Raw genomic sequence first — 50,632 nt, 5'->3', positions numbered from 1 at the left:
TTTGTTGGCTGGGGGCGGGTTTTTGAGATTGTTTGTTTGGGGCGATTATGGTTGGTGGAACCCGCCCCTAGGAAACCCTATAATGTAAATGATGATTGTTTGTTGGCTGGGGGCGGGTTTTTGAGATTGTTTGTTTGGGGCGATTATGGTTGGTGGAACCCGCCCCTAGGAAACCATATTTTGTAGGGCGGGTTCCACCAAAAATATCTAACAATTACCAACAATTTAGATAAACCCGCCCCCACACCACGAATAATTCACTTTGCTTTTTTCTGAGCAGCCGCATAATGCTCACTCATTAACTGATTAACTTCTGGATTGTAAATCCGCAGATAATTCCAGTAATTCTCAAACACCGATTTCACGTATCCTTTGGTTTCAGGAAACGGAATCTTTTCCGCAAAAGCATCCGGATCACTAAAACTAAACCTCTTCAACCAATCTGCTACTGCATTTGGCCCGGCATTATAACTCGCCACAGCTAACATCGAGTTATTTTTGTACTCGTCGTGAGTGTGATCCAAATACCACGTACCGAGTTTAACGTTGTCGTCCACATTCTCCAAAGAATACTTTTTGAGGCTGATTTGTTGAGCAACCCAAGCTCCTGTTTCCGGCATTACTTGCATTAAACCGGTAGCCCCAACTGATGATTTGATGGCGGGCATAAACCGCGATTCTTGCCGGATTAATGCAGTTACTAAGACGGGATTTATTGTGCGTTCTTTTGACCATTTGACAATGGTTTCTAAGTAAGGAAAAGGATAAAGTGCTTGCCAATAAATCGGTTGCTGTCTGAGTTCGAGGTATTGGGTTCTATCATCTGGTTTATCGCGTTGCCGCAAACTCCCAACCATCCACAAACCGTCTAAATTGTCTCCGACTGCAACTCGCATTAAACCGTCGGTAAACTGTTCGGCAATACTTGGTTCTACGCGGTCGATAAATTCTACTTGCCACAGCGTCCAAGCATCTCTATCTTGACCTAATTGATAGAGTTCTTTCAACGCAGGAGAACCGGCAGTTGGTTCGGGGCGCTGAGGCGGCCGCGCTACATTGGGAGACAAATCTCGGACTGTGGTAAAGTCGCCGACGGGCCAGCCGAGAAGTACAGCCGATCGCCACGCAAAATATGATTCTGGATAGCGTAAGATCGTGTAGTCAAATGCAGTCTTGGCGTCTTGTTGGCGGCCGAGTTGCTGTGCCCATTTCCCGACCCAAAATGCTGCTTCTGGAGCTTGTTCGCTGTCGGGATTGTGGGTGGTTAATTCTCTCGCCCACTGCCAAGCTGATTTTAAATCTCCGCCTTTGGCAAACTGCTGGGCGATCGTCCACCGCAATTCGCCTGCTTTATCAGAATTATTGTATTTTGTCAAGAGCAACTTCCGGGTATCTGAGGCGGATTGACCGCTGCGTGCTTTGTCGAGAATTTGCGATTTATCTAACAAAGCTTCGGGGGCATAGTTGGGGAATTTGCTAATAACTCGATCAAGCAAAACGATCGCTTCTTTCGGTTCGCTCAGCCGCGACAGCCGAATTAAACCCAAACCAGTATCTTCGGCATCGGGAAACTCGCGCACTAATTCTTGATAGGCAATTCTCGATTCCGGGATTTTTCCGTCGAGCCACAAACCGCGAGCTTTGCGGTAAAGATTTTTAGCGTTGCGGGGAGCTTTCCCGTAAGCAATAGCTCCTTTGCCGTAATTTTGTTTTTCCCAATAGCCAAAGGCAATTTCTTCCCAATCTTCCGGTTTCAAACCGGCGCTGTTTCGCTGCACCAGTTGTTCCAAAATTGTCCCGTAATCTTTGACATAATGACCGTGTTTTGCTACGAGCAGCATCAACTGCGGCTGATTGGGATTTTCTTTTAACTTGCGGAGGGCCATTTCTACGCTGCGGGGATGACCAGGAAATTCACTAATTGCCTGTTGCCAATATTCCGGTTTTGACTTGCCTAAAACATATAAAGCTTCCGCTGCTACCGGGTCGTTCGGATAGTTTTTGAGCAGTTCCTCCCAAGCTTTTTTAGTTTTGCCTTTGTCGCCGCTTAATTGGTAAGCTTGCGCCCTTTTTAGGGCAATGTGAGCAGCTAAAACCGGATATTCTTGCTCTAATTTGTCCAATAACTTTAATGCTTTGGCCGCATTTCCTTGCTGAATTAAATCGCTGGCAAGCAGGTAGCGGGCGCGGCTTTGAGGGGAGATTTCCTGCTGCGGGTTCGTACTTGCAGACTGACTGGTTGCGAGTTCAACTAATTTCGCCGATCGCTCGCTCGGTGACAGCGACACCAGCATCTTGACTTCCGATTCGGAATTCGCTGCATTCTGGGGCTGCTGAGCCTTCTGGACCGAGCCAAAACCCATCAATTTCATCGCAGCAACCAAAGAGCCGATCGCAATAACGCAAACTGAAACGCTGATTAAAACAGAAAATCGGGCCCGGCGTCGTTTTAGCATGGGAAAATTTAAGAGAATAAGATATAGAGAACCGATCGTTTGTCAAGAGCCATCAGAGGCAGGATGGGTGTTCTACGCCATCACAGGCAGGATGCCTGTTCAAGGAGAAATAAATGTTAAGAGTGGGGCAAAAACGGACAGCAGACCCCCAAACAGATGATTGAGATTGGTGGAATATCCGATCGCAGGCGGACTTGGCTGATATAGTAGCAGAATTTATTTTGATGTGGAGCGGAGAATTTGTGCGATCGATCTATTTCCCCGCACCAAGAAAAAAGCCCAAACCACCCAGTACAAAGTACAATCAAAAATCTAAAATCTAAAGTGTAAATCAAAACATGGAATTTCTAGTCACCGATACGCCCCGCTCTGTTTGGACAGGAGACGCCCTGGCAATTGGTCTATTTGAGGACGGCTTGGAACTCACCGGCGATCTGGCACAATTAGATGAAAAGCTGGCAGGCACTTTGAAAGAGCTGCTACTGGAAGTAGATTTTAAGGGCCAAGTGGGTACGAGCGCCATCACCCGCGTCGGCGGCAATAATCCCATTCGCAAAATTGCGATCGTAGGTTTGGGCAAAACAGAGGACTTAAAATTAGACACCGTGCGGCAAGCTGCGGGCGTTTGCGCCAAGTTAGCCAAAAAAGAGAAATGCAAAACCCTCGGAATTAGCTTTCCGGTGTGGAAAAACGCGCCGGATTCTACAGCCAGCGCCATCGCCGAAGGTGTAGAACTCTCCCTGAATCAAGACAACCGTTTCAAATCGGAAAAGGAAGACAAAAGCCCGCAACTCGAACAAATTCATTTGCTTGGTTTTGCCGGTACCGAAAGTGCGATCGTCCGCGCCCGCCAAATCACTGCCGGAGTCATTTTAGCACGGGAATTAGTCGCAGCGCCCGCTAATTTTGTCACCCCGATTACAATGGCCGAAACTGCTCAAAGTCTAGCTACCGAATGCGGTTTAGAATTAGAAATATTGGAGCGGGAAGACTGCGAAAAACTCGGCATGGGAGCCTTTCTCGGCGTTGCCCTAGCATCTGATTTACCGCCTAAATTCATCCATTTAACTTACAAACCCGAAGGCACACCGCGCCGCAAAATAGCAATTGTGGGCAAAGGATTGACCTTTGATTCTGGCGGTTTGAACATCAAAGGAGCCGGCAGCGGCATTGAAATGATGAAAGTAGATATGGGCGGCGCTGCGGCTACTTTCGGAGCGGCAAAGGCGATCGGACACATCAAACCAGATGTGGAAGTTCACTTTATCAGCGCCGTCACTGAAAACATGATCAGCGGCCGCGCCATGCGCCCTGGAGACATCCTCACCGCTTCCAACGGCAAAACAATTGAAGTCAACAATACCGACGCAGAAGGGCGTTTAACCCTGGCTGATGCTTTGGTATTTGCTGATAAATTGGGAGTTGACGCAATTGTCGATTTAGCAACTCTAACCGGTGCCTGCGTAATTGCTTTAGGCGACGATATCGCGGGTTTGTGGAGTCCTCAAGATAGCGTCGCCGCCGAAATAGTCGCCGCCTCAGAATTGGCAGGCGAAAAATTTTGGCGAATGCCGATGGAAGAAAAATATTTTGAGGGCTTGAAAGCATTGCACGCCGACATGAAAAACACAGGTCCACGTCCCGGCGGTTCGATTACGGCGGCGCTATTTTTGAAGCAGTTTGTAAAGGATACTGCTTGGGCCCATTTAGATATTGCCGGCACGGTTTGGAGTGACAAAGAAAATGGCTACAATGGCCCTGGGGCTACCGGTTTTGGAGTTCGGACTTTGGTGCATTGGGTGCTGGGCGGTGCTTAATTGTGGATTTCCAGCGGAAGAATTGACATTTTCTCTGCCTTAAAAGTCTGCTAGTCCATCTGTGAGCCAGGGGTTTTTAACCGCTGGCTCACTGCTTAAGTCATCTAAAAGAAAATTTAATAGGGATCATTAACAATTTAAATGTTTCGGAAGCAATCAGTACGCGAACCTATGTATTCCGTCACAGGGAGCAACGTAAGCGTTGCTAGCCGTGAGGCTCCCCATTGCTCATACTTGGGCAAAGCTTCGTTCCCAGGGCCCCACCTCGACTGTTTTGACATTTCCTGAAAAAATAGCTGTTTCATAAAAAATGAAAAAAGTATATAATTATGTAAATATTTCATTAGCCGAAATCAAATAATTAGATTTGATCTGATTTGCATTGGTACAGATAATTTTTTTCTTGAACTTTATGCAAGAACAATTAACAATTTTTTTTTCCACACTTGCTTTATCTTCTACACTCGCCTGCAACCTGGTGCCGGAGTTGCGACTGTACGCTGTTTTTGACTCGCTGACGGCACTGGCTTATTGCTCGATCGCCCTATCTTTAGTTTATTTTACCCGCCAAGGTTCTCACCGCAAGATTTTCCGGCTGTTTGCCGTTGTTTTTTTTGCTTGGGGCGCGGCTAAATTGACGGAAGTTTGGACGCTTTGGCATTCCATATATTGGCTGTCGGTAACTCTCAAAGCTGCAAGTGCTTTGATTTCTTGGCTTTTAGCCGCAATCGCCCTCGCCCTCATGCCGAAAGCACTTACCGAGTCTGGTTTAAATCAAAAAGAAAAATTTCAACAAATATCGTTAAAAGAGGTAGAACAAAATCTGCCCCAACATGATATCGAGAAAGGAGAATTGGCAAAACAAGCGCTCAATTTTTACCCTTCAGATACTATTGTCGATCGCGCTTTAGCTCTCAATTCGCTTAATGAACAGTTAGAAAAAGAAATTGCCGATCGCCACCGGGTTGAGGAAAAGTTGCAACTGACTCAATTTGCGATCGACCGATCGGCAGATGCGATATTCTGGATCGGGCCCGACGGTAAATTTTTGTACGTCAACGACGCTGCTTGCACTTCATTGGGATATTCTGAAGCAGAATTGCTCTCGATGACGGTGCATGACATCAATCCAGATTTTCCCCAAACTGCTTGGAGTTTGCACTGGAAAGTCTTAAAACGCTGCGGTTCGGTGAATATTGAAGTTCACCACCTCACTAAGTACGGTCGCATTTTTCCGGTAGAAATCACAATCAACCATTTGGAATTTAATGGCAAAGAATATCAGTGCGCGTTTGCTCGCGACATTAGCGAACGCAAGCGGATTGAGGCAGCTTTGCGAGAAAGGGAAGAAGAATTTAGGTCATTAGTTTCTAACATTCCCGGTGCGGTTTATCGGTGCAGTGCTGCGGGGCGATCGAGCGTAACTTTTATCAGCAGTGGCATAGAAGCTATTTCCGGCTATCCTGCAGCTAACTTTATGCAAAAACCGGTGCAGGCTTTTCCGAGTATAGTTCATCCCGATGACGTTGAGCAGATCGAGACAATTATCGCTCAAGCTATTAAGACAAAACAACCTTACATCATCGAATATCGCCTAATTCACTGCGACGGAAACGTGCGGTGGGTTGCAGAGAAAGGTCAAGCCCTTTTCAACGCAGACGGTGAAGTTTTATCTCTCAACGGCGCCATTTTTGACATAACAGAGCGCAAAGCAGCGGAGGATGCTTTGCGGCTCTCCGAGGCGATCGCCAACAACAGAGCTCAGCAGCTAGAAATCGCTCTCAAAGAACTCCGAGAAACTCAAGCTCACCTAATTCATACCGAAAAAATGTCAAGTCTCGGTCAAATGGTAGCTGGAGTAGCTCACGAAATTAATAACCCTGTCAGTTTTATCTACGGCAATATTTCCTACGCCAGCCAATATATCAGAGACTTGTTGCAGCTTGTGGAACTTTACCAAAAACACTATCCTGAACCCGTGGTAGAAGTTCAAGAATGTATTGACAATATCGATTTAGATTTTTTGAGAGAAGATTTACTAAAAATATTATCTTCGATGAAAATGGGAGCCGATCGCATTCGCGAAATAGTTCTGAGCTTGCGAAATTTCTCGCGTTTAGACGACTCGGTAAAAAAGCCTACAAACCTTCACGAAGGCATAGACAATACGCTCCTAATTTTGCACAACAAACTGCGCGCCAGAGGCGACTATCCCGAAATTAAAGTAATCAAAGATTATGGTAAAATCCCTTTAATTGAATGTTATGCAGGTCAGCTAAATCAGGTATTTATGAACCTGCTTAGCAACAGTATTGACGCCTTGGAAGATGCTTGCAACCAAAAAAGGCGAGCGACAGTCGGCGGCGACGATTGGAAACCAACTATTAGCATTCGCACAGAAGCCCTGAACGAAAATAGTATTTGCATCCGCATTTCCGATAATGCGATCGGCATGACAGAAGACGTGCGGAGCCGATTATTTGACCCGTTTTTCACGACAAAACCGATGGGAAAAGGCACTGGTTTGGGGTTAGCCATCAGTTACCGAATTGTCGCGGAAAAACACGCCGGAGCCTTAAGCTGCCGTTCCACCGTAGGAGAAGGTACGGAATTTGCGATCGAGATTCCTTTATAAATTAGTGCGACGGAAGTATCAAGACTTGGGCAGACGTTATCGATCGCTATAAATTGTCAAGTGGGCTGTAAAAAAAATTAACTTTTCAAGAAAAATCCAAAAATTGGCTATAAATTACCAAGGTAATAATCAACATGGCAGTGAAATTATAAATTCTGTACCTATACCTAAAGTTGAGTTGACATCGAGCATACCGCCGTGTTTTTCAACCACAATCTGCCGTGCGATAGGCAATCCCAATCCCGTACCTTTCCCTACTTCCTTGGTAGTAAATAACTCATCAAAAATCTTCTCTTGCACTACTTCACTCATGCCCACCCCGTTATCTTTGATGCAAATTATAGCTTGTTTTTTGTCGCTACAAATGTCGGTTCTAATGGTAATTTGATTGGCGATTTCTGCATAAGGTATTCCTTGATTTGATTCCTCCAAAGCATCGATCGCATTACCTAACAAATTCATAAATACTTGATTCAACTGTCCGGCATAGCACTCCACTGGTGGCAAATTCCCATATTCCCTAATCACTTTGATTTCGGGACGAGTATCGTTAGCCTTGAGGCGATGTTTCAGGATCATAATGGTGCTATCGATGCCATCGTGGATATTGCAAGCTACGGGATAGTTAGTATCCGCACGGGAGAATGTCCGTAGACTTGTACTAATATCCCGAATCCGCTTCACGCCTTCCCGCATCGAACCTACTAATTTCGGTAAATCTTCCCGGATGTATTCCAGATCGATGTTCTCGATTTCTTCTTGAATCTCTGGATCGAGTTGCGGATATTTTTGTTCATACAAATCGAGCAATCCAAACAAATCTTTGATATAATCTAAGGCGGGTTGAATATTACCAACCAGAAAACCAACTGGATTATTAATTTCGTGAGCCACCCCAGCCACTAAGTTTCCCAAGGCTGACATTTTTTCGCTTTGAACTATTTTTATTTGTGCTTGTTTGAGATCGGTAAATGCTTGTTGAGATTCTTGATACAAACGGGCATTCTCTAAGGAAATAGCAGCTTGAGAAGCCAGCAAATTTAGCACTTCAATGCGATCGCTCGTAAATGCCCCAACCGTCAGGTTATTTTCCAGGTAGAAAACTCCTATCAACTGCCCTTGATTAAGAATTGGAATACAAAGAACACTGATCGGCTGGTGCTGTTCAATATAGCGATCGCTCCCAACCTGGGAACTTACCCTAGCATCAACTATTACCAAAGGTTTCAAACTGCGCTTGACAGTGTTAACCAAACTAATTGCTACATCCTTACTTGATTCTAGAGGTATTGATGGTAATAGCTCAGGTTCCTGTCCCTCTGCTACAAGCGCCGCTACCTGTAAATACTGTTTTTGTTTGAGCAATAAGACACACTTAGTGGCGCCAGCATTCGCGATCGCTATTTTTAAAAGAGTAGTCAGGAGTTTATCTAGTTCAATCTCCCCAGAAATGGCTTGAGAGGCTTGGATCAGAGTAGGCAAATCTAGAAATTCAGAGTTGCTGCTAGAAGAGTGAGTAGAAGTAATCGTTCCCCGGGCGATCGTTTCTTTAAAGGAACTAAAGGATTGAGCTTGCTGAAGGATAATACCGAGTAGGCGAGGATAACGTTTTTCCAAATCGTCTATTTTGGCTTTAGCTCCCCAGCGGGCATAACAATAATACGCTTCAATCATGTAGGCTTGAGCTACTTTTTCTTTGCCCCATTCCAAGTAGAATTTCGCTGCTAGTTCGTTGGCGAGGGCTTCTTCGTTGATAAATTGATTTTCTTTAGCGAGGGAGATCGCGCGATCGTACATGGAAAGTGCATCGGCCTTGTAACCCAAAACCCGCTGCCGTTCTGCTTCAACTAAATACCACTTATGCAGATGATTCATAGGAGCATTTTGCGCCCACTGGTGCAGAGTCGTTTGATGGGTTTCCACTAGGGCGAGAGTTTCAGCTTGCTCGGTTTCTGGCTGTGTGGAAAACACTGCCAGATGCGTCAGGGCTGCATAGAAATGGAAAGCAGGAACATGAACCAATCCCGATAATGCCATCACATACGGCTTGACTTGACCAATGTGGTTTAAGGCAGCCGGATAATTGCCCCATGAGTAGGCAAGCAGCAGTTTGTAAATGTAGACAAGAGCGATCGCACTGAATTCACGATCCTGATAGTGCTTAGGAATCATCACCGTTTCATCATAGGCAGTTCCGATTAAGCAATCCGGCTGGTTGACGACTTCCCTCAAGTTATGCAACATCTGCCGCTCCATATGCAAATAAGTCCGAGCCGAATATTGCTTCACCTGAGCCAAGGTAGCACTGTAGACAGCCAGTTCCGGTTCCCAAGTATCCAGTTCTACCCCACCGTAAAAGTTGATGTAGCTGTAAGTAGCTATGTTGTAGCCAGCGTTAAGAAAATCGCCCGTTTCCATGCCAGCTATAAAGCCCTCTTTCAGCGTTGGTAGCCCTGCCCTCATAGCATTTTGATGATGCTGAATAAATGCCCCAAACATATTATGAGTAATGCACTTAAATTCTCGTGAATTGACCCGATCGAGCAATGAGAGTGCCAATTTACCAAAGCTATAGCCCGTTTTTGCCTCTCCCAAAAAAGCACTTAATACAAGTCCGTGAATCGCATAGCCCACCGTCGATGCGGGTGCATTCCCAAAGGAGAGCGATAAACTTACCATCGTGGAGCTAAGTAGGGGCACTAAGCCTGGAATTCCCTGGAGAATGGGTGCAAATAACATGGCCAATATTGGCATAGCTGCCTGAGTCTGAGGAGCACTCATCACAGGCAGATCCACCAGTTCCTCAATCGTTCTACCTTGGAGTTGGCTAGCAACGGCTTGTAGCGCTTGGCTAATCAAGGCTTCGTCAGGTGCGGTGGGTAATTCAATGCCCAATTGCCAGAGTGCATCTCTTGCTACTGCAATGGCTTCTAGTGACTTGCTCTGTGCTGTCTCGGCAGCGATTTGAATTTCGTAAATTTTGATTTTGTCTAAGATTGTCTGGGCTGCTTGCAACACTTGTGCTGCTATCTCTTCCATGCTGTCAAAGTCAGCATTCAAATAGGCAGCTTCGGCAGCCGCAACATAGAGGTTCAGGGTTAATTCATACTGGCTTTGCCAGCAGTTGGCTGTTAGTAGATCAATGCCTGTTTGCAGATAAACTCTGGCTGCCGTGTAGGCGGTTGAATTTCTGGCTTTACAACCGGCTTCTAAGTTAAGTTGAGCTAAGGCTTCCCGTTCGCTCGCTTGGGTGATTAACTCAATTCCTCGATTCAAATGCCCGACGATATCAAACAGTTTTTCCTCTAGCTCTATTTTTGAAGAATTTTGCTGAAGTAATTGTCCGATTTTGAGATGCGTTGCTTTTTTCTGTGAATCGGGAATTAGCGAATATGCGGCTTGCTGGACGCGATCGTGTAAAAATCGATAAGTTGGATTAGCTGAAGCCTTGAAAACTTCATCACTATCCGATTCGGTAAAGAACTTATAGATTTTGGTCGTGGGAATCACCAAACCTTCCTGTAATGCTTTCCATAAAGCCGTAGCCATCATTCCAGCAGATTTCTCACTGACAATTACTAACGTATTCAAATCAAACTGTGATCCTATACAAGCAGCTAATGTGAGAACATACTGAGTTCCTTTGGGCAGCTTCTGCAATTGCAACGCCATGAATTCAACGACATCATCAGTGATAGCTAAGGCTTTCACTTGGGCAATATCACACTGCCAATGCCGAATCTCCCAGTTAAAGCTAATTAGCTGCTCGTCATGTAATGTCTTGAGAAACTGAGTTGCAAAGAAAGGATTACCCTGAGTTTTTAGATAGACTAATGTTGTCAAAGGTTGGGCAAGTGATGATTCGCAATTCAGCGTATCCGCCACCAACAAATTCATATCTAGTTCGCTTAACGGTTCCAAAGTAATTGTATTCACTGTTGCCCCCGTTTTAACTATCTCATCCACTCTTAAGATAAATGGATGCACGGGCCAAACTTCATTATCTCGATAGGCCCCCAATACTAATAAATATCCTGTATCGAGCATCAATAATTGTAGCAAATTCAGGGATGCTGAATCCGCCCATTGCAAGTCATCCAAAAACATCACTAAAGGATGTTCTTTGCTCGTGAAAACTTGCACAAATTTCTGCATTAGCAGATTAAAGCGATTTTGGGAGGCACTTGCTGACAATTCTGTTGCAGGAAGTTGAGCGCCAATTATGCCTTCTAACTCAGGAATCACGTCAATCAAGACTTGTCCGCTGTCTCCCACTGCTGCTAAAATCTGGGTTTTCCATGTTTGCAGTTCGGTATCAGATTCTGATAGTAATTGACCCATTAAGTCGCGAAAAGCTTGCACAAAGGCACTGAAGGGAATGTTGCGTTGAAATTGATCGTATTTGCCTTTGATAAAATAACCGCGCTGACGGACAATGGGTTTATGAACTTCATTGACAACGGCGGTTTTCCCAATTCCAGAAAAACCTGCTACTAGCATCATTTCGGTGCTACCTGTGCTGACTCGCTCAAAGGCAGCTAATAGTTGAGCAACTTCTTTTTCTCTACCGTAGAGCTTTTCGGGGATAGTAAAGCGATCGCTAATATCTCGCTTTCCGAGTTCAAAATCTTCTATCTTGGCTGTTTTTTGTAACTGAAATAAACACTTTTCTAAATCGTGCTTTAGTCCTAATGCACTTTGATAGCGTTTTTCGGCATTTTTCGCCATCAGCTTACTGACAATTTTTGATAAAATTATGGGAACTTCTGGATTTATTAGATGGATCGGTTTCGACTGTTTAGCGAGGTGACAATGCACCAGTTTCATCGGATCATCAGAGATAAATGGCAACTGCCCTGTTAACAATTCATAAAAGGTCACACCCAGGGAATAAAAGTCACTACGATAGTCAATGCCTCGATTCATCCGTCCTGTTTGTTCGGGGGAGAGATAGGCTAATGTTCCTTCTAAAATATTCGGATTCTGGATTTCTTGGGTTTCTCGTGGTAGGAGGGATGCAATACTAAAGTCAATTAGTTGAATTTGTTTGGTGTCGGGATTAATGAGAATATTAGCGGGTTTAATATCTTTGTGAATGACTCGGTTTTGGTAGAGATACTGAATAATGTCTGTTAGTTGTATGGCGAGTTGGAGAAATTCTGCTAAAGGTAAAGCTTGAGATGGTTGGGTTTGATTTGTTGCTGTTTGGAGATAAGTAGATAGGGAGACTCCGCCAAAGTCCTCCATTACTAGGGCATAGCTATTCTGGTATACTTCCAGCGTCAGGGGTTTGACGATGTGAGGGAAGTCGAGATTTTTGGCAATGGTGTATTGGTTGCGAAACTGGATGAGCTCGTTGAAGGTCGGGTATTCGTTTCGCAGCAGTTTGATGACGACTGGGTATTGGTCACGGGTACGGATGCCTCGATAGACTAGGGTACGTGTACCTACATAAAGTTGCTCTGTAATCTGATAACCTGACAAATTGGCGATCGCATCCATAACTCGTTTATACAACAGTTAAATTAAAACCTTCCCTTCCATTATATTTTATTATGTGACAAAGATAGCGATCGCCAACTCTGCACCCTCGCTAGGGACAGAATTAACTGTAATTTTTTCCCAATGTTTATCAACTATTATTTGACCAAAAGCAATGTGGTCACAATCATCCGGATTCATCCGTGTACCTGTGAAAAAAGCTCCCCATCCTAATCACAACCCCTCGGACTCATCCGTGCGAGCAATCTCAAATATCAAATCTCAACTTTCAGGTGGCATGAGGTGCGATCGCTAATCCTAAATTAGTTTCTTTGCCTACTCCGCACTATTTGCGCTATGTTATGTATAGTATGGTTGCGTAATTTCTGATAATATCAGAAAACAATAATTTGTAATTTTTCACCGCCAATATACGCAGATAAACCAGGAGATAAACTTGATAATATCTGCGTACATTTGCCTGCATCTGCGGTTGTATTATGCTTTATTCCCCGTAGTGGCCGCCGACAACCTTACCCCGAAACACAACATAATTGTAGATGTTGTAAAAAATCATAATCGGGATCAGAATGCCCATGAACACAATCATAAATACCAGGGCGCTGGGCGAAGCTGCGGCTTGGTAAATCGTGATTTCCGAGGGAATAATGTAGGGAAAAACAATCAATCCCAAGCCGATGAAAGTAAGCAAAAAAATCAGAATCGTCCAGATAAACGGCGTTCGTTCTTCCTTGCTTGCGAGACTTTTCAGCAGCAGTCCCACCAATAGCACTCCCAACAAAGGAATCGTGGCAAAGACATAAACTAGCGGTTTCTCGAACAACCTGGATCTAGCACTTTCGTAAAAAATCGGAGTGGCAATTGTAATTAAAATCGCTCCGATTAAAGTTGTCACCGCCGCAATTTTAGCCGTGCGATAGTGATTTGTTTGCAGTTCGCCTTCTGTTTTCATAATTAGATAGGTTGAACCGATCAAAACATAGCCTTGAATCAGCGTCAAAGCAACCAAGATCGATCGCCAATCCAGCCAGTCCCAAGTAGTACCCACAAAGTGACCGGCTTCATCAACCGCAATGCCTTCGAGCACCGCACCCAAGGCAAATCCTTGAGCTAAAGCTGCTAAAAAACTGCCAGCACCAAAGGCATAATTCCAGAATAATTTGCGATTAGAATGCTCGCGAAATTCAAAGGCTACAGCCCGAAATATCAAACCAAAAAGCATCATGCAAATCGGTATATATAGCGCTGTCAAAATCGTGCCGTAAGCCAGGGGAAATGCGCCAAATAAAGCGCCTCCCATCAACACCAGCCAAGTTTCGTTCGCGTCCCAAACGTTGCCCAAACTCGTCATTAAAATGCCCCTGCGTTCCTCGTCGGAAGCAGTCAGAGACAGGATGCCTACTCCTAAGTCAAAACCGTCTAGCATGACATATAGCAGGAGAAACAAAGCTAAAACTACAAACCAAACTTGCGGGAGAAAATGCTCCAAAGCTTGCATAAAATCTCCTATTGTTGTGCTTCTACGGGACGTTGATCGGGAATATGTTCTGCGGGTTGACTTTCGATTGCAGGTTCATTGTCTAAACCTGGCACAGGCAGACTTAAATTAGGCCCTTGGCGGATAATTCTACTGCCAAAATACAAAGCACAAACAAACAAAAAGCTGTAAATAACTGCAAAGAAACTGAGAGAAGTTAAAACATTGCTGGCGGGGATGTTTGACACCGCATCAGCAGTGCGAATTTGCCCGTATAAAGCCCAAGGTTGTCTGCCGACACAGCGCACAATCCAACCCGATTCTACAGCAATATATCCCAGGGGAGCAGCTAATACCCAAGCGCGCATCAGCCAAGGTTGACTGCTAATATTTTCAGCAGCAAGTTTGCCTCGCATCCACTGAATTATACTGAACAGCATCAGTCCTAAAAAGAAGAATCCAATCCCGGACATGATGCGGAAACAATAGTAGATCAAACCCACCATCCGGGGTCTGTCTTCTGGCTTCCATTCCTTCAATCCGAGTACGGGTTCGGAGAGTTTTTGTTTGAATTCCAGAACGTATCCTAAGCCATTGGGAACGCTAATTTCCCAGTCATTTTTTTTGGCTTTTTCATTAGGCAAAGCTAGCAAAGTCCAATCTGCTGACTCTCCCGCTGGTGAAGTTTCCCACTTAGCTTCGATTGCTGCTAATTTAGTGGGTTGGTAGTGATAAACTTGTTCGGCGCTCAAATGTCCGATGTATATTTGCAAAGGTGCAACGGCGATGGCTGTCGCTATGGCAATTTTTAAAGACTTGGAAAAAAAGGCTTGGTTGCGCTTATTGAGAATGTACCAAGCGCTAATTCCCCCAATGACAAACAGCGAAGTTTCTAACGTCGCAAAAAACATATGGAGAATGCTGTTTAATGCGAACGGGTTCATAATTGCTTGAAAGTAATCGCTGACAATAAACTTGCCATTGACCATTTCTCCTCCCGCAGGAGTTTGCAGCCAAGAGTTAGCGACTAAAATCCAGACTGTGGATAGGTTAGCGCCGAAGGCTACCATGATTGTAGCGAAATAATGGACGATCGGGTGAACGCGCTCCCAACCAAACAGCATAATGCCTAAAAAGCCGGCTTCTAACATAAATGCCATTGAAGCTTCAAATCCTAAAATGCTGCCAAAAAAGTCACCAACTGCTTCGGAAAATGGTGCCCAATTCGTGCCAAACTGAAATTCCATCGGAATGCCTGAAGCTACTCCAATACCGAAGTTGAGGACGTAGAGTTGAGACCAAAAACGAGCGTGATGGTAGTAGTCGGGATTGCGAGTTTTCAGCCACATTCCTTCAACAATTACCAGATAAATTCCCATTCCCGTAGTCAGAACTGGCCACAGCATATGGAATATGGCGGTTAGCGCAAATTGCATCCGTGATAGCGCCACGGTGTTAGATAAGATATCCATCGTTATATCCTTTGGTCAGTTCAAGAGAGGTTAGCTTGCACAAATTCCATAATGGACACTGGTTATAATGTAGTGTAAAAATTTGTGACATTTTGTAGAGTTGGCAATTTTTAAGGTTTTATACAGATTTCGCTTGTATTTTTTTGTATGTTAAAATAGGTAGATTATTATTTGCCGTTGGGTGGGGGCGGGTTTATGAGATTGGGGGTTTTAGGCATTTATTGTCGGTGAACCCGCCCCTACAAGATTTATGTTCGGTGATGGAAATATTATCTTAGTTGGGTGGGGGCGGGTTTATGAGATTGTGGGTTTTAGGCATTTATTGTCTGTGAACTGGCCCCTACAAGATTTATGTTCGGTGAGGGAAAGATTATCTTAGTTGGGTGGGGGCGGGTTTATGAGATTGTGGGTTTTAGGCATTTATTATCGGTGAACCCGCCCCTACAAGATTTATGTTCGGTGAGGGAAAGATTATCTTAGCGAACCGTGACTTTATACGTTAGTTTAAAGGGTTTAAAATTAGCTTTATTTTTGGCGGTTCCGCTCAATTCAAGTTCGTAAATTCCAGCCTTGGGAAACACGATATCACCTCCCGGAATCCCTTGATATTTCTCCGCAGATATGGCGGTCAAAGGCGGCTGCATCAGCGGCTTATCCCCATCTTTACGATTTTTCGGATAAACCGCTAATTTGCAATTACACTGCTCTAGTGGGATAATTTGACCGCCCCTGCGAGTTAGGGCAAACCACACTCTCGCAGGCTGTCCGGCGCGGGGGTTGTGGTTGGGTTCTAGGTGAAAGGTAGCGGCTACATCTCCCGATACTTCGACTTCGTGCGCCAAAACAGAAATCGAGTTTAACTGCGGCGCACTGGGAATTGCTGCTTCAATTAGTAATCCCAAAAAAACTAACAATCCCAAACTTTTACTTTTGTTTGACAGGCGAAACATAGAAATTTTCTAGTGATAATACTGACCAAAACAAGCGCGATCGCACAAACGTAACTAACACCGCAACCACCGCTAACACCGCTGTCAGCAGTTGATTGTGCAACTTCCATTCAAAACCGCCGAGATAGTGGGAACCGATGAGTGCGGCGTGTACAGCGCACAGCAAGAAAGCTGGAACGCTTAACAGGTGAAGGATTCGCCACAGTTGGCCTAAATAATTTTGAATACGATCGCAACTTGTAACCGCCGCGGGTACCATCAACAGCAGCGACAGCATCCCAGCCGCCATTCCCAACTGATGCTGCGGCAACATAAAAGACACAGCATCAAAATTCCATCGCAGCGTATGATCCAGCATATGAAACGTGTGGGCGACTGCAAGGACAAACGCGCCCACACCCAAAGCGCGGCGATAGCGCAACAGTTGCGGTAAAAACTTGCTCACCGGACGCGCCAACAGTGCTAGCATCAAGCACAGCAGCGCTGCGTGGCCAGTAAAATCAACCATTTCATCGGTTCGCAGCAAGGTAAGAATCCCGATCGCCACCGTCACCCAACCACCCGCACGAAACAGTTGACTGCGCTTGTCCGCGCTCAATCTGCCAGCAACAAAACTCACTCCCAGCATAGTTGGCAAGGTGCCGAGTCCAAAAGCCAGCATCGTCGCCGCACCCAAAACCGAATTTCCCGTTTCCGCCGCCTTAATCTGCGCCGCATAGAGGAAACCGCAGGGAATCAAACCCCAAAGCAAACCCAAAGCAACCGGCACCCACCAGTTTTTTTGTGCCGAAAGCTTGCTCATTGCTTGTCCGACTCGATCGTGCGACATTGGGTGCAGCAGCGGCAATCTGGGCCGCAAACCCGGTTTAATTTGCACTACTCCGAACCAAATCAGCATTGTGCCCGTGAGAAGTGCGATCGCCCGTCGCAATTCGCTACCCGTACCGGCCAAAAGTCCGCCAGCAATTAACACCGAACCCAGTCCGCCAATTGCAGCACCAACCAAAGCGTAAGCAGTAATTCTCCCCAAATTTAGCAGCAAATGAAAGCGGAAAGCAGCTAATTTATCGTTGCGGGAATTAGAAAGAGAAAACGCCATTGTCAGCGGGCCGCACATCCCGGCGCAGTGCCCGAAACTACCGAGAAATCCCAAAGTGCTAATTAGCAGCAGGTCTAACATTTTGAGTCATACGATTTTAGATTTTAGATTTTAGATTTTAGATTTGTTTTTACTGCTTACCTATTACCCAATGCCCCATGCCCAATGCCCAATGCCCCATGCCCCATGCCCCATGCCCCATGCCCCATGCCCCATGCCCCATGCCCCATGCCCAATTACCCATTTTGAATGCCGATCGCTAAAATTCCCAAAATTTTATCAACCTGATTCAAAAAATACTCCAATAAATCTATTTGAACTGATTGCCCTTCCAGCATTAAAAACTTCCAAATTTCTCCCGTTGTCACCACCCCATAAATCCTCGATACCTGATTTCCCTCCCGTTCGTTAAACAGTTGAGCTGCATACATTTCCGCTACGCACTGACCCAACCCAGCATTAATATTTTCCTTTTTAGCCTCAACGATTAAAATCGCCGGCGCGCTAACAATCAGGAACTCTACCGATCGACTGATCAGAAAATCGCAACTGCCGTTTAATCCCAAGTCGCTGTCAACCGTAAAATCAACTCCCGAAAACAAACTAATGCGATCGGGAAACTGTTTGGTAAGTTCGAGTAAAATCGGCGTAATAATCATTTCTGAGCGTGATTTTTCCGTATTACTCGCCAGAGCAAAAGGAACATTATAAGCTAAAGTTTCTGTTAAATGATTGCTGCATTCTAAAGCAGGTACGGCCGAAAACAAATCTTGCCTCTGCGAAATCGTTAAATTCAAAGCTTTTTTGACGCTTGCCAAACTAAAATCGCTGTAAGCCATACATTTTACCCTTGATTTTTCACTTTCTTAGGACTTACGCAATTGACACATATAGCAGGGTGCGTCTGAGGTCTAAACCCTTAATAATCGCTCTATCACGACAGCCTGACGCACCCTACAAGTCTAATAACTAATGACTAATGACTAATAATATCATGTCCGCTCGATTGACCATAATATCCGGGCAGGGCGGGTTTTTGAGATGGGAGATTATTGGCAGATATTGTTGGTGAACCCGCCCCTACCTGATGAAGGGTAATCGACCGGATATGATATAACTAATGACTAATGACTAATGACTAATGACTAATGACTAATGACTAATGACTAATGACTAATGACTAATAACTAATGACTAATGACTAATAACTAATGACTAATGACTAATAACTAATGACTAATGACTAATGACTACTTTTGTGCTGGATGCGCCGCCGCCGGCGAAGCTGCACCCATTTGATTTATAGCAGCAATTAGCTGATAAAGCCGCCCCAAATCCCGCTGGTTGAAATGCAAAACTAGGCGCGGCAGATCGAAAGTTGCATCTCCTATTTCGGGTTCCAAAGCTTGACTTTTTTCAATTTTTCCGGTGACAACTATATCGCTAAAATCTGTATTTAGCCGATCGACATTCTCCTCAGAAAGCTCTGTTTTCAAGCGAATTACCAGTTTTTCGCGCACGTAGCGGCAGGAGTGATAAACCAGATAAAAACTACCGATCGCCTCGCAAGCGACATTTACATCGTCAGTAATCGTATACAGGCTGCGATCGTCGGCTGAAATCAAACCCCGACCCCGCAATTGTTTTTGCACAAAATAATTCCAATCAAGCCAATAATCTCCTCCCGGTCGATCGATCAATACCACAGGAGCCGGCCCGAACTTGCCAGTTTGAGTCAAAGTCAGACACTCAAAAGCCTCGTCCAGAGTGCCGAAACCGCCCGGAAACAGAGCTAAAGCATCGCTCTCCCGGAGAAAAAATAACTTACGAGTGAAAAAATATTTAAAATTGAGCAATTTGGGATCGCCGGCAATGAAAGGATTAGAACTCTGCTCGAAAGGTAACTGAATGTTCAGCCCAAAAGAACGTTCCGCAGTCGCCCCCTCGTTCCCCGCCTGCATAATTCCCCCGCCGCCGCCAGTAATCACCATAAACCCCTGCTGGGCGATCGCCCGCGAAAAGTCTCTGGCCATCAAATATTCCGCAGATTGCGGTGACACCCTCGCCGAACCAAAAATCACAATTTTGCGAACGTGTCGGTAAGGATAAAACATCTCAAAAGCGCTCTCCATATCTCGGAGCGACGCCGCAATAATCTTCAAGTCTAGGCGATCGAGATCCTCTCTGGCCATTTGCACTATAGTAGAGAGCGATCGTTCGATCCACTCAGAGTGCTTCAACATTGGCAAGCGATCGAGCAAATCCATCACTTCAGCTTGGAGGGACTCAAAACCTTGACCATACCCAGAACGAATCATGATTTTTTCCGAAATGGTAACAAATTGTCGCTACTAAAAATTAAGGGGCAAGCCAAAGTTATAAGCCAATAGCCACCCGCAAATTGCCCTGCTGGTCACTAATAACTTTTCCCGTAGCTTTGCCCCGGTTCTGAAGCGAGTTAGCTTTCGTCGCCCAAAAAGAACAGCGCGAAACCGCTCGCAGTTCAGTTAAATGTACTTTTCTAGAGTGTTGGCCAGAGTAGTTTTCGGGACGGCCCCAACCACCATATCCACCCGTGCACCGCCCTTAAATATCATCAGCGTCGGAATGCTGCGGATACCGTATTGGCTGGCCACGTTAGGATTCTCGTCGGTATTAACTTTTACTACCTTGACCTTCCCTTCATATTGCTGGGCAATTTCGTCTACGACGGGCGCCACCATCCGACAGGGCCCGCACCAGGGAGCCCAAAAATCCACTAGAACTGGAACTTCGCTATCGAGCACTTCCTGCTTAAAGGTAGAGTCGGTTACTTGCGCGGCTGCTGACATCCCTAGCCATCCTTGTAAATACTATTTCTCGGATAACAAGTTTAGCAAAAAATGTAACCACTTGCGTCAACGATTTTAACAGAAGGCTTCTGAAGGAAGAAGGAAGACGGTAGAAGGAAGAGGGAAGACGGTAGAAGGAAGAAGGGACAAGGTTTCTGAAGGAACAAGGCACTTATGTTTCCGAAGGCACTTATGTTTCCGAAGGCAGAATGGGGAGCATCTCACCTTTGCGGCCAAGCTAGAAATTGGAGTTTTGAGGCAGGAGGCAGGAGGCAGGAGGCAGAAGGAAAGAGGAAGAAGGAAGGAGCCACAAGAAGGAAGGAGCCAGAAGAAGTATTTTTACAAATATGAGATGCTCCCGCAGAATGCACTTATGTAGAAGAAAAGTTCTCCCACTCCCAGACTCTCCCACTCTCCCACTCTCCCCTCTCCGGAGCTAAAAGCCTCAGTTCTGTATCTAGTAAGCAAGAGCCAAGATTTCCGGCAAAAAAGGAACCGCCCGAACAGTAGTCCGGGCGGAGTGTGGTGTGAGGAGTGAACGGAAACATGCGTCTCCGCTTCTTCTATTGTGACATCTCCTTCTCGATAATTCCACAATATTCTGTAAATTTCGAGACTATTGAACAAATTTTGTCAAGGTATGCTGGTATTCGATCGGTAAATCTACTTACCCATGCCCAACTGCTGAGCTTTTTGATAGACTTTACCCTCAGTCAGCAGAGAAGGAGCAATTACCACTTCCACTTGCTGCATCTCCTTAATATCCTTAGCGCCCAAGGTACCCATACTAGTTTTCAGAGCTCCGAGCAAGTTGTGCGTACCGTCATCTAGCACCGCAGGCCCCCGCAAAATTTGCTCCACAGTACCCGTAGTCCCCACGCGAATGCGAGTGCCACGCGGCAAAACCGGGCTGGGAGTCGCCATCCCCCAGTGAAAGCCGCGGCCAGGAGCTTCGGCGGCCCTGGCAAAGGGCGAACCAATCATCACTCCATCGGCGCCGCAGGCAATGCACTTGCAGATATCGCCGCCGGTAATTAAACCGCCGTCAGCAATCACCGACACGTATTTGCCAGTTTCGCGATAGTAGTCGTCCCGCGCGGCGGCGCAGTCTGCTACCGCTGTGGCTTGGGGCACGCCGACACCCAATACGCCCCTAGATGTGCAAGCAGCCCCCGGCCCAATGCCCACGAGAATGCCCGCAGCGCCAGTTTTCATTAAATTCAGGGCGACTTCGTAGGTCACGCAGTTACCCAAAATTACTGGGATCGGCATCTCTTGACAGAATTGTGTCAAATCTAAAGATGAGATTGATTCAGGGGAAAGGAAAGCTGTCGAGACTACTGTTGCTTGCACAAAAAATATATCGGCTCCAGATTCAGCAACCGCCCGGCCGTATTTGCTCGCAGCAGCCGGTGTACCGCTGACGGCGGCAATCCCTCCTCCTGCTTTAATTTCTTTAATTCTGAGCTCGATTAATTCTGGCTTGATGGGTTCGGCATAGAGTTCCTGCATCAGAGAAACAAATTCGTGGTTGCCGACACTCGCGATGCGCTCTAATATTGGCTGGGGGTCGGCATAGCGGGTTTGAATTCCTTCTAGGTTGAGCACGCCCATTGCTCCCAATTCTGACAGCAAAATCGCCATGCGGACATCGACTACTCCATCCATTGCGCTGGCGATGATCGGGATTTCTCGATCGATCCCGCCAATCTGCCAGCGAGTATCTGCCAAACTCGGATCGAGCGTGCGCTGTCCTGGTACAAGCGCGATTTCATCTATGCCGTAAGCTCGGCGAGCACTTTTGCCCCGCCCAATTTCAATATTCACGCTGTTTCACTTCCACAATGTATTTAAATTAGAGTAACAAAATCGTAGCCTGTCGGCAGGTAGCGATCGCGCAAATGAGTTTAAAAAGCCTGATCTTGATTGGATTTTATGAAATCGAAGGGGATACTTTTCCTCAGCAACGGCCACGGGGAAGACGCGATTAACTGTCAAATTCTCCAAGCTTTGAGAGTATCTGGCGCGGATGTTGATGTTTCGGCCATGCCGATTGTAGGTGACGGGGCTGCTTACCGCCGATCGACCGTGCCAATTATTGGGCCCACCAGTCAAATGCCGTCTGGGGGAGTTTTTTACATGAATCCCCTGTTTTTCCTCAAAGATATTGGGGCGGGGCTGATTGCTTTGACTTGGCAGCAATTGCAGGCTGTTTGGAGGCATTCGCGCCACTGCGATTTGGTGGTGGCCACTGGGGATATTGTCGCCGGGGCGATCGCCCATGCCAGCAACCGCCCCTATATAATTTTTCTATCGGCCCATTCTAGTTATTACGAGGGGCGAGTCGATTTGGGTTTAATCTTGTGGCAGTTGCTTTGCTCAGAGAAATGTCTGGCGGTTTTTACTAGAGATGCTTTGACTGCTGCTGACTTAAACCGACAGGGTTTAAAGAAAGCTCAGTTTGTCGGCAATCCTGTCATGGACAACCTCAATTCTACGGGCAAAGATTTGCAGTTAATGCCCGGAGTTCAGACTATCGCCCTTCTCCCCGGTTCTCGCCTCCCGGAAGCCACCGACAACCTCGTTTTGCTGCTGGAACTGGTTAAAGAAATTGCTAGTAACTCTACTGTACCAGTGCAGTTTCGGGCAGCTTTAGTTCCGGCTTTAATGCCTCAATTAGAGGATATTGCGGCGCGATGCGGATGGCAAATGCGATCGGGCAAGCTCATTTTTCCAGCAATCAAACGATCTTTTTGTGAAGATAAAATAGTCGAAGTGATGTGCTGGGCCGATGCTTTCGCCGATATTTTGCAGCAGTCGAGTTTAGTAATTGGGATGACTGGAACTGCTGTAGAACAAGCTGTGGGTTTGGGAAAACCTGTAATTGCAGTACCGGGAAACGGCCCTGCTTTTACCTATAGATTTGCGGAGGCTCAAAATCGGCTTTTAGGTGATTCGGTGCAGGTTATTGGCACACAACCAGCGAATTCTGATATTATCAAGGAAGCTGCTTTGGCAGTCGATCGTACTTTGCAAGATGATAAATACTTAGCCAGTTGCATTCAAAATGGTTTAGAGAGAATGGGGCGATCGGGCAGCAGCATAAAAATTGCTAATTACGTGGCAAACTATCTGGGTTATTGATTGTGGTAGGGTGGGTCAGGTTGTAAATTTTCAAGCGCCACGAACAGTCTAATTCTGACGCACCATTTATATTATGTCCGGTCGATTACCTCTAATACGGTAGGGGCGGGTTCACAAAAAATATCTGCCAATAATTGACAATCTCTAAAACCCGCCCTTTTAATGGCTCTATCGGACATGATATTATTTCCTGGTGCGTCAGTATGAGATTGTGGATTTGTCGCGAAAATAATTGTGGCTGACGCACCCTACTGCTATTTCAACAACTCAGAAACAGTTTTAAATTCGTAACCTTTCGACTGCAAATCCTTGACAATCATCTCAGTTGCTGCTACGGTTTTCGAGCGATCGCCCCCGCCGTCGTGCATCACCACAATCGAACCAGATCGCACATTTTTAATCACCCGATTAGCGATATCTTCCGCCGTGAGTGTTTTTTCATAATCGTGGGAATCCACATCCCACATAATCAGTTTTTTGTGCATTTGGGATAGCAAATAAGACAAAACTATAAATCGCCTACCCCAAGGTGGCCGAAAACTGATACTATCTTGCTTAACCCCAACTTCCTGCAAAAGTTTGTCGGTTTTTTCAATCTCAGACAGCAAAAATTCCTGGGGTTTAAACATCATATCTTTGTGAGAGTATGAATGGTTTGCCAACTCATCTCCCCTCGCGACAATCATTTTCACGATTTCTGGATGTTTCTCAATATTGCGGCCGATTTCAAAAAAAGTTGCTTTAATTTGATAGCGGTCTAAGATATCTAAAAGCTGATTTGTATAGGGAGGATAGGGCCCATCGTCGTAGCTGAGGGCAACAACTTTTACTTCGGTATCGGCGCGGTTGATGCCGAAATAATTGTGAAATTTAGTAACTTTAATCAACAGCGATACTGCGAAAAATAACGCTATGGTGAAAAGCAGAAACTTTTGTAAAATTTTACCGATTCGCATAGCTGCACGCACTCGATCGAGAATGAAAGTGGATTTGGTCAGATTACCACAATTGGGTAACTGAATCCTTAAGGTATTTTATCATTAATTATTGTCCGTTTCGAGATTTTCGAGTTTTGGCGATCGCCCAGTAGCTAGACGCTTCAAGTGCCAGTACACTTGTACCCTACATATAGCGTAAGTAAGTCCAGAGGAAAAAAGCAATAATAAAAGATCGGGAGTTGTAGGGGCTGGTAAGGCAAGGATTTATATTCGGAGCGAGTGTACGGCTGTTCTCACCCGCTCCTCGCCATGTTATATTTATTTGTATAGTCAACTTTTTTAGGCAGCAATAATTCCCAACATGATTTCACTGCCAGATATCACAATTGTCAACCAAATCTACGACAGTGCTAATACCCTCGTATACCGGGGCCTCCTCAAATCAAATCAGCAACCTTTGATTTTGAAACTCCTCAAAGAGGATTACCCCACACCAGCCGAACTCTACCGCTATCAGCAGGAATACGAAATCACTCGCCGTCTCAACCTAGAGGAAACGATTAAAGCCTACGAACTGCGACAATACGAAAACACACAAGTCATGTTGTTGGAGGATTTTGGAGGAGAGTCCTTAAAAATCGTGCAGTCAGGTCGTCCCTATGCTGTACCAGATTTTCTCCACCTTGCCCTCCAAATCACAGATGCGTTAGGCAAAGTTCATCAAAAAAATGTCATTCACAAAGATATCAATCCATCTAATATTGTCTTGAATCCTCAAACAGGACAATTAAAAATTATTGACTTTGGCTTATCTACCATCCTCTCCCAAGAGAATCCCAGCCTCACAAGTCCTAATCTTCTAGAAGGGACATTGGCTTATATATCTCCAGAACAAACAGGCAGGATGAATCGCTTACTAGACTACCGCACCGACTTTTATTCTCTTGGCGTTACTTTCTATGAACTGCTAACCAACCAGTTGCCTTTTGAATCCGTCGATCCACTTGAGTTAGTTCATTGCCATATTGCCAAACAACCCACTCCACCTCATGAAATTAATCCAGAAATTCCCGTGACTATCTCAGAAATTGTCATGAAGTTAATGGCAAAAAATGCGGAAGATAGATATCAGAGTGCTTGGGGAATCAAGACGGATTTAAAAACTTGTCTTGATCGATTTATAAATGGTAAATTTCAACCTTTTTTCTTGGGATACCAAGATATTTCTCCTCAATTACAACTCCCTCAAAAACTGTACGGGAGAGAATCACAGATTGAGTCCTTATTGAGTGCATTTGATCGCGTAGCTTCCGGACAAGAAAAACAAGTAGGGGTTCGTTTAGCAAATAACCTGAGTAACCCAACGACAACTCAGTCACAAAATCTGCCCGTAGAGACACAAACTGAACTCATGCTAATTTCGGGATACTCTGGTATTGGGAAATCAGCTTTAGTTCAGGAATTGTATAAGCTCATCACTCAAAAAAGCGGCTACTTTATTGCAGGTAAATTTGACCAGTTGCAACGCGATATTCCCTATCAAGCTTTAGTCGCTGCCTTCCAAGAATTGGTGCGACAACTACTCACCGAAACTCCAGCGCAATTACAACAGTGGCAAGAGAAGATTCAACGCGCATTAGGAATCAACGGACAAATTATTATTGATGTTATTCCCGAAGTAGAACTGATTATTGGCAAACAGAATCCCGTCCCCGAATTGCCTGCAACCGAAGCAAGAAATCGGTTTAATTTAGCTTTTCAAAACTTTATTCAAGTTTTTTGTCAAAAAGAACATCCCCTCGTCCTATTTCTAGACGACCTTCAATGGACAGACAGCGCTACCCTGCAATTGATTCAGTTGATAATGACCGATTTTACTACTCAATATCTGTTTGTAATTGGAGCTTATCGAGATAACGAAGTCACTGCAACTCATCCTGCAATGCTGACTTTATCTGAGATAAAAAAGCAGGGAGTTGTAATTAATCATCTCTCCGTTTCACCCCTAAATTTAAACCAGGTTAATGAATTCATTGCGGATACGCTGAAAACCGATCGCACCCAGGCGCAAAAATTAGCCGATTTAGTTTGGCAAAAAACACAAGGAAATCCGTTTTTTATCAAAGAGTTTCTCAAGTCACTTTCTACCGAGCAATTGCTTAAATTTGATACTAATGCTGGGGCTTGGTATTGGGATTTAGAGCAAATTATAACTAGGAATATTACTGATAACGTTGTTGAGTTTATGGCAGATAAAATTCAAACCTTATCAGATTCAGCACAAAAAGTTTTACGATTAGCCGCTTGCATTGGCAACCAATTTGATTTGCCAACCATTTCAATTATTAATGAAAATTCTCAAAAACAAACGGCTGATGAATTGTGGAATGCTATTCAAGCAGGGTTGATATTACCCATTGGCGATGATTACAAATTCCTAAAAACAGACAGAGATACCAAGGCCTTAAAAATAATTTATAAATTTGCTCACGATCGCATCCAGCAAGCCGCCTATTCCCTAATTCCCCCAGACGACAAGCAAGCGGTTCACTGGAAAGTTGGGCAACTGTTGTTACAAAATACACCACCACAGGTACTCCAACAAAAGATTTTTGATATTGTCAATCAACTCAACTTCAGTATAGAAGCAATTGACGTTCAGTTAGAAAAAGATAAACTTGCTCAATTAAATCTGATTGCTGGCAAAAAAGCGAAGGCATCAGCAGCTTGGAAACCGGCCTGGAATTACTTAAGCATTGGTATAAATTGCCTGAGTGCAGATAGTTGGCTTCGTCAGTATGACCTAAGTCTAGCACTGTATGTGGAAACAGTAGAAGCTGCTATCTTGAGTGGCCATGTTGAGGAAATGGAAAAATTGGCTAACCTAGTGCTTCAACAAGCTACTTCATTGCTGGACAAAGTGAAAGTCTATGAAGTCAAGATTCAAGCTTATACAGCACAAAACAAACCTCTGGAAGCTATAGATACGGCACTTTTTGTATTAAAGCTGTTGGGGATTCGCTTTCCCAAGAAGCCAAATAAATTAGATATTATCATTGCACTCGCCAGGACAAAGATCGGGCTAGCAGGGAAACGAATCGAGGACTTGATCGACCTGCCAGAAATGACTGATCCTGACAAGATAGCCGCCATGCGTATCTTATCAATTATGTTTTCTGCTGCCTATTTCGCCACACCAGAATTGTTTCCGCTGATAGTGTTTAAACAGGTTAATTTATCAGTTCAACATGGTAATACTCCTGTGTCATCCTATGCTTATGCTACCTACGGACTAATTCTTTCGGGAGAAGGCGTCAACGATGTTAACTCCGGCTATAAATTTGGGAAACTTGCTCTCTTGTTAGTCGATAAATTCAAGGCAACAAAACTTAAATCTCGGACATTATTTATCTTTAATTACTTTATTAGACATTGGCACGAGCATATTAGGGAAAGCTTAACCCCTTTGCTAGATGCTTACTTGATTGGACGGGAAACCGGAGATTTAGAATATGCGACTTTTTCAGCCGGCGCATACTGCTACTATTCCCTGGTAGCGGGCAAGGAACTGACAAGGCTGGAACGCGAGATGGCTATGTACAGTAACGCTTTCCGGCAATTCAATCAAGAAACATTTTTTTATTACAATCAACTCCAGCGGCAGGTCGTATTGAACTTAATGGGTCGGGCTGAAGATAAGTGCCGTTTAATCGGTGAAAGCTATGATGAAATAAAAATGCTGCCCATTCATTTGGCGGCGAATACTACAAATATTTGTCACTCCATCTATTTTTTTAAATTATACCTCGGCTATCTTTTCCAAGACTATCAGCAAGCCCTGGAAAATGCCGCCTTGGTCGAAAAAAATATAAACAGTGCTGTGGGATCTATTCCTCTTTCTCATTTTTACAATTCCCTTACTCATCTTGCTATATATTTTGATGTTTCTAAAATTGAGCAAAAACAAATCCTGAAAAAGGTTGAATCCAATCAGAAAAAGATCCAGAAATGGGCGCACTTTGCTCCGATGACTCACCTCCATAAATTCTATCTAGTGGAGGCAGAACGATATCGAGTTTTGGGTGAAAATTCTAGGGCGATCGACTACTACGATCGCGCTATTGCCTTAGCCAAAGAACATGAGTACCTGAACGAAGAGGCTTTGGCTAATGAACTGGCAGCCAAATTCTACATCGCTTGGGGAAAAGAGCAAGTTGCCCAAGCCTATATGACAAATGCTTACTACTGTTATTTACGTTGGGGCGCAACAGCTAAAATGACAGATTTGAAACGACAGTACCCACAACTTTTAAAGCGTTTTACGACAGCCAATACGTCCATAGATTCGCGCAACAGCCTGTCTAATACTTATGGCAGCACTTCAGGTGAAACCCTGGATTTGGCAGCATTGATGAAAGCATCTGGGGCAATTGCCAGTGAAATTGAGTTGGATAAACTCCTCACGACTTTGATGAAAATCCTGCTAGAAAGCTGCGGGGCACAAATTGGCTATCTAATTTTAGAGTCTCAAGGACAACTGCGAGTCGAAGCGTCAGGTGAGGCTAACTCAGATCGGGTGATGGTTTTGCAATCGACTCCAATAGAAACCTGCCTGCCTTTGTCGATTATTCACTATGTTGAAAGGACTCAGGAAGGACTGATTGAAAACAATGTTGCCCGTGAAGGCAGATTTACCCAAGATGCTTATATCAAAACACAGCAGCCCAAGTCTATCCTTTGCGCCCCTCTGCTCAATCAAGGGCAATTAATTGGCATTGTTTACTTGGAAAATAATTTAGCAGATGGCGTCTTTACACCCGATCGCCTGGAAGTGATTCAATTGCTTTCAACTCAGGCGGCGATCGCCCTTACTAACGCCAGACTCTATACTCAAGTACGATCGACGCAAAATCGCCAGAATAAATTCCTTAATGCCATTCCTTTTGGCATATCCGTTCACGACGCCAAAGGACAACTGGTTTACGCCAATCCCGTCTCACAGGAGTTACTGAATATTCAAGATTTACCCAAAGCCGCAATCGATCAACTCTCAAAAACCTATCACATTTATCGGGCAGGGACAGGGGAGGTGTATCCAGTGGAAGAGTTGCCCTTGGTGCGATCGCTTGGCGGTGAAAAAACATGGGCGGATGATTTGGAACTGCACTACAGTGAGCGAATCGTTCCCTTAGAAGTAACCAGCACGCCAATTTTGGATGACACGGGTAATGTAGAATATGCGATCGTAGCTTTTCAAGATATAAGCGAACGTAAGCAGGCACAGATTACACTCATTGAAAATGTTCGCTTAGAACAGGAAATTCGCGAGCGCAAAAAAACAGAAGAGGCTCTGCAGCAGAGCGAGGCACGCTACCTTGGTATTCTGGAAGACCAGACAGAACTGATTGCCCGGTATCTGCCAGATGGTACCGTTACCTTTGTCAATGAAGGCTTCTGTCGATTTTTTGGACTGACAAGGGAACAACTCATCGGGCATCACTACGCACCTGTCGTGTTTGAGGAAGACCGCGAATATGTAACCCGAGTCGTCAATTCCATTAGCCAAGAAAATCCCGTTGTCACAATTGAAAATCGGGTGATTGTTAGCTCCCAAGTGCGTTGGACGCAGTGGGTTAACCGAGCGATATTTGATGATTCCGGTTGCATTGTTGAATTCCAGGCGGTAGGACGAGATATCAGCGCTCGCAAAAAAGCCGAAGCAGAACTCGAGCAAGCAAAAGACGCTGCTGAAGCTGCCAACAAAGCTAAAAGCACTTTTCTTGCCAACATGAGTCATGAATTGCGAACTCCCCTCAACGCCATTATCGGCTTTTCTCAACTGATGAATCACGATACTAATCTGTTAACTGAACAAAAAGAGAACCTTAACATTATTTATCGGAGTGGAAATCATTTATTATCTCTAATTAATGAGGTACTTGACCTTTCCAAAGTAGAAGCGGGACGCATGACTCTATCGGAAACTAACTTTGATATTCATCAATTACTAGCTGATGTCGAGGAGATGTTTGCGTTAAAAGCCAAATATCAAGGCTTACAATTACTGTTTGAATGTGCGACCGAAGTTCCTAAATATATCTATGCTGATGAAGTTAAGTTGCGGCAAGTGCTGATTAATTTAATCAGTAATGCCATTAAGTTTACTCCTTCGGGAAGCGTATCTGTAGAACTAAAAAGTAAACAGGCCAAAACCCAAAGTGAAGCCCAAACACAAATAACCACAAACCAACAACAAACAACCATTATCTTTGAAATAAAAGATACCGGACTTGGCATCGCTGCAGACGAACTAGAGAAACTATTCAAACCCTTCGTACAAACAGCATCAGGTCAAAAAGTGCAGCAAGGAACCGGATTAGGACTGACGATTAGCCGTCAATTTGTCCGCTTGATGGGAGGTGAAATCACCGTTATCAGCGGCGGCAAAGCTTTCACCCCTGGAATGCCTCTCAAGGAATTTTTAGAAGACACAACGGGCACAACATTTAAATTTGACATTCCTGTGGGCATCGCTGATGCCAGCACAATTCAAAACCAACCCTACCATCGTCGCGTCGTTGCCCTCGCCCCTAACCAGCCCCAATATCGCATCCTAGTGGTGGACGATCGAGATTACAATCGGCAACTGTTAGTTAAACTCCTCAAACCTGTTGGTTTTGAGGTGGAAGAAGCGAGTAACGGTATTGAAGCGATCGCACTTTGGGACTCCTACTCACCGCATCTGATCTGGATGGACATGAGAATGCCCATTATGGATGGTTATGAAGCCACGAAACAGATTAAAGGCACTATCAAAGGTCAAGCTACGGCTGTTATTGCCCTGACAGCTAGCGTGTGGGAAGAAGAAAAGGCAGTTATTTTATCGGCTGGGTGTGATGATTTTGTGCGAAAACCGTTCCACACAGAAGCCCTTTTTGACATCCTGGCTAAACATTTGGGGGTCGATTATATTTATCAGGAGCAAGACCTACCCTCTCCCCCTTCTAATGTGACTGGAGAACCGTTAAATTTCACTGATTTATTAGCAGCGATGTCAAAAGAATGGATAGTAAAATTATATGAAGCAGCTATTGACGCGGATGCGGAATTAGTTTTTCAACTCCTAAAGGAGATTCCTGAATCTCACACTTTCGAGCTTCAAACTCTCAGAAATTGGGTGACGAAGTTTCAGTTTGAGAAGATTCTGGATTTAACTGAACCATTGGTTGGTGAATATTGATATAGCAGATTGCAGGTTTATGAAGTATACCGCGCGATCGATCCCCCCTAGCCCCCCTTCTTAAGGGGGGGACAAGAGTCTTCTCAAAGTCAACCCCTACTCCCCTTCTTAAGGGGGATGCGAGGGGGATCGAGACTCAGCTAAAAGCGAGATTTCTTGGGTCGGATTGTGTAAGTCCCGTTTATGCTATTTGATGCTAGCACGCGGTTGGTTCTGTCCCATCATTAACTTTAATGCCGACTGTTTTAAGTCTGTAAGGTCGCGGATGGTAATTGAGCAACCGTCTCCCAATTTAACAGCAGTGAAATAATAGCATTTGCCCAGGTAATCACTTTCTAGATGAACCTCTCCTTCAAGCGATTCTCCCGTCTCAACAACTTCTACTAATAAATCAAACAATCCTGGACTCAATTGATTAAGCAGTTTTCTCAGCACGGGTTCCACCGCGAGTTCTGTTCGTTTTTTCCCTAAGAGTCTGGCAAAGACAGGGTTAACTACCAAGCAGCGAAAATCTTCAATTTCTCCAGCGATATCCCCCCTCACCGCATCCACCGCAGCTATTCCATCCAGAGATGAGTTTAGCAAATTTGCCAGCAGGGCGCGAGATTGGTAGGCAATTTCTGCAGTTTGCTGGTGTCGCTCGATTGCTTCTTTAAGCTGGCGTTTTTGGTGCTGGATAGTTACCTGAGTATCGAGGCGCACTAGCACTTCTTCCGGCTCAAAAGGTTTAGAAATGTAGTCAACTCCCCCTACCTTAAAAGCTTTAACTTTATCAAATACTTGGTCAAGTGCGCTTAAGAAAATAATGGGAATTTCTGAGGTGTTTTCATCGGATTTGAGGGTTTGGCAGACTTGATAGCCATCCATGTCTGGCATTTTAATATCCAGCAATATAGCATCGGGGGGATGATTGCGAACAGTCCTCAAGGCCATCGTACCATTGGTGACGCACCGAACTTTATACCCATTTGTAGTCAGAATTTCGGTAAGAAAATGCAGATTCTCTGGGATGTCATCAACAATTAAAATGTTACCTTTCGGAGTTTCTAATTGATTGATTTCTATTGTTTCAGCCGCAGCCATCGCCATAAGTTCGCCTGCGTTTTTGGCATCGGCGATATCAGTTTTGGTGCTTTGCTTCTCTAGCAGAGAGCGAAAGTTATTCTTAGTAACTTTCTGCCCCATTACGTCTGAAATGCGGTGCCACAGGATGGAAGATAAATCTTTGATATGTCCTACACTGAGGTACAAGCTGTCAGCAACAGCACTATAAGTTGCGTTTTTCCAAGCAGCTTTTAAAATTTCCTGCTCGAGAAAACTTAACGGTTTACTGGTTTTTGACTCTAAGGCTGATTCGAGAAATTCTAGAGCTTGTTCAAAAGTCATGTACAAATCAATCTCATCGGGTAAGGTTTTTTCAATTGGGCACCCTAACTTTGAGTTATACACCGTACTAAGTCGGTGGAGAAATTCCTAATAGTTATTATGACAGACTTATTGACACTTACGCTCCGGGACGATCGCCCCCGATCGTGATTCCACCTTGTCGAAACCCGAAAAAGGCGATCGCGCCCGCCTAATTATTTTTGAGGGCGATCGGCTTAAACCCTTTAATTGCAAGGCTTTTAAGTTGCTTGTCACCCGTCAGCGCATATGCTCTGTGTCAAGCCTTGTCTTTATCCACAAGACAAGGCTTGATATTTTTTTTCTAGAATAAAATACGACGATTAGCGCCGACAATTCGATTAATTTTAAGTATTATTACTGATGTCTTTTAGCGCGTGATATTGTACTCCTCACTCAGAAATATGCCAATTAGGCAAAGATCCGACTTTTCCGACTTTACGATCCGACTTTTCCGACTTGCTTTAGGCCGATCGCGCAAACATACTATTAATAGCATCCACCAAAAGAAATAGAACAGTACCAGTCATGCTGTCGATCTGCTCTATCTAAAGATAGATACTAAAACCAGGGCGTCCGACTTTTCCGACTCTATGAGCCGACTTTTCCGACTGACAGGGGCGGGGGAGGGGAGCCAGGATACAGACATGGAAAGGATGCAGCCTCAAAAAAAGAGCAACTGAATCCAATCTTTATCCGCATAAATACTCAGACCACACTGAGCTAGATGTTTGCGGGATTGGGGTGCAACGAAAAAAGGAACAGAGGAAGGTTCCTTCACATTTATCTTTCACCACTTTTAAAATCATGTCAAATTCTCAATCCGTTATTGCAACAGACATTCGGACTTGTCCTGAAGATATAGAGAAAGCATTTTGGCAGCTATGGCAGCAGAACCGAGATGATCTTTACCGTTGCTGTCTCAGGTGGATGGGGGGGAATCCTACTGATGCTGAAGAAGTGCTCAGTCGCGCCATGCTCAAAGCTTGGGACAAATTGCCAGACTATGCCGAAAAAATCACCAACCTCCGAGCTTGGATCACTCGCTTAACCCATAATCTATGTATAGATATACAACGAGAACGTCGCCGGAAAGCAATGCAGATGGAGGATATTGAAGAAGTAGCTGCTACAGGAAATTCAGCATTTATTTCTGGTTTGAACTCTCCTGAAGAGGCACTTCTACATCATGAGTTGGGACAGTACATTCGCCGCGCTATTGATACTCTTCCTTCTCGACTGCGAACTCCGTTTATCCTGCGTTACTGCCACCAGATTGCCTATCAAGATATTGCCCAACAACTTGCTCTCTCGCTCAATAACGTTTATAAGCGCATCCAACAGGCACGAGATATTCTGCAAAAGCGTTTGAGCAGGTATTTGTCAGGGTTGGATGATGCTTTGTTAGATTCCTCCGAGTCCTCTAAAAAGGGGGACGTTGCCTCGATCGCGGATGATTTTGCTGTAGGGGTAGTGCCCCCGTGCCTACCCCGTCAAGATTCTGGGGCGATCGCGGATGATTTTGCTGTAGGGGTAGTGCCCCCGTGCCTACCCCGTCAAGATTCTGGGGCGGGGGGATTGCCCCTACAATTCGATGAAACGATCGCATCCGACTCGATCGCCCCCATCCCTCAAAACATTGGCGAGACAATTAATTATCAGGTAACAGCAATATGTCTAGAAACACTACACTCCGGGTGGTATCCCTCACTCAGTCCTCTGGGGTGGAGTTGAATGCTTACCTGGTTTTAGACGAAAAGCCAGCCCGAATTGACCAGAAGCTGAAAACATTAAGTGAGTACGTGCAGCAGTATCCTTCTGGGTGGAAGAAACGGTTGGAATTGGCGAATCTGCTGTATGCAATGGGTCGTATTGAGCAGGCGGTTGAGGAGTATCGCCAAGTGATCGATCGGCAGCAACCATTGATTGGCGTGCGGTTGCAATTGGGGAAACTCTTGCAGCTTATGGGACAAGAGGTTGAGGCCATAGCAGTTTATGAAAGTGCCTTGGCCAATGCACGCAATGAGGCGACTCGACAGCATATCAGCGGATCGATCGCACTCTGTAGAAATGACACTCAAGCCGCGATACTCGCTTTTGAGTCGGCGGCAACCCTTGAACCAGATAATGCGGCTCACTGGCTGGCCTTGGGGCAGGTGCAAAGGGGGAGAGGGGATGCGGTTGCAGCTTTGCGAGCCTTTGATACGGTTTTGTCACTGAACCCGGATGATGTTGTAGCGCTGATTGACAGCTACGACGCGAGTCAGGCGGTGGGTAATGTGCGCCAAGCCCAGCGGCGGTTGAGCAAAGCGCTAGAGGTGGCTCCGGGTGATTTCCGAGCGCTCAAACGACTGGCGGATACTCGTTGCCGGATGAGATTGGTATCGGGTGAGGAGGGGAAGCAGACTAAACAGATAATTGGTTCTGTGCTGCAACTGGCTCCTGATGCGGCGGATGCCCGCGAGTTGCTGGCATATTATCACCTTTTCCGAGGGGAGTCGGCTAACGGGATTGGGGTGTTGGAACGGTTTACTGAGGAACACCCGAATCATCCTAGGGGTTGGTATTCCTATGGGCGGTGCTTGTTTCATACGGGGGAATATCAAAGGGCGGCTGAGGCGATGCTGAAGGCTTATCGTCTCTATCCCCAGGATTGTGAAATTTATCGGGCGTTGTGTGAGATTTTGCCTTTAACCTCTGCGTCTACCGCTCACCAAAAACGTGAATTTTGTAGGGGTAGTGCCCCCGTGCCTACCCCCAAGGGTAGTGCCCCCGTGCCTACCCCCAAGGGTAGTGCCCCCGTGCCTACCCCCAGGGGTAGTGGATGGTGCGTGCCTACCCCCAGGGGTAGTGCCCCCGTGCCTACCCCCGACCCAGACGATTCGATCGGGATGGAAGACCAAGAGGGCCGGCACGGGGGCACGGCCCCTACGGATAATGAAACAGCCCTGGGGGATTTAGGGCGATCGAACAATCAAGTAACCCTTGCATCAATAGTAGAGGAGATGCTCGATCGTTTTCCCGATCGCTGGAGTGTTTGGACGACGGCGGGGCGGGTGTTGGTGGAAAGTTTTCAGGAAATCGATCGGGGGTGTGCTGTCTCTGTGCGGGGGACGCAACTTGAACCGCAGTTACCTGATGCTTGGTTTGGTCATGGGCGGGTGTTGGCGCTGGCGGGGAAACACCGGGAAGCGGTGGAGGCTTTGGCGCAAGGATGGCAGTTGTTGCCAGAAAATGGGGGTTATCTGCAATCGGTGTCTGCTGCGGTGTGGCTGGGGGAGAGTTATGGAGTGTTGGGGGATGAGGTGGCGAGTCGGAAATGGTTGGAAAAGGCTTGTCAGTTCGCTCAGGAAATGATGGAGTTTGATCCTGCGATGGCTAGTTACTGGCAAGGGAGAGCGTTGTTGGGGTTGGGGGATGTGACGGAGGCAGTGCAGGCGTATCGAAGTGCGTTGAGTCGGCGGTTGCTCTACCCTTTTCGCGGGGAGGTTGAGGAGGCTGTGAAACGGCTCAAAGGTAAGAGGCGAAAGGGCGATCGTGCTAAAGCGTAGAGCCTTGACTTCTTAGGGAAGTCGGGGATCTGAACCTCTCAGAGTGCATTGAGTTAGGAAAAAACAGCCTCTAACTCGAAAAATTCAGAAATTGACCTCTGGATTCGTCTTATAGGTGTAGAGACAAAAATACAATTTCGTCTCGACTCATCTCGAACAAAATTGAGGATAAAACCTCAATCAAAAACAAAAACTAAAACTAGCAAAAAGGAGAAAAATAATTATGAGACAGTTCTGGAGACTATAACATCAAAAATCAATTCTGATAGTGGAATATTTATCAGTAATTGAACATCAGTGATTAAAAATTGATGTAGTAGGGTAGGCACTGCCGTCAGCGCCTACCCTAGATATTTTGTTGCTGACCTTAAGTTAAGGACAAAACCTGGTGTAATGGGTGGAAATTAAAATTCTTGTACTGAGGGTACGTTGATCTAGGAAAAAACAGCCCCTAACTCGAAAAATTCAGAAATAGACCTCTGGATTCGTCTTATAGGCGTAGAGACAAAAATACAACTTCGTCTCGCCTCAAATCAGAAAATCAACAAGTAACACCATCATGAATTCAATGAAAAAAACTATGCGATTGGCCAAGTTTTTGGCATTTGCTCTGTCAGTTTTGATCTTCTGTTTTCCTACAGCAGCAATGGCAGATACTTGCTCTTCTCCTGAAAATCCTGTAATTCCGCAGCCATTGAGACAGATTAAAATTGATAACGGAAGTTTCAATGTTGATACAAATATAAGATGCCTGAAAGAATCAAAAAGAATTGACACTGCTGTAGTTTCCTTAGAGCCTTCTACTGCAACTGGAATAATTGACAAGATTGAAATTACTGGTACTGGGGGAAAACGTGAGTTTGGTTGTATGCCTAGCAAAGTTCAGCAAGGTACTAACCTAATTGAATTATGCGGTGGACCAGCGATCTTAGAAGCTGGAGATGTCAGATATCAGGCACAAGGAAGTGGTTTTGGAACAGAACCCGCGATCTTAAGCATTAACTTCAAATCTAACTAAGGGTAATCAAAAAGATAACACTCATTAGTTGGGATAAAAGAGTTGATATAGCTGTCCTTTCAAACACACATAGCTAAATATTATTCAATATATAACTATTTGTGTTTAAATTTTATGCGATTTTTGCTCATACCAATTTTTTATGAGGCTGCATAGAATCCGATCCCCCCTAACCCCCCTTAATAAGGGGGGGACAAGAGGGTGGTCAAAGTCCCCCTCCCGCGGGGGATGCGAGGGGGATCGAAATATATAGCAATCCTAAATCATTCTCATAATTATTGTAGGGGCAATCCCCCCGTGGTTGCCCGATAGATAGGGGGTAGGCACGGGGAGTAGGGGTAGCACTACCCCTACAAATTTATCTGAATCATTTAGGATTGCTATATGCAACAACCTATCAAATTGGTATCAGCTAATAAAGTTAACCATAAAAGCCGCAATATAACTACTGAAAATAACTCATTTAATCCATGATAAACATTCAAAAAAGCCCTAGGGGCAAAATATTCAATTCTGACTTAGCTTTTATCGCATTCTGTTTTTTAATAGCTTTATTTGGATTGGGTTATACTCTGACAATATTGCCAGAAATCGCACAATCTCAGTTAGTCAATCCAAATAGAATCTGTATTACTGGCGGTTGGAAATTTGGCTTAATTGTCACGCACATTCTCACTTTTGCGCTGATTCCGCTAGCAATGAGAATTTTTTACGACGGTTTAAAAAATTTGGGATTGGGGTTCAAAGTGATTTTTGCTTCCCAACTAGGTCTAGCTTTTATTATGGTAGCGATCGCCGCTGAAATTGGCTGGCACGTTACCCAATGCTGGTATTATCAAAACGATTTCACCATGCTGAATTTTATGTTCTACTTTTTCTTGATTTCAGCATTTGTATTGTGGTCAGATGGCCTGGTTATCAAGACAACTGCCCTCACGAGATTAGTTAACATTTTGTTCGCCATCAGTTTGTTGGTTATATCAATTTTATACCCTTTAGGTTATAAAGCTGATAACCCTAGCTTTAAAGTGCCAATTTATATTGCACTTACTATAGTTTTTGGAGTCTTGACCTACCGAGGTTATCAGCTTCTCAAAGATTGGAAGATTATTCTAGTCCCAATTTTTTCAGTAGGAGTCAACTTAACTTTTGTATTTCTTCTCGACAAATATGGAGGCGATCCCTATACCAACCCCCAAGTCGCTTTAAATGCTTTATTTCATATTCTCCATGACTTAGGTGGAACAGAAGCAGGAGTTGCTATCTTCACTTGGTTAGTTTACAGCAAAGGCATTGCTGAATTCAGTCACGCAAATCAAGAAAAATTAGCAATAGAAAATTAGCAAATATGGTTATATCAATAGCTGATTCCTTGCCGATTAACAACATTTTGTTCATGATTTATCCCCTTGGACATCTCGGTATAGCTCTGATTGAATGGGTATTACTAGGTTGGGGGATTCTGCTGTGGCGGCTATCACCCAGCTTAGCGATGATTGTTTTACCTTTATTGCTAGCCAGCCTTAGCTATGACAATTTCATTCTGTCCATAGGAAATTTAATTGGTGAAGGAGAGCTTTTAGAAATTCTCAGTAGGGTTCGCTTTCTCTTGCACGACTTAATTGTGCCGCTGTTCATTGTAATTGGTGTTGAACTTGCTCACCGTGCTGGAGCAGCTTGGGCGACTACAATAGTGCGAGTTTTATCTTGGGTAGTTGCATTCGGACTCGCGGGGATAGATATTACCACCAACTACATAGGATTGGAGTTGGAGCCAAGGTTTTTTGCGGAAATTTTGCGTTATAGCCCTGCTAACTTAAGTGGCCCACCAATTATTACCATTGTAGTTAATTTGTTCATGCTACTGATTGGTATCGGTATCTGGGTCAGGCTGAAATGGTCGTGGTTATTTGTAGGAACATTTATTGCCCTACTTGGTAATGCTATGCCTTCATCTACAGTAGGTACACTCCCTGGTAGCGCATCTGAATTAGTAATGGCTCTAAGTTTGCTGTTAACAGAGGATAAAGTACAGATAATCGGCAAAAAACTAGCTAGAAACCAACAACAAGAGAATATATTTATGGTCAATAAAAATCCAGAAGCCGCGTTTGAGTGGGAGCATATTATCCCCAAAGATGGCTACAAAATATATCAGTCAGGGAGTCACATTAAAGGAAATTTTATCCAAGTTTTCGCTCCTGATGCTCCTTACCGGGATGGGGAAGGAAAACTGAGGTTAATTACTTACTTGCACGGCTTTGCTTTGTGCCTGCCAAAATTCTATCAATCTCATTTAGAAGAATTGGCTAAGCAAGGCTATTATGTAGTTTTTCCTGATTTTCAAAACAGCCGCTATCCCGACGATCTAACAACAAACAAAGGCAGTGAAGAAAAAGAACCCTTATCTTTTTGGTTGAACATTTTGAGTAAAGTAGTTTCAAAATGGGATAAATTCAAGATAGAGGATACTTTACTGCAATATCGGCGAAAGAAGATTGGCCCGGTTGTCCGCAAGCTCCTCAAACCTACCCTGTTCAAGTACCTTCGCCTTTCCTTAGCCTTGGTCGTACTATTTTTAGTAATCAAATTGTTCAAAAACCGCTATGGAAAGAATCTGAAGCAGCTTATTTACACTGTTGACCTCAGTCTTTTGCACAGCCCAGTGGAATGGATTCAACAAGCTATCGGTCTAACTGATGCAGCTTGGAAAAAATTAGGTCAAGATAATCCCAGTCTTGCTCAATCGGAGTTTGATTTTTATGTGTTCGGTCATTCTTTGGGAGGATTATTAGCCATGAGTTGGCCTCTCTATATCGAGGAAAATCAACAAAAGTTTTTACCCAAACAGATTCTTACTGCCGCTCCAGCCCCAAGTACGGACATGGGCATTCCTCAGATAGCCATCTGGATTTTAAAAATCTTCAATTCTCCGTTTACTGCCAAACCAATAAACATCCGTCAAATCGGCAGTAGGTTAATTCTACCCATTGGAATTTTGCATGGAGCAGATGACAAAATTGTGAAGCCTGGTTTTTGGATTGGCCGGGCATTTGGGCAAAAAACATCTAATTTTGATTGCATCGCTAGTCACACGAAGAAAATTTACTTTTCGCTGTCTAATAAGGAGTCGAATCCTCCGTTAATTGCCTTTCACAACCAGGCCGTAACCGACACCACGTATTTTGATGATGCGTTATTTGCCAAGTTAGGTGGAGTCAAGAAACAGCCAAATATTTATAATAGCCAATATATTTGGCGGGGGTTCGATCTAGTCGTGACGAACCAAGCAGATGTTAACGAGTTACTCGATAAATTCAACCAGCCAGGAAGTTTGATCGAAGTAACAGATACTTTGCCCGAAAAATCTATGGATTTTACCAAGATAGCGATCGCTCTGTTAGTTGGGCTGACTTTTTTGGGGTTAGGATATTGGTTCTGGCAATATTACACACCTGTGTAATCTCAACCCATTTTCTGGTCTCTAAAAATTCAGATATTCACCAGGGCGATCGTCTGAAAATGTAAAAATGAAAAATGACAGCTAAGATTTCGTTCTCAATTCCAATCCTAACTAAAGGTTAGGCACTGTTCACTTAAAAATTAACCGATCGGGGAGGATACCATGACATTCAAAATTCTCAGCTTAGATGGCGGCGGCATCCGGGGAGTATTATCTGCTACAATTCTCAAGCAGGTAGAGACAACCATACAAGAAAAAACAGGTCAGAAATTGCATGAATATTTTGACTTGATTTCTGGCACATCCACTGGCTCAATTCTGGCGGCGGCGATTACCTGTCAGATGAATGTTCAGCAAATGATTGATTTCTACTTAGAAGAGGGAAAAAATATATTCCTACCGTCGGTTCGTGAGGCTCGAAAATGGAGAAAAGTAAGTCAAGCTCTCGCCAGTAATTTGTTATACCCCCACGAACAGGGAGAGCAGGGTTTAGCTAAAATATTGCAGAAAAAATTGATTCACCCGGAGTTGGGCTCTCCGAAAATGAGCGAGATTGATCGACCCTATATTCTGATACCTGCTTATGACGTTTATTCCCGAAACACAACGTGGTTTACGAATAAGTCGGCCGATGCAAAAACGTGGTACGACAACATTGAACTCTGGAAAATCTGCACTGCCTCAGCATCAGCACCCACGTTTTTTCCCCCTTACAACCTTCCCTATAACGAGGAGCAAAGTCTTCCCCATATCGATGGCGGTGTCTCAGCCAACAACCCGGCGTTAGTGGCGATCGCCCACGCTTTGTTGATTGAAAAACAAAACAAATTACAATTGAGCGATATTGCTGTCCTCTCCATTGGCACTGGCAATACAACTTGTCCCTACAGCTATAAAGACATCAATGGGTGGGGACAGTTGGGCTGGGCTCGGCGCCTACCGGATATGTTCATGAATCCTGCTGCTCAAAATTCTGAAGCTATCTGTTACCAAATCATGGAAAGTACAGGGGGGGATTATCTGCGTTTGGATTTCGATCTAAACCAGCGCTTCCAAGGAGAACAACAGCCCGGTCGTCTGCGACGCACGCTGACCAAGCGAGAAAAGCCCTACAACGAATACATTAAAACACAGAAGAATCAGTCTAAAGAAATCAGCGAAGAGATCGACAATCCTGAGAATTGTGAAGAACTGAAAGATGCCGCTGAATGCTATCTCGATTGTGGAGAAGTTTACTATAAGAACCAAAAGGTTCCAGTTGTAGAGGCAATTCAACAGTTTATCAAGTTGGATTAGCATTGCTGCTTTAACCACCGGCAGCATCTCACTTTGGCAGCCCAGCTAGAAATCTAAGTTGTGAGGCAGGAGGCAAGAGGCAGAAGGAAGGAGCCAGAAGAAGTGTTTTTAGAAATATGAGATGCTCCCTTAACCACCTTCCCCTACTTGCCGAACCTCTGCTCTTTAAAACAGCCCCTGCTTAATAAGAATGCTATCCAAATTAAAACTGCCAAAGTAAAAGTATAAATCGTGCCTGTAGACAAACTCTCATAACTCATGGAACTTATTTGGTTCTTTAAAACCCTCAACAAATACATTGCCTCCTACAAATGGCAATTCATTTTACTCTTTATCTGCCTAATATTCGACGCAGCATTTGATTCAGTCTTCCGAGCCAGCTTAAAATTTATCATCGATGCCGCCATCGTTCCCCAAAACTATAGTCTTCTGGTTCTAATCCTGTCATTGCTAGTTGTCGGAGCAATTCTATATGCCTGCATCGGTTTGCTAGGAATTTTCCTAGGAGCGCGTTTGGGCATTTTAATCACCAACAATATCCGATACTCTCTATTCGAGCATCTCCAAAGCCTTTCAATGGAGTTTTTTGGGCGGCGTTCAGCCGGGGATATTGTCAATTGTCTCATCGCCGATGTCCAAAAGGTGGAAAATGGTGTAATTACAATGGGGCTGACAGTTGTTGTTTTACAACTGTCTAACTTCCTATTTTCTCTGGTTTTCCTCTTCTTCCTCAACTGGCAATTAGCCCTGCTCAGTTTAATCGGTTTAACCCTCTGCACCATTGCCCCAGCAAAAATTGCCAGCCTTGCAACCGAAGTCGGCTATAAGTTGCTGCAAAAAGAAGGACAGATTGCCAGCGTTATCGAAGAGAATATCCTCTCGCAAACCGTTGTCAAGATATTCGGGCTGGAAAACCAAATGAGTAAAGATTTTTCCACCGATTTAAATGACTTAAAACAGGTTGATGTCCGGGCAACCTTTCTCTCCTACTTAGTGCAGAAAGTCCCGATGATTGGTTTTGTCATGACGCAGCTTATCGTTTTAAGTATCGGTGCTGTCATGACATACCAAAATATCATTTCCGTAGGCACCCTTGCCTCATTTCAAGTTTTAATGCTAGGATTGAATCTCAATATTCTCGGTTTAACTTCGTCACTGCCTGCATTTATCGATGGAGTAGCAGGGCTGCAACGCATCAGCGATATCTTATCAGAAACTCCGGCCATTCAGGATGCACCGGATGCGATTGATTTACCTCACTTTTCCAGTGATATTAACTTTGACGATGTTACCTTTAGCTACTCCCAAGATAGAGGAGGAGTTAAAAATCTATCCCTGAAGATTCGCCAAGGAGACTTCGCGGTATTTGTCGGTCAAAGTGGAGCAGGAAAAAGTACCATTGTCAACTTGCTGACGCGATTTTATGACCCGGATAAAGGACGCATTCTGTTTGATGGAATTGATTTACGTCATGCAACAGTACGCTCCCTCCGTTCTCAAATTGGACTCGTTTCTCAGGATGTAATTCTCTTTAATTCCTCGGTGCGAGAAAACATCCGCATGGGCTATCTCGAAGCCACTGACGAACAAGTCGAAGCCGCAGCCAAAGCCGCCGAGATTCACAACTTTATTTTGTCCTTACCCCAAGGCTACGACACACCTGTGGGTGACAGGGGCGGACAGTTATCAGGGGGACAACGGCAAAGAATTGCCTTAGCTAGAGCCTTGGTAAGAAATCCAGCCATTCTAATTCTGGATGAAGCCACATCCGCCCTTGACCCCGCCACAGAAGCCGAAATCCTCGCCACCATCGAGCGCATCACCAAAGAACGCACCGTAATTTTGATTACCCACCGCATGGCCCATGCCTTGCGTGCGGATGTCATGTACGTGCTGGAAAACGGCAGCTTGGTTGTTAGCGGTTGACACACACATTTGACCTGTACTGAATATTTTGGAGTTAAAAATTATGACCAGCACAAATGATTACAAATGGCTAATTCCCTCTTCTGCTAACCTAGGCTCGAAATCTCTTGAAGAAGAGAAAGCTCTCTGGGACAAAAGTCACGAAGATTATACTAACACCGCTTTCAGCATCACCCAAGACCCCAAAATCTGCAAAAACTTAATCCGTCCAGAGCGTTCTCCCGGCTATGATATTCCCAACTCGCCTGACATCAAAGTCCTAATTCCCGGTTGCGGCTCCGAAATTTATCTTCAGAAAACCTTACTAGAATTTTGCCCCCAAATTGGACAAATCTACTGTACCGATTTTTCCAAAACAGCCATTGAAAAAGCACAAGCACACTGGAAAACAGCAGATGGAGATTCCCGACTCAACAATCAGCAAATCGTGTTTGAGCAAGTAGACTCCACGCGAATCACCGAACAAAAACATGAGTGGAACGAGAAATTTGATTACGTCCTACTCGCAAATTCCGTGGTTTCCAGTGAGGATAAAACCAATCGCGAGATGATTCGGGAATTTGGTAAAGTTCTCAAGCCAGGTGGCAAGATATACGGATATTTTCCAACCACCTTATGCTTTTTAGAAATTGCCTATTTGAGTCGCCAACACGCTCACTGTGTTACAGAGGGATATATCGATGTCTACGGCAATAAAGTTTGGGACGCTGAGTGGCAAGATCCCCAGATTTATTACACTCCCTTGCGGTTAAATCGCATCTTTAAAGAAGCAGGATTGCAACAACTCAGTTTGGAGATGCAGTTTTTGGACTATGAGCCTTTTGTTTCGATGTTTAAAGAGATGATAGCTCATGACGACCCGGATATTTTTCTCTGGCATCTTCTAGTTCGTTATGAAAAATAAAACTTAGGCATTTGGGCGAAGCATCGAGTGAGATGCTTCGTTTCAGTCAGCATGACACATAGGCTTTTCGTAAGTAGGGACACGGCATTGCCGTGTCCTTCTTCGTGTCAACAACTAGGTTCAACCCGCAGTCCGGCAAGGGTTGAAACCCCTGCCTCAAAGCTAAAGTCCTCTGAAGAGGACTGAAAAACTCATTAGTCCTCTTCAGAGGACTTTAGCTATTAGACAGGGAATTCATTCCCTGGCGGTCTGGCGGACTGGCGACTGTCAGCGGCGAGTTATGGTTGAGGTAAAACTCTAGAATCTGGAAATTAACAGAGGCCAGAAGTACGATCGCCCTTTTGAAGAGAAATGTATAGAAATAGAAACGCGATCGCAACTTTATTTGTTTTACCCTCCGATAACTCCCCATCTCCCGATGGTTTCCCAACTACGCTTCAACTATCAAAGTAATGTTGTCAAGTCTCACGACGCCAACAACTTCACCGGGTTGCAAAGTTATTTCTCGTTAGCGAAGCCCTCAAAGAGGATCGCACTTCGCCGGCCACCAACTGTTTTGGAAACGAACGCGACCGCATTCTTGAGGGCTAATTTGTTCATCTACGATCGCTGTTTCAACATCGTTAATAGACATAGCTGCTTGCTCCTGAATATAAACTCGACTTGATTTGTGCGGATGTCAGAAGCTTGTCTGTCAACTTCCCCTCCACACTCAACAGTGTCACTTATGATTATTATTTGAGCGGTTTATACAGTATTTTAGGCATTTATTATCGAATTTTATGCGATATAAATCAAGCCATAGAAGACCATCAAATATCAGAAATAAAAGCCACTAAATTTTTGCAAATTATAGCGAAAAGCAGGGAACATAAAAACGGTAAACAAGCTAATCTGGAATTCGGGAAAGTTAACGCTGCAATTAATATAGGTTTTTGTCAAATAGAAACGCGCGAATTATAATCAGCTATGGAGATATTTGTCAAGCTGAAAAAAATGCGGGACTAAATCGGGAGTAATAGCTATTCGATCGATGTCGGGTTAGCTTTCCTCAACTCCTGTGTCGGAGCAAAAAAGAGGCGGAAGATATCGCCGAAAAACTTTATGCCGATCGGGAAAACAGTCAGTTGGTGGGTACGGGATACAAATTAGTTTTTCTCGCCGCCACTTATCACAACCTGCCAGAGACAGAGAAAGCTTTGAGCTTGTACCGCCAAGCGATCGCCCAGGCCGACCAAAACCAGTACAGCACCATCAAAGCCAAAACTCTCAGCGGTACAGCCGCGCTGCTGACACAAAGTAAATGATTTCCTGGAATGTTCTTGTAAATTCCGGTAAAGTCTGGTACTATAGTTTGAGAACAAAAATACCACCTAGCGATGACCAGATATGTCACACCGCGAGAAGCTTGCAAAATCCTGCAAGTCTCAGACAAAACCCTTAGAAACTGGGAACTTGCCGACAAAATATCAGCAATCAGAACTCCCTCCAACCAGCGACGCTACGACATCGACAGCGTTCTCGGAACCGGACACGACCGAATTACAGCCATCTACGCCAGGGTCAGTAGCTACAAACAGCGCGAAGACCTCGATAGGCAAGTCAGCTACCTCCAAAACCTCTACCCGCAAGCCAAAGTCTTCAAAGACATCGGAGGCGGACTCAACTTCAAAAGAAAAGCGCTGCTTGCCCTTCTGGGACAAGTCATGTCAGGAGACATCTCAACAGTTGTGGTGGGACACCAAGACAGACTGTGCCGGTTTGGTGGCGATCTTATCAAATGGATCTGCGAGCAAAACAATTGCCAACTCATGGTTCTCAGTAGAAACGAGCTGTCTCCAGAACGAGAAATGGTTGAAGATATCCTTGCCATCATCCACGTCTTTAGCTGCCGACTCTATGGTTTGCGAAAATACAAATCTGCTATCAAAGAAGATTCGAGTTTACCCGGAAACCAAGCTAGCAGCGAAGTGGAGGACTTGGATTGCAGCAAGTAGATGGTGTTATAACCAAGCAATTGCTATCCTGAGAGACGAAAAAATTGGCAAGTACGATTTAAGAAAGAAAGTGATGGACTCGGCTCCCAAGTGGGTGTCAGAGCAGCCTTATAATCCCCGAGAAATGGCAGTGTTTCAAGCTTTTGAAGCACACAAGGCTGCGAAGAAAGTCAAAGGAACGGCAAAGTTTAGGAGCCGTTTCGACACATCTCAAACTATCCGGTTCCAAACATCTAACTGGAAGTTAGGTACTTTTTACCCAAATTCTACCAAAGGACTAAGTTTTAAAGCATCAGAACCAATCGTTGAGGTAATGCAGCACGAACCAATACTCAGCTTAATTAACAGGCAGTGGTTGATCGGCTATGCGATTGACGCACAAGTAATGAAACCAATTAATAGCGATTTGGTTGTCGCGCTAGATCCGGGTGTCAGAACTTTTCTTACTGGTTTTGATGGTAGTGACTTCATCGAAATAGGAAAAAACGATATCGGTCGTATCTATCGCCTAGCAAGGCATCTAGACAAATTAATGTCCCGTATTGGAGTAAGTAAAGGGAGAGAGTTCAAGCGACTAAGGTATTGCCTGCGAAAATCAGCCGCCAAAATCAGGATCAAGATTAAAAACTTGGTCAATGAATTGCATAAAAAAGCTGCCAAATATCTAACAAGCAAGTACAAGTTAATTTTTTTGCCAACCTTTGAGACGCAACAAATGGTCAAGAAAGGTAAACGTAGGTTGGCGACTAAAACGGCTAGAGCGATGGTTACATTGAGTCATTATCGTTTCAAGCAAATGTTGAAGCATCAAGCCACCAAGCACGGTGGTGTTGTAGTAGACGTAACGGAAGAGTATACATCTAAAACTTGCTCAAAATGTGGACATATCCATACTAACTTGGGTGGATCTAAAATCTTTAAATGTCCAAAATGCGGACACACCCTAGAAAGGGATAAAAATGGCGCTTTCAATATTTTGTTGAAAGCTTTGAGAGATACCTCCTTGACAGGAGAGCTTGCTGCTTTTTCTGTCTTGCCATACACGGTTATTCCGGGATTAGTCCGGGATTTACCGGGTTAAATGTATCTGTACCGAGAACGGGGAGAATTTGACCAAGCCCTGCCGCACCATCCAGAAGCAATCGAAATACCCGATCGAGCCAGCGCTAAATTAGACCGAGCCGAAGCTTGCTCTCAACTAGCACTAACAGAACAAAAACTTGGTAACATCGAGAAAACCCAAGAAAATTTTGACCGCGCCATTCAACTGTTCAGCGAAATGGACGCTAGCAAACAAGTAGAAAAAGTACAGTTAGCCGCGACAAAAAAACTGAAAAAATACCTAATTAATCGAGCAAGAAATCAGAAAATAGATACAATAAACGAAAGAACAACCATAAACTTTGTAGATATGAAACTAAAACGATTGGGACACGTAGCCGTCTGCGTGCAAGACATAGAGAAGTCTGCTGAATTCTACCGCAACTTGGGTATGGAGTTAGTCTGGAAAGATCCAGACTGGGCTTATTTGAAAGCAGGAGAGGACGGATTGGCGCTGTTGAGTCCGAGTTACGACCAAGCAGGGCCGCATTTTGGGTTTGTATTTGACGATCGTACCGAAATGGAATCCGCCTACGAACAACTCAAAGCCGATGGTGTTTCCGTCACCCACATCCACGAACACCGCGACGGTACTGCATCCTTCTACGGCAGAGATCCCGACGGTAACGGCTTCGAGTACCTTTACGAACCGGCCTGACGATTCTAGGGCTTACGAATCAAAACCCAAGAAACCGGGTTTTTAGCGGTTTCTGCCAGTTGCAGTGCGTCTTTTCGAGAAAAACCCGGTTTCTGACCACGTGCGCGAACTAAATTAAGTAAGCGCCCAGAAAAAAATAGAATACCCAGATACCCGGTTGGGCGTTCCTTCTTCCGTTCCCGGAACATCCCTACAACTCCCCGAATAATCTGAGGTACTTACACCGACGCTTCTCAAGTAAGGTGCAGACTCTGAATCCGAAATATATCCACAACTTCCGAAAATCGGCTCGATAATCTAAAATCTAAAATCTAAAATCTAAAATCCTCATGTTGCAGAGAATACAAGTCAGAAACCGCTGGAAATCAATCTTCAAACCTTGGGAAGAAGCAGACCCTTGGCTCTTCGCCGCTTGCATCGCCCTCACCATCTTCGGGGGAATCATGATCCGCAGCGTCGAAATCAACCAGGGGCTGATCGACTGGTGGCGACACTGGGTAACTGGGGCAGTTGGTTTGTTCCTCGCCATCATCATTTCCCGCTGCCGCTACCAAATACTGCTGGAGTGGAAATGGCCGATTTACATATTAATCAATTTGTCGCTGATCGCAGTGCGTTTTATCGGTACTACAGGACTCGGCGCCCAGCGGTGGATCAACATCGGCGGCTTTTACCTGCAACCGTCAGAATTTGCCAAAGTAGGCATGATTGTCACTTTAGCAGCTCTCCTGCACGACAAGACTGTTCCCACGGTGGGTAATATGTTGAGGATGCTGGCGATTATGGCTGTACCCTGGGGATTGATCTTTGCCGAACCAAATTTAGGTACTTCCTTAGTCTTCGGCGCGATCACAATTGGGATGTTTTACTGGGGTAATGTAAATCCCGGCTGGCTAATATTGCTATTCTCTCCTCTAATCTCTGTTCTCCTCAATAACCTGTCTACACCGATTTGGGTAGCCTGGGTAGTTCTTGCGGGTATTATCGCTTGGCGAACCCTGCCTTGGCCTTGGCTGGGGACTTTCGGTGCTGTGTTGGTGAACGTTGTTTCTGGACAAGTCGGACAGCTTTTTTGGAATGTACTCAAGGATTATCAAAAAATGCGCCTGACAGGGTTTTTAAACCCCGAGAAAGACCCTTTAGGCAGCGGATATCACTTGATTCAATCTCGGATTGCTATTGGGGCCGGGGAACTGAAAGGCAGGGGTTTGTTTCAGGGAACGCAAACTCAGCTTAACTTTATTCCCGAACAGCATACGGACTTTATCTTTTCAGCTATTGGCGAAGAATTGGGGTTTATTGGCTGCATTTGCGTGCTGTTGGTGTTCTGGATAATTTGTTTCCGGTTAGTGACGATCGCTCAAACTGCTAACGATAATTTTGGTTCTTTGCTGGCGATCGGCGTACTGTCAATGTTGATTTTTCAGGTGTTCGTAAATATTGGGATGAACATTGGCTTGGCTCCGGTTACGGGCATTCCCCTGCCTTTCCTGAGTTACGGGAATGCGTCGCTGCTGAGTAATTTTCTCGGCCTGGGACTGGTGGAGGCGGTGGCAAGCCAGCGACAGCGCAAGAAGCGTTGGAATTAGGTCATTGGTAATGGGTTTTGGGAATGCGATCGCCCTTTTGATTTCTTTCGAGAAATTCTGCGGGCGATCGTATTTTTTGTCGTTCTGCCAAGGCGCATCTAAGGAATGAGAATTAAATAACTTCCACTCTTGAAAGTGGGATGGGCGTCCCCCCCCGCCCAAAA

The 50,632-nt window shown here is 44.8% G+C and carries 33 protein-coding genes and 1 pseudogene; 20 read left to right on the top strand and 14 right to left on the bottom strand.

Going from position 1 to position 50,632, the window contains the following annotated elements:
- Window positions 1–186: hypothetical protein (locus tag QUB35_RS18670; RefSeq protein WP_333143270.1), on the top strand; the 186-nt coding region annotated here is incomplete at its 5' end.
- A 71-nt stretch (window positions 187–257) separates the two neighbouring features.
- Here the strand turns inward: QUB35_RS18670 and QUB35_RS18665 are convergent.
- The gene (locus QUB35_RS18665; protein WP_333143269.1) at window positions 258–2,456 is read right to left on the bottom strand and encodes a transglycosylase SLT domain-containing protein; all 2,199 of its coding nucleotides are present in this window, start codon (window positions 2,454–2,456) and stop codon (window positions 258–260) included.
- A 338-nt stretch (window positions 2,457–2,794) separates the two neighbouring features.
- On the opposite strand from QUB35_RS18665, the gene QUB35_RS18660 reads away from it, so the two are divergent.
- Both QUB35_RS18660 and QUB35_RS18655 read left to right on the top strand, forming a co-directional pair.
- Window positions 2,795–4,273: a leucyl aminopeptidase gene (locus tag QUB35_RS18660; RefSeq protein WP_333143268.1), complete on the top strand. Its 1,479-nt coding sequence runs from the start codon at window positions 2,795–2,797 to the stop codon at window positions 4,271–4,273.
- A 412-nt stretch (window positions 4,274–4,685) separates the two neighbouring features.
- Entirely contained in the window at window positions 4,686–6,908 is a 2,223-nt protein-coding gene (locus QUB35_RS18655) for a PAS domain S-box protein (RefSeq protein WP_333143267.1), read from the top strand.
- Window positions 6,909–7,037: 129 nt separating this feature from the next.
- On the opposite strand, the gene QUB35_RS18650 is transcribed toward QUB35_RS18655, so the two are convergent.
- The 8 genes from QUB35_RS18650 to trxA all read right to left on the bottom strand — a co-directional run bounded on the left by QUB35_RS18650 (window position 7,038) and on the right by trxA (window position 20,239).
- The gene (locus QUB35_RS18650; protein ID WP_333143290.1) at window positions 7,038–12,410 is read right to left on the bottom strand and encodes an AAA family ATPase; all 5,373 of its coding nucleotides are present in this window, start codon (window positions 12,408–12,410) and stop codon (window positions 7,038–7,040) included.
- 484 nt (window positions 12,411–12,894) lie between these two features.
- Window positions 12,895–13,908 (bottom strand): cytochrome d ubiquinol oxidase subunit II, encoded by a 1,014-nt coding sequence (gene cydB / locus QUB35_RS18645; RefSeq protein WP_333143266.1) that lies wholly within the window; start codon window positions 13,906–13,908, stop codon window positions 12,895–12,897.
- Window positions 13,909–13,916: 8 nt separating this feature from the next.
- Window positions 13,917–15,359, bottom strand: a complete 1,443-nt coding sequence (locus QUB35_RS18640) for a cytochrome ubiquinol oxidase subunit I (RefSeq protein WP_333143265.1) — start codon at window positions 15,357–15,359, stop codon at window positions 13,917–13,919.
- 476 nt (window positions 15,360–15,835) lie between these two features.
- Entirely contained in the window at window positions 15,836–16,309 is a 474-nt protein-coding gene (locus QUB35_RS18635; protein ID WP_333143264.1) for a hypothetical protein, read from the bottom strand.
- On the bottom strand, window positions 16,284–17,489 hold the full coding sequence (locus QUB35_RS18630) for an urease accessory protein UreH domain-containing protein (protein WP_333143263.1): 1,206 nt from the start codon (window positions 17,487–17,489) through the stop codon (window positions 16,284–16,286). The genes QUB35_RS18635 and QUB35_RS18630 overlap by 26 nt, the downstream gene beginning before the upstream one ends.
- A gap of 155 nt (window positions 17,490–17,644) precedes the next feature.
- The gene (locus tag QUB35_RS18625) at window positions 17,645–18,247 is read right to left on the bottom strand and encodes a hypothetical protein (protein ID WP_333143262.1); all 603 of its coding nucleotides are present in this window, start codon (window positions 18,245–18,247) and stop codon (window positions 17,645–17,647) included.
- A gap of 411 nt (window positions 18,248–18,658) precedes the next feature.
- A complete protein-coding gene (locus QUB35_RS18620) occupies window positions 18,659–19,726 on the bottom strand; it encodes an LOG family protein (RefSeq protein ID WP_333143261.1) in 1,068 nt (355 codons plus the stop codon).
- Between the two features lie 189 nt (window positions 19,727–19,915).
- Window positions 19,916–20,239, bottom strand: a complete 324-nt coding sequence (gene trxA, locus QUB35_RS18615; RefSeq protein ID WP_333143260.1) for a thioredoxin — start codon at window positions 20,237–20,239, stop codon at window positions 19,916–19,918.
- A 174-nt stretch (window positions 20,240–20,413) separates the two neighbouring features.
- Here trxA and QUB35_RS18610 point away from each other — a divergent pair, with 174 nt between their 5' ends.
- The gene (locus tag QUB35_RS18610; RefSeq protein ID WP_333143259.1) at window positions 20,414–20,590 is read left to right on the top strand and encodes a hypothetical protein; all 177 of its coding nucleotides are present in this window, start codon (window positions 20,414–20,416) and stop codon (window positions 20,588–20,590) included.
- 312 nt (window positions 20,591–20,902) lie between these two features.
- Here QUB35_RS18610 and QUB35_RS18605 read toward each other — a convergent pair whose 3' ends face one another.
- Entirely contained in the window at window positions 20,903–22,066 is a 1,164-nt protein-coding gene (locus tag QUB35_RS18605) for a GuaB3 family IMP dehydrogenase-related protein (RefSeq protein ID WP_333143258.1), read from the bottom strand.
- A gap of 108 nt (window positions 22,067–22,174) precedes the next feature.
- Here QUB35_RS18605 and QUB35_RS18600 point away from each other — a divergent pair, with 108 nt between their 5' ends.
- The gene (locus QUB35_RS18600) at window positions 22,175–23,383 is read left to right on the top strand and encodes a lipid-A-disaccharide synthase-related protein (protein ID WP_333143257.1); all 1,209 of its coding nucleotides are present in this window, start codon (window positions 22,175–22,177) and stop codon (window positions 23,381–23,383) included.
- Window positions 23,384–23,637: 254 nt separating this feature from the next.
- Here QUB35_RS18600 and QUB35_RS18595 read toward each other — a convergent pair whose 3' ends face one another.
- Window positions 23,638–24,339, bottom strand: coding sequence for a polysaccharide deacetylase family protein (locus QUB35_RS18595; protein ID WP_333143256.1), 702 nt, complete (start codon window positions 24,337–24,339; stop codon window positions 23,638–23,640).
- 343 nt (window positions 24,340–24,682) lie between these two features.
- On the opposite strand from QUB35_RS18595, the gene QUB35_RS18590 reads away from it, so the two are divergent.
- Window positions 24,683–31,561, top strand: coding sequence for an AAA family ATPase (locus QUB35_RS18590; protein WP_333143255.1), 6,879 nt, complete (start codon window positions 24,683–24,685; stop codon window positions 31,559–31,561).
- Between the two features lie 186 nt (window positions 31,562–31,747).
- On the opposite strand, the gene QUB35_RS18585 is transcribed toward QUB35_RS18590, so the two are convergent.
- Complete coding sequence (locus QUB35_RS18585; protein WP_333143254.1) at window positions 31,748–32,947, bottom strand: response regulator; 1,200 nt, start codon at window positions 32,945–32,947, stop codon at window positions 31,748–31,750.
- Between the two features lie 108 nt (window positions 32,948–33,055).
- On the bottom strand, window positions 33,056–33,202 hold the full coding sequence (locus tag QUB35_RS18580) for a hypothetical protein (RefSeq protein WP_333143253.1): 147 nt from the start codon (window positions 33,200–33,202) through the stop codon (window positions 33,056–33,058).
- Window positions 33,203–33,772: 570 nt separating this feature from the next.
- On the opposite strand from QUB35_RS18580, the gene QUB35_RS18575 reads away from it, so the two are divergent.
- The 8 genes from QUB35_RS18575 (at window position 33,773) to QUB35_RS18540 (ending at window position 45,123) form a co-directional block, all read left to right on the top strand.
- Complete coding sequence (locus QUB35_RS18575; protein ID WP_333143252.1) at window positions 33,773–34,699, top strand: sigma-70 family RNA polymerase sigma factor; 927 nt, start codon at window positions 33,773–33,775, stop codon at window positions 34,697–34,699.
- Complete coding sequence (locus QUB35_RS18570; RefSeq protein WP_333143251.1) at window positions 34,639–36,516, top strand: tetratricopeptide repeat protein; 1,878 nt, start codon at window positions 34,639–34,641, stop codon at window positions 36,514–36,516. The genes QUB35_RS18575 and QUB35_RS18570 overlap by 61 nt, the downstream gene beginning before the upstream one ends.
- Window positions 36,517–37,075: 559 nt before the next feature.
- A complete protein-coding gene (locus QUB35_RS18565) occupies window positions 37,076–37,534 on the top strand; it encodes a hypothetical protein (RefSeq protein WP_333143250.1) in 459 nt (152 codons plus the stop codon).
- Window positions 37,535–38,004: 470 nt separating this feature from the next.
- Window positions 38,005–38,877, top strand: a complete 873-nt coding sequence (locus QUB35_RS18560) for a hypothetical protein (RefSeq protein WP_333143249.1) — start codon at window positions 38,005–38,007, stop codon at window positions 38,875–38,877.
- A 5-nt stretch (window positions 38,878–38,882) separates the two neighbouring features.
- Window positions 38,883–40,997 (top strand): hypothetical protein, encoded by a 2,115-nt coding sequence (locus QUB35_RS18555; RefSeq protein ID WP_333143248.1) that lies wholly within the window; start codon window positions 38,883–38,885, stop codon window positions 40,995–40,997.
- Window positions 40,998–41,159: 162 nt separating this feature from the next.
- On the top strand, window positions 41,160–42,293 hold the full coding sequence (locus QUB35_RS18550) for a patatin-like phospholipase family protein (protein ID WP_333143247.1): 1,134 nt from the start codon (window positions 41,160–41,162) through the stop codon (window positions 42,291–42,293).
- A 258-nt stretch (window positions 42,294–42,551) separates the two neighbouring features.
- On the top strand, window positions 42,552–44,219 hold the full coding sequence (locus tag QUB35_RS18545; RefSeq protein ID WP_333143246.1) for an ABC transporter ATP-binding protein: 1,668 nt from the start codon (window positions 42,552–42,554) through the stop codon (window positions 44,217–44,219).
- 43 nt (window positions 44,220–44,262) lie between these two features.
- On the top strand, window positions 44,263–45,123 hold the full coding sequence (locus QUB35_RS18540; RefSeq protein WP_333143245.1) for a class I SAM-dependent methyltransferase: 861 nt from the start codon (window positions 44,263–44,265) through the stop codon (window positions 45,121–45,123).
- 520 nt (window positions 45,124–45,643) lie between these two features.
- Here the strand turns inward: QUB35_RS18540 and QUB35_RS39200 are convergent.
- On the bottom strand, window positions 45,644–45,757 hold the full coding sequence (locus tag QUB35_RS39200) for an NfeD family protein (protein ID WP_445252021.1): 114 nt from the start codon (window positions 45,755–45,757) through the stop codon (window positions 45,644–45,646).
- 53 nt (window positions 45,758–45,810) lie between these two features.
- On the opposite strand from QUB35_RS39200, the gene QUB35_RS18535 reads away from it, so the two are divergent.
- The 6 genes and pseudogenes from QUB35_RS18535 to rodA all read left to right on the top strand — a co-directional run bounded on the left by QUB35_RS18535 (window position 45,811) and on the right by rodA (window position 50,468).
- On the top strand, window positions 45,811–46,086 hold the full coding sequence (locus tag QUB35_RS18535; protein WP_333143244.1) for a hypothetical protein: 276 nt from the start codon (window positions 45,811–45,813) through the stop codon (window positions 46,084–46,086).
- 164 nt (window positions 46,087–46,250) lie between these two features.
- On the top strand, window positions 46,251–46,430 hold the full coding sequence (locus QUB35_RS18530) for a hypothetical protein (protein WP_333102998.1): 180 nt from the start codon (window positions 46,251–46,253) through the stop codon (window positions 46,428–46,430).
- Window positions 46,431–46,502: 72 nt separating this feature from the next.
- Window positions 46,503–47,084 (top strand): annotated as a pseudogene (locus QUB35_RS18525) (IS607 family transposase); the annotation flags it as partial.
- 22 nt (window positions 47,085–47,106) lie between these two features.
- Complete coding sequence (locus QUB35_RS18520; RefSeq protein ID WP_445252022.1) at window positions 47,107–48,201, top strand: RNA-guided endonuclease InsQ/TnpB family protein; 1,095 nt, start codon at window positions 47,107–47,109, stop codon at window positions 48,199–48,201.
- Window positions 48,202–48,531: 330 nt separating this feature from the next.
- Complete coding sequence (locus QUB35_RS18515) at window positions 48,532–48,879, top strand: VOC family protein (RefSeq protein ID WP_333103068.1); 348 nt, start codon at window positions 48,532–48,534, stop codon at window positions 48,877–48,879.
- Between the two features lie 329 nt (window positions 48,880–49,208).
- Window positions 49,209–50,468 carry a rod shape-determining protein RodA gene (gene rodA / locus QUB35_RS18510; RefSeq protein ID WP_333143241.1) on the top strand — a complete coding sequence of 420 codons (1,260 nt, stop codon included), beginning with the start codon at window positions 49,209–49,211 and terminating at the stop codon, window positions 50,466–50,468.
- Window positions 50,469–50,632: the final 164 nt, after the last annotated feature.

The sequence above is a fragment of the Microcoleus sp. B13-B6 genome, assembly GCF_036705405.1.
Lineage (GTDB): Bacteria > Cyanobacteriota > Cyanobacteriia > Cyanobacteriales > Microcoleaceae > Microcoleus.
This window is presented reverse-complemented; position numbering and strand designations above follow the sequence as displayed.

Excerpts from the sequence above, each read along its gene's own strand:
- QUB35_RS18665 (WP_333143269.1), bottom strand. The coding sequence starts at position 2,456 with ATGCTAAAACGACGCCGGGCCCGATTTTCTGTTTTAATCAGCGTTTCA.
- QUB35_RS18660 (WP_333143268.1), top strand. The coding sequence starts at position 2,795 with ATGGAATTTCTAGTCACCGATACGCCCCGCTCTGTTTGGACAGGAGAC.
- QUB35_RS18655 (WP_333143267.1), top strand. The coding sequence starts at position 4,686 with ATGCAAGAACAATTAACAATTTTTTTTTCCACACTTGCTTTATCTTCT.
- QUB35_RS18650 (WP_333143290.1), bottom strand. The coding sequence starts at position 12,410 with ATGGATGCGATCGCCAATTTGTCAGGTTATCAGATTACAGAGCAACTT.
- cydB (WP_333143266.1), bottom strand. The coding sequence starts at position 13,908 with ATGCAAGCTTTGGAGCATTTTCTCCCGCAAGTTTGGTTTGTAGTTTTA.
- QUB35_RS18640 (WP_333143265.1), bottom strand. The coding sequence starts at position 15,359 with ATGGATATCTTATCTAACACCGTGGCGCTATCACGGATGCAATTTGCG.
- QUB35_RS18635 (WP_333143264.1), bottom strand. The coding sequence starts at position 16,309 with ATGTTTCGCCTGTCAAACAAAAGTAAAAGTTTGGGATTGTTAGTTTTT.
- QUB35_RS18630 (WP_333143263.1), bottom strand. The coding sequence starts at position 17,489 with ATGTTAGACCTGCTGCTAATTAGCACTTTGGGATTTCTCGGTAGTTTC.
- QUB35_RS18625 (WP_333143262.1), bottom strand. The coding sequence starts at position 18,247 with ATGGCTTACAGCGATTTTAGTTTGGCAAGCGTCAAAAAAGCTTTGAAT.
- QUB35_RS18620 (WP_333143261.1), bottom strand. The coding sequence starts at position 19,726 with ATGATTCGTTCTGGGTATGGTCAAGGTTTTGAGTCCCTCCAAGCTGAA.
- trxA (WP_333143260.1), bottom strand. The coding sequence starts at position 20,239 with ATGTCAGCAGCCGCGCAAGTAACCGACTCTACCTTTAAGCAGGAAGTG.
- QUB35_RS18610 (WP_333143259.1), top strand. The coding sequence starts at position 20,414 with ATGTTTCCGAAGGCACTTATGTTTCCGAAGGCAGAATGGGGAGCATCT.
- QUB35_RS18600 (WP_333143257.1), top strand. The coding sequence starts at position 22,175 with ATGAAATCGAAGGGGATACTTTTCCTCAGCAACGGCCACGGGGAAGAC.
- QUB35_RS18595 (WP_333143256.1), bottom strand. The coding sequence starts at position 24,339 with ATGCGAATCGGTAAAATTTTACAAAAGTTTCTGCTTTTCACCATAGCG.
- QUB35_RS18590 (WP_333143255.1), top strand. The coding sequence starts at position 24,683 with ATGATTTCACTGCCAGATATCACAATTGTCAACCAAATCTACGACAGT.
- QUB35_RS18585 (WP_333143254.1), bottom strand. The coding sequence starts at position 32,947 with ATGACTTTTGAACAAGCTCTAGAATTTCTCGAATCAGCCTTAGAGTCA.
- QUB35_RS18575 (WP_333143252.1), top strand. The coding sequence starts at position 33,773 with ATGTCAAATTCTCAATCCGTTATTGCAACAGACATTCGGACTTGTCCT.
- QUB35_RS18570 (WP_333143251.1), top strand. The coding sequence starts at position 34,639 with ATGTCTAGAAACACTACACTCCGGGTGGTATCCCTCACTCAGTCCTCT.
- QUB35_RS18565 (WP_333143250.1), top strand. The coding sequence starts at position 37,076 with ATGAATTCAATGAAAAAAACTATGCGATTGGCCAAGTTTTTGGCATTT.
- QUB35_RS18560 (WP_333143249.1), top strand. The coding sequence starts at position 38,005 with ATGATAAACATTCAAAAAAGCCCTAGGGGCAAAATATTCAATTCTGAC.
- QUB35_RS18555 (WP_333143248.1), top strand. The coding sequence starts at position 38,883 with ATGGTTATATCAATAGCTGATTCCTTGCCGATTAACAACATTTTGTTC.
- QUB35_RS18550 (WP_333143247.1), top strand. The coding sequence starts at position 41,160 with ATGACATTCAAAATTCTCAGCTTAGATGGCGGCGGCATCCGGGGAGTA.
- QUB35_RS18545 (WP_333143246.1), top strand. The coding sequence starts at position 42,552 with ATGGAACTTATTTGGTTCTTTAAAACCCTCAACAAATACATTGCCTCC.
- QUB35_RS18540 (WP_333143245.1), top strand. The coding sequence starts at position 44,263 with ATGACCAGCACAAATGATTACAAATGGCTAATTCCCTCTTCTGCTAAC.
- QUB35_RS39200 (WP_445252021.1), bottom strand. The coding sequence starts at position 45,757 with ATGTCTATTAACGATGTTGAAACAGCGATCGTAGATGAACAAATTAGC.
- QUB35_RS18515 (WP_333103068.1), top strand. The coding sequence starts at position 48,532 with ATGAAACTAAAACGATTGGGACACGTAGCCGTCTGCGTGCAAGACATA.
- rodA (WP_333143241.1), top strand. The coding sequence starts at position 49,209 with ATGTTGCAGAGAATACAAGTCAGAAACCGCTGGAAATCAATCTTCAAA.